General features: G+C 71.9%; 53 protein-coding genes (2 of these 53 running past the window's edge). 23 read left to right on the top strand and 30 right to left on the bottom strand.

Annotation, left to right across the window (positions count from 1 at the left end):
- Together Pph01_RS09795 and Pph01_RS09790 are read left to right on the top strand one after the other, a co-directional pair.
- Positions 1-626 carry the 3' portion of an ABC transporter ATP-binding protein gene (locus tag Pph01_RS09795; protein WP_204072683.1) on the top strand. It extends 130 nt beyond the left edge of the window, so only the last 626 of its 756 coding nucleotides appear in the window; its start codon lies beyond the left edge, outside the window; its stop codon occupies positions 624-626.
- Positions 611-2452: a hypothetical protein gene (locus Pph01_RS09790; RefSeq protein WP_204072682.1), complete on the top strand. Its 1842-nt coding sequence runs from the start codon at positions 611-613 to the stop codon at positions 2450-2452. The genes Pph01_RS09795 and Pph01_RS09790 overlap by 16 nt, the downstream gene beginning before the upstream one ends.
- A 16-nt stretch (positions 2453-2468) precedes the next feature.
- Here the strand turns inward: Pph01_RS09790 and Pph01_RS09785 are convergent, their stop codons facing one another.
- Complete coding sequence (locus tag Pph01_RS09785; protein ID WP_204072681.1) at positions 2469-3305, bottom strand: helix-turn-helix transcriptional regulator; 837 nt, start codon at positions 3303-3305, stop codon at positions 2469-2471.
- Positions 3306-3509: 204 nt separating this feature from the next.
- On the opposite strand from Pph01_RS09785, the gene Pph01_RS09780 reads away from it, so the two are divergent.
- Entirely contained in the window at positions 3510-4511 is a 1002-nt protein-coding gene (locus Pph01_RS09780; RefSeq protein WP_204072680.1) for an aldo/keto reductase, read from the top strand.
- A 198-nt stretch (positions 4512-4709) separates the two neighbouring features.
- On the opposite strand, the gene Pph01_RS09775 is transcribed toward Pph01_RS09780, so the two are convergent.
- Positions 4710-5387, bottom strand: coding sequence for a hypothetical protein (locus Pph01_RS09775; protein ID WP_204072679.1), 678 nt, complete (start codon positions 5385-5387; stop codon positions 4710-4712).
- 81 nt (positions 5388-5468) lie between these two features.
- Between Pph01_RS09775 and Pph01_RS09770 the strand changes: the two genes are divergently transcribed.
- Positions 5469-5942, top strand: a complete 474-nt coding sequence (locus Pph01_RS09770; protein WP_204072678.1) for a MarR family winged helix-turn-helix transcriptional regulator — start codon at positions 5469-5471, stop codon at positions 5940-5942.
- Positions 5943-6099: 157 nt separating this feature from the next.
- Here Pph01_RS09770 and Pph01_RS09765 read toward each other — a convergent pair whose 3' ends face one another.
- Entirely contained in the window at positions 6100-7086 is a 987-nt protein-coding gene (locus Pph01_RS09765; protein ID WP_204072677.1) for a glutathione S-transferase C-terminal domain-containing protein, read from the bottom strand.
- A gap of 232 nt (positions 7087-7318) precedes the next feature.
- Between Pph01_RS09765 and Pph01_RS09760 the strand changes: the two genes are divergently transcribed.
- Positions 7319-9070 carry an ABC transporter ATP-binding protein gene (locus Pph01_RS09760; RefSeq protein ID WP_239116554.1) on the top strand — a complete coding sequence of 584 codons (1752 nt, stop codon included), beginning with the start codon at positions 7319-7321 and terminating at the stop codon, positions 9068-9070.
- On the opposite strand, the gene Pph01_RS09755 is transcribed toward Pph01_RS09760, so the two are convergent.
- A complete protein-coding gene (locus tag Pph01_RS09755; RefSeq protein WP_239116559.1) occupies positions 9037-9591 on the bottom strand; it encodes an AAA family ATPase in 555 nt (184 codons plus the stop codon). The two genes, Pph01_RS09760 and Pph01_RS09755, sit on opposite strands and share 34 nt — an antisense overlap.
- A gap of 172 nt (positions 9592-9763) precedes the next feature.
- Here Pph01_RS09755 and Pph01_RS09750 point away from each other — a divergent pair, with 172 nt between their 5' ends.
- A complete protein-coding gene (locus tag Pph01_RS09750) occupies positions 9764-11254 on the top strand; it encodes an MFS transporter (protein WP_204072675.1) in 1491 nt (496 codons plus the stop codon).
- A gap of 180 nt (positions 11255-11434) precedes the next feature.
- Here the strand turns inward: Pph01_RS09750 and Pph01_RS09745 are convergent, their stop codons facing one another.
- Positions 11435-12952, bottom strand: coding sequence for a S8 family peptidase (locus Pph01_RS09745; RefSeq protein ID WP_204072674.1), 1518 nt, complete (start codon positions 12950-12952; stop codon positions 11435-11437).
- A 128-nt stretch (positions 12953-13080) separates the two neighbouring features.
- Between Pph01_RS09745 and Pph01_RS09740 the strand changes: the two genes are divergently transcribed.
- Positions 13081-15696, top strand: a complete 2616-nt coding sequence (locus Pph01_RS09740) for a CHAT domain-containing protein (RefSeq protein WP_204072673.1) — start codon at positions 13081-13083, stop codon at positions 15694-15696.
- A gap of 30 nt (positions 15697-15726) precedes the next feature.
- Here Pph01_RS09740 and Pph01_RS09735 read toward each other — a convergent pair whose 3' ends face one another.
- Both Pph01_RS09735 and Pph01_RS09730 read right to left on the bottom strand, forming a co-directional pair.
- Positions 15727-16146, bottom strand: coding sequence for a CBS domain-containing protein (locus tag Pph01_RS09735; RefSeq protein WP_204072672.1), 420 nt, complete (start codon positions 16144-16146; stop codon positions 15727-15729).
- Between the two features lie 101 nt (positions 16147-16247).
- Positions 16248-17429 carry a cation diffusion facilitator family transporter gene (locus tag Pph01_RS09730; RefSeq protein WP_204072671.1) on the bottom strand — a complete coding sequence of 394 codons (1182 nt, stop codon included), beginning with the start codon at positions 17427-17429 and terminating at the stop codon, positions 16248-16250.
- 479 nt (positions 17430-17908) lie between these two features.
- On the opposite strand from Pph01_RS09730, the gene Pph01_RS09725 reads away from it, so the two are divergent.
- The 3 genes from Pph01_RS09725 to Pph01_RS09715 all read left to right on the top strand — a co-directional run bounded on the left by Pph01_RS09725 (position 17909) and on the right by Pph01_RS09715 (position 20822).
- Positions 17909-18649 carry a DivIVA domain-containing protein gene (locus Pph01_RS09725; protein ID WP_204072670.1) on the top strand — a complete coding sequence of 247 codons (741 nt, stop codon included), beginning with the start codon at positions 17909-17911 and terminating at the stop codon, positions 18647-18649.
- Positions 18650-18839: 190 nt separating this feature from the next.
- On the top strand, positions 18840-20087 hold the full coding sequence (locus Pph01_RS09720; protein WP_204072669.1) for a ZIP family metal transporter: 1248 nt from the start codon (positions 18840-18842) through the stop codon (positions 20085-20087).
- A gap of 15 nt (positions 20088-20102) precedes the next feature.
- Positions 20103-20822: a TetR/AcrR family transcriptional regulator gene (locus tag Pph01_RS09715; protein ID WP_204072668.1), complete on the top strand. Its 720-nt coding sequence runs from the start codon at positions 20103-20105 to the stop codon at positions 20820-20822.
- A 94-nt stretch (positions 20823-20916) separates the two neighbouring features.
- On the opposite strand, the gene Pph01_RS09710 is transcribed toward Pph01_RS09715, so the two are convergent.
- A complete protein-coding gene (locus Pph01_RS09710) occupies positions 20917-21546 on the bottom strand; it encodes an FMN reductase (protein WP_204072667.1) in 630 nt (209 codons plus the stop codon).
- A 17-nt stretch (positions 21547-21563) separates the two neighbouring features.
- The gene (locus Pph01_RS09705) at positions 21564-22670 is read right to left on the bottom strand and encodes an LLM class flavin-dependent oxidoreductase (RefSeq protein WP_204072730.1); all 1107 of its coding nucleotides are present in this window, start codon (positions 22668-22670) and stop codon (positions 21564-21566) included.
- Positions 22671-22838: 168 nt separating this feature from the next.
- On the opposite strand from Pph01_RS09705, the gene Pph01_RS09700 reads away from it, so the two are divergent.
- Entirely contained in the window at positions 22839-23546 is a 708-nt protein-coding gene (locus Pph01_RS09700) for a hypothetical protein (protein WP_204072666.1), read from the top strand.
- Positions 23547-23724: 178 nt separating this feature from the next.
- A complete protein-coding gene (locus Pph01_RS09695) occupies positions 23725-24489 on the top strand; it encodes a hypothetical protein (RefSeq protein ID WP_204072665.1) in 765 nt (254 codons plus the stop codon).
- On the opposite strand, the gene Pph01_RS09690 is transcribed toward Pph01_RS09695, so the two are convergent.
- Genes Pph01_RS09690 through Pph01_RS09680 form a run of 3 tightly spaced genes read right to left on the bottom strand, consistent with a single transcriptional unit; the run spans position 24479 to position 27410 of the window.
- Entirely contained in the window at positions 24479-25288 is an 810-nt protein-coding gene (locus Pph01_RS09690; protein WP_204072664.1) for a DUF1295 domain-containing protein, read from the bottom strand. The two genes, Pph01_RS09695 and Pph01_RS09690, sit on opposite strands and share 11 nt — an antisense overlap.
- Positions 25285-26169 carry an SDR family NAD(P)-dependent oxidoreductase gene (locus Pph01_RS09685; protein ID WP_204072663.1) on the bottom strand — a complete coding sequence of 295 codons (885 nt, stop codon included), beginning with the start codon at positions 26167-26169 and terminating at the stop codon, positions 25285-25287. The genes Pph01_RS09690 and Pph01_RS09685 overlap by 4 nt, the downstream gene beginning before the upstream one ends.
- On the bottom strand, positions 26166-27410 hold the full coding sequence (locus tag Pph01_RS09680; RefSeq protein ID WP_204072662.1) for an acetyl-CoA C-acyltransferase: 1245 nt from the start codon (positions 27408-27410) through the stop codon (positions 26166-26168). Before Pph01_RS09680 ends, Pph01_RS09685 begins: the two co-directional genes overlap by 4 nt.
- A 97-nt stretch (positions 27411-27507) precedes the next feature.
- On the opposite strand from Pph01_RS09680, the gene Pph01_RS09675 reads away from it, so the two are divergent.
- From Pph01_RS09675 to Pph01_RS09665, 3 genes are read left to right on the top strand one after another with little or no spacing between them, the layout of a single operon-like run.
- Positions 27508-28731 carry an acetyl-CoA acetyltransferase gene (locus Pph01_RS09675; RefSeq protein ID WP_204072661.1) on the top strand — a complete coding sequence of 408 codons (1224 nt, stop codon included), beginning with the start codon at positions 27508-27510 and terminating at the stop codon, positions 28729-28731.
- Positions 28732-28746: 15 nt separating this feature from the next.
- Positions 28747-30261 carry a carotenoid oxygenase family protein gene (locus Pph01_RS09670; protein ID WP_204072660.1) on the top strand — a complete coding sequence of 505 codons (1515 nt, stop codon included), beginning with the start codon at positions 28747-28749 and terminating at the stop codon, positions 30259-30261.
- Positions 30262-30281: 20 nt separating this feature from the next.
- A complete protein-coding gene (locus tag Pph01_RS09665) occupies positions 30282-31298 on the top strand; it encodes a winged helix-turn-helix transcriptional regulator (RefSeq protein ID WP_204072659.1) in 1017 nt (338 codons plus the stop codon).
- A gap of 84 nt (positions 31299-31382) precedes the next feature.
- Here the strand turns inward: Pph01_RS09665 and Pph01_RS09660 are convergent, their stop codons facing one another.
- The 7 genes from Pph01_RS09660 to Pph01_RS09635 form a co-directional block, all read right to left on the bottom strand.
- Complete coding sequence (locus Pph01_RS09660) at positions 31383-33254, bottom strand: Xaa-Pro dipeptidyl-peptidase (RefSeq protein WP_204072729.1); 1872 nt, start codon at positions 33252-33254, stop codon at positions 31383-31385.
- 249 nt (positions 33255-33503) lie between these two features.
- Positions 33504-34838 carry an AMP-binding protein gene (locus tag Pph01_RS09655; RefSeq protein WP_239116558.1) on the bottom strand — a complete coding sequence of 445 codons (1335 nt, stop codon included), beginning with the start codon at positions 34836-34838 and terminating at the stop codon, positions 33504-33506.
- On the bottom strand, positions 34796-35101 hold the full coding sequence (locus Pph01_RS42700) for a hypothetical protein (RefSeq protein WP_239116560.1): 306 nt from the start codon (positions 35099-35101) through the stop codon (positions 34796-34798). Before Pph01_RS42700 ends, Pph01_RS09655 begins: the two co-directional genes overlap by 43 nt.
- The gene (locus Pph01_RS09650) at positions 35098-36243 is read right to left on the bottom strand and encodes an NAD(P)H-dependent amine dehydrogenase family protein (protein WP_204072657.1); all 1146 of its coding nucleotides are present in this window, start codon (positions 36241-36243) and stop codon (positions 35098-35100) included. Before Pph01_RS09650 ends, Pph01_RS42700 begins: the two co-directional genes overlap by 4 nt.
- The gene (locus Pph01_RS09645; protein WP_204072656.1) at positions 36240-36968 is read right to left on the bottom strand and encodes a VOC family protein; all 729 of its coding nucleotides are present in this window, start codon (positions 36966-36968) and stop codon (positions 36240-36242) included. The genes Pph01_RS09650 and Pph01_RS09645 overlap by 4 nt, the downstream gene beginning before the upstream one ends.
- A complete protein-coding gene (locus Pph01_RS09640) occupies positions 36965-37720 on the bottom strand; it encodes an SDR family oxidoreductase (RefSeq protein ID WP_204072655.1) in 756 nt (251 codons plus the stop codon). Before Pph01_RS09640 ends, Pph01_RS09645 begins: the two co-directional genes overlap by 4 nt.
- A complete protein-coding gene (locus tag Pph01_RS09635; RefSeq protein ID WP_204072654.1) occupies positions 37717-38250 on the bottom strand; it encodes a nuclear transport factor 2 family protein in 534 nt (177 codons plus the stop codon). The genes Pph01_RS09640 and Pph01_RS09635 overlap by 4 nt, the downstream gene beginning before the upstream one ends.
- A gap of 303 nt (positions 38251-38553) precedes the next feature.
- Here Pph01_RS09635 and Pph01_RS09630 point away from each other — a divergent pair, with 303 nt between their 5' ends.
- From Pph01_RS09630 to Pph01_RS09615, 4 genes are read left to right on the top strand one after another with little or no spacing between them, the layout of a single operon-like run.
- The gene (locus Pph01_RS09630) at positions 38554-40230 is read left to right on the top strand and encodes a class I adenylate-forming enzyme family protein (RefSeq protein WP_239116553.1); all 1677 of its coding nucleotides are present in this window, start codon (positions 38554-38556) and stop codon (positions 40228-40230) included.
- 29 nt (positions 40231-40259) lie between these two features.
- Positions 40260-40655: an SgcJ/EcaC family oxidoreductase gene (locus Pph01_RS09625; protein WP_204072653.1), complete on the top strand. Its 396-nt coding sequence runs from the start codon at positions 40260-40262 to the stop codon at positions 40653-40655.
- Positions 40656-40712: 57 nt separating this feature from the next.
- Positions 40713-40880, top strand: a complete 168-nt coding sequence (locus Pph01_RS09620; protein WP_204072652.1) for a hypothetical protein — start codon at positions 40713-40715, stop codon at positions 40878-40880.
- Positions 40864-41634: a peptidoglycan-binding protein gene (locus Pph01_RS09615; RefSeq protein ID WP_204072651.1), complete on the top strand. Its 771-nt coding sequence runs from the start codon at positions 40864-40866 to the stop codon at positions 41632-41634. The genes Pph01_RS09620 and Pph01_RS09615 overlap by 17 nt, the downstream gene beginning before the upstream one ends.
- Before the next feature lie 18 nt (positions 41635-41652).
- Here Pph01_RS09615 and Pph01_RS09610 read toward each other — a convergent pair whose 3' ends face one another.
- From Pph01_RS09610 to Pph01_RS09600, 3 genes are all read right to left on the bottom strand, one after another.
- Positions 41653-42087 (bottom strand): hypothetical protein, encoded by a 435-nt coding sequence (locus Pph01_RS09610; protein WP_204072650.1) that lies wholly within the window; start codon positions 42085-42087, stop codon positions 41653-41655.
- Between the two features lie 28 nt (positions 42088-42115).
- The gene (locus Pph01_RS09605) at positions 42116-42676 is read right to left on the bottom strand and encodes an RNA polymerase sigma factor (protein ID WP_204072649.1); all 561 of its coding nucleotides are present in this window, start codon (positions 42674-42676) and stop codon (positions 42116-42118) included.
- Between the two features lie 97 nt (positions 42677-42773).
- Positions 42774-44795: a helix-turn-helix transcriptional regulator gene (locus tag Pph01_RS09600; RefSeq protein ID WP_204072648.1), complete on the bottom strand. Its 2022-nt coding sequence runs from the start codon at positions 44793-44795 to the stop codon at positions 42774-42776.
- Positions 44796-45009: 214 nt separating this feature from the next.
- On the opposite strand from Pph01_RS09600, the gene Pph01_RS09595 reads away from it, so the two are divergent.
- Positions 45010-47676 (top strand): glycoside hydrolase family 3 protein, encoded by a 2667-nt coding sequence (locus Pph01_RS09595; RefSeq protein ID WP_204072647.1) that lies wholly within the window; start codon positions 45010-45012, stop codon positions 47674-47676.
- 79 nt (positions 47677-47755) lie between these two features.
- Here the strand turns inward: Pph01_RS09595 and Pph01_RS09590 are convergent, their stop codons facing one another.
- Entirely contained in the window at positions 47756-48730 is a 975-nt protein-coding gene (locus Pph01_RS09590) for a quinone oxidoreductase family protein (RefSeq protein ID WP_204072646.1), read from the bottom strand.
- Positions 48731-48824: 94 nt separating this feature from the next.
- On the opposite strand from Pph01_RS09590, the gene Pph01_RS09585 reads away from it, so the two are divergent.
- The gene (locus tag Pph01_RS09585) at positions 48825-49472 is read left to right on the top strand and encodes a TetR/AcrR family transcriptional regulator (RefSeq protein ID WP_204072645.1); all 648 of its coding nucleotides are present in this window, start codon (positions 48825-48827) and stop codon (positions 49470-49472) included.
- Between the two features lie 73 nt (positions 49473-49545).
- Positions 49546-50406 (top strand): hypothetical protein, encoded by an 861-nt coding sequence (locus Pph01_RS09580; protein WP_204072644.1) that lies wholly within the window; start codon positions 49546-49548, stop codon positions 50404-50406.
- A 27-nt stretch (positions 50407-50433) separates the two neighbouring features.
- Here Pph01_RS09580 and Pph01_RS09575 read toward each other — a convergent pair whose 3' ends face one another.
- Both Pph01_RS09575 and Pph01_RS09570 read right to left on the bottom strand, forming a co-directional pair.
- Positions 50434-50955, bottom strand: a complete 522-nt coding sequence (locus Pph01_RS09575; protein ID WP_204072643.1) for a hypothetical protein — start codon at positions 50953-50955, stop codon at positions 50434-50436.
- Positions 50956-51070: 115 nt separating this feature from the next.
- Positions 51071-51508, bottom strand: a complete 438-nt coding sequence (locus Pph01_RS09570; RefSeq protein WP_204072642.1) for a MarR family winged helix-turn-helix transcriptional regulator — start codon at positions 51506-51508, stop codon at positions 51071-51073.
- 100 nt (positions 51509-51608) lie between these two features.
- Here Pph01_RS09570 and Pph01_RS09565 point away from each other — a divergent pair, with 100 nt between their 5' ends.
- The gene (locus Pph01_RS09565; RefSeq protein ID WP_204072641.1) at positions 51609-52544 is read left to right on the top strand and encodes an NAD-dependent epimerase/dehydratase family protein; all 936 of its coding nucleotides are present in this window, start codon (positions 51609-51611) and stop codon (positions 52542-52544) included.
- Here the strand turns inward: Pph01_RS09565 and Pph01_RS09560 are convergent.
- The 5 genes in view from Pph01_RS09560 to Pph01_RS09540 are tightly spaced (each overlapping or abutting the next) and all read right to left on the bottom strand, a layout consistent with a single transcriptional unit that may run on beyond the window.
- Positions 52508-53461 carry a PfkB family carbohydrate kinase gene (locus tag Pph01_RS09560; protein WP_204072640.1) on the bottom strand — a complete coding sequence of 318 codons (954 nt, stop codon included), beginning with the start codon at positions 53459-53461 and terminating at the stop codon, positions 52508-52510. The genes Pph01_RS09565 and Pph01_RS09560 overlap by 37 nt on opposite strands.
- On the bottom strand, positions 53461-54477 hold the full coding sequence (locus tag Pph01_RS09555) for an ADP-ribosylglycohydrolase family protein (RefSeq protein WP_204072639.1): 1017 nt from the start codon (positions 54475-54477) through the stop codon (positions 53461-53463). The genes Pph01_RS09560 and Pph01_RS09555 overlap by 1 nt, the downstream gene beginning before the upstream one ends.
- On the bottom strand, positions 54474-55193 hold the full coding sequence (locus Pph01_RS09550) for a GntR family transcriptional regulator (RefSeq protein ID WP_204072638.1): 720 nt from the start codon (positions 55191-55193) through the stop codon (positions 54474-54476). The genes Pph01_RS09555 and Pph01_RS09550 overlap by 4 nt, the downstream gene beginning before the upstream one ends.
- Entirely contained in the window at positions 55190-55753 is a 564-nt protein-coding gene (locus tag Pph01_RS09545; RefSeq protein ID WP_204072637.1) for a cysteine hydrolase family protein, read from the bottom strand. The genes Pph01_RS09550 and Pph01_RS09545 overlap by 4 nt, the downstream gene beginning before the upstream one ends.
- On the bottom strand, positions 55750-56415 hold the end of the coding sequence (locus Pph01_RS09540) for a purine-cytosine permease family protein (protein WP_204072636.1). Its footprint extends 834 nt past the window's final position; 666 of the gene's 1500 nt are visible here — the last part of the coding sequence; the start codon falls outside the window, past its right edge; its stop codon occupies positions 55750-55752. The genes Pph01_RS09545 and Pph01_RS09540 overlap by 4 nt, the downstream gene beginning before the upstream one ends.

Here is a 56415-nt window from a genome sequence, read left to right as displayed (position 1 = left end):
CCACCACCCTGGCCATGGCCGTCGGCCTGCTCAGGCCCGACAGCGGCGGTGCCCGGATCTTCGGGGCCGACGTCTGGTCCGACCCGGACACGGCGAAGGCGCTCGTGGGCGTGCTCCCCGACGGCCTGGCCATGCCGGAACGCCTGACGGGGCGGGAGGTTTTGACCTACCTGGGCCTGCTGCGCGGCCTGTCCAAGGATGTGGTGGCGGAGCGGGCGGGCGAGCTGCTGGAGGTCCTCGAGCTCGACTCGGCGGAGAACACCCTGGTGATCGAGTACTCCACCGGGATGCGCAAGAAGATCGGGCTGGCGACCGCGCTGCTGCACGCGCCGCGGCTGCTGGTGCTGGACGAGCCCTTCGAGGCCGTCGACCCCGTCTCCGCGACGACGATCAAGGGGATCCTCCGTGGTTTCGTCGCCGGCGGGGGATCGGTCGTGTTGTCCAGCCACGTCATGGCGCTCGTCGAACAGCTCTGCGACCACGTCGGGGTCATCGACGAGGGGCGGGTCGCCGCCGCCGGCACGCTGGAGGAGGTCCGGGGTTCCGGCTCGCTCGAGGACGCCTTCGTCGAGCTCGTCGGCGCGTCCGGCGCGGGGGCGAAGGAGCTGACATGGTTGTCGCGCTGACCATGGCGGCCATGAAGGTGGCCGTCCTGCGCAACTCGATGAACAGCCAGAAGGCCGGCCTCGTCGTCGCAGGAGCCGTGCTCGGCCTCATCCTGGCCGGTGGCACCATCGCCGTCGCATTCGTCGGCGATCCGGACGCGGGCTCGGTCACGGGGTGGCACACCGGAGACCTGCTGGCCGCCGCGTACGCGGTCTGGATGCTCGGCTGGATCTTCGGGCCGGTCTTCATCGGAGGCGGCGACGAGACCCTGCGCCCCGAATACTTCACCCTTGTCGGGCTGCGGCCCCGGCGCCTCGCCTTCGGGCTGCTCACCGCGTCCTTCATCGGAGTCGCCCCGGCGGTCAGCCTGGTGGCCCTGGCCGCACTGGTGGTCTTCGGCGTGCGCGTCGGCTCGGCGGTCCCGGTGCTGATCGCGCTCCCGGCAGTGCTGCTGTCGCTGGTGGTCTTCGTCCTGCTGTCCCGCGTCGCGACCGCTGTTATGGGGCTGGCGCTGCGGTCGCGGGTCGGCGCGATCGCAGCGGGGCTCAGCAACGGCGTGATTCTCGCCGCGCTCGGTCAGGGGTGGGTCTTCTTCGTCGCCTTCCAGCAGGTGGGCGGGATTCCGCCCACGGCGTCGGCCATCCTGCGGTACCTGCCGTCGGGCTGGGGCCTAGCGGCCGTGGAGGCGGCCGCGCAAGGGCAGTGGCCGCGCGCGGCGGCCGCGCTCGCCGCGATGTGCCTCCTGATCGTGCTGCTGCTGGGCGCGTGGGCGGCGCTGCTCACGCGGCGCACCTCCGCGGCCCGCCCGTCCGTCCGCGGCAGGCGGCCGATGACGGCCGCATCCCCGCAGGGCGCCGTTGTGGCCAAGGAGCTGCGCACCTGGACCCGCGACCTGGTGCGCAACCACCAGCTCACTTTCGCCCTGGCCTATGCCGTCTTCTTCACCTCGTGCATGCTCTTCATGGGCATGAACGGCCTGCTGCCGTACACGGGCGCGGTCTTCGTCCTCATGGCGGGCGCGATGTCGGCCAACCTGTACGGCACGGACGGCACGGTCCTGTGGCTCACCCTGATGACGCCGGGGGCCTCCGAGGTCCGGGGCAGGCAGTGGGCGTGGCTGCTGACCGTCGGCCCGGTGGGCCTGGCGCTGACGGTCGCCGGCGCCGCGATCACAGGCGGCCCGTGGCCGCTGCCGCTCGCCCTGACAGCCGCCCTGCTCGGCGGCGCGGCGGGCATCGTCCCGCTGATCTCGGTCTACGCGCTCGTGCCCGGCATCGATCCGCACCGACGGGGCGGCAATCCGCTGCGCTCCTCCGAGGACGACGGCTCGCTGACCGGCCTCGCCTACGCCGTGATCGGGCTGGGCGGGCTCACCGGCGTGCCCGCCGGACTGGTCGCCTCCTCCTACGGCTGGCCGGGGGTCGTGGTGGGGCTCGTGACCGGGGCGCTGTGCGTGTGGGGGTTGGGCGCGCTGGCCGAGAGCAGGCTGCGATCCCACGGCCCCGAGTTGCTGCAGATGATGCGCACGGGCAAACGGCCGGAGTCGCAGTCGGGCAGATGGAAGAAGTTCGACGACCTGCCGAAGCGCGACCAGATCATCGCGACCGTCGGCTGGTCGCTCGGCGCGATCCCGCTCTTCCCGCAAGGCATCGTGGCCGGGGTCCAGAAGGCCAACGGCACGACGGAGAAGAGCTGGTTCCTCGCCCTCCACGTACCCGACCCGTGGGCATGGCCGGTGGTCGTCTTCATGGTCCTGCTCGGCATCGCCATGTACGGCGGGGCGCTGTGGGTCTCCTACCGCCCGCGCCCGAAGAAGGAGGAGGCGGTCGCCGCGGCGGCCGCCTGAGCCGGCGGGTGCCCGTTCACATGGGTTGCGCGGCCAGGCGTTCGGCGAGCACCCGCAACTGCTCGGCCGCCTGGCTGCCGTCGACGGCGGTGAACACCAGGAGCCGCAGGGCCTCGCTCTCGCTCGCGAAGGTCTGGCACTCGAGCTCGATGAGGCCCAGCTCGGGGTGCACGATCCGCTTGGTGTCGAGCCTGCGCACAGTGACCTCGTGCCGGTCCCACAGGTCGGCGAACTCGCTGCTCTCGTGGCGGAGCCGCTCGACGAGGTCCTCGGCGTACGGGTCGGCTCCCCGGCGGGCCAGCCCGGCCCGGAACTCGGCGACCTGGACGCGGCTGTGGTGGTCGTGCTCCTCGGCGGGGTAGATCCGGCGGGCGGCGGGGTCGGTGAACCAGCGCCACAGGAAGCTCCGGGCGAAGCCGGTGAAGTCCGTCTGGTCGCCCAGCAGCGCCCGCGCCATCCGGTTCTGCGCGGGGATCTCCGTGAGGTCGGTCACGACCTGCGCGGGGGTGTCGTGGAGCCGGTCGAGGAGGCGCAGCGTCGCGTCGCGGACCGGCGTGGAGGACGCCTGCCGGAACGGCGCGTTGTAGCCGGCCAGGCGGTAGAGATGATCGCGCTCGTCCGGGTCGAGGCGAAGGCCCCGGGCGATCGCGGACACCATCTGCTCCGAGGGCTGGGAACCGCGCTGCTGCTCCAGCCTGCTGTAGGAGTCGACGGACATGCCGACCAGGATCGCGACCTCCTCGCGGCGCAGCCCCGGGGTACGGCGGCGCGTCCCCATGGCCAGGCCCAGCTCACGGGGATGGAGGGATTCGCGTCGGCGGCGGAGGAAATCCGCGAGTTGCGGCCGGTCCACGCGTCCAATGTAAGGCGACCTGGACAGTGCCGATGTCGCACGAGCCGCCCGGCCGGCCTTCTCATCCAGGGAGAGCCTCTCCCTGGATGAACGAGCCCTGCCGCTCTCCCGGCGGGGGTCCCATCATCGGGATGTCATCCGCGCTCAGCGGACGGCCCGGGCGCGGAGGCGCCCGGTTGACTGACGAAGGGTGAGGTCTTCCCCATGGAGACTCGCAAGCTCGGCGCGACCGGCCCGGTGGTCTCCGCGCTCGGCCTCGGCGCGATGGGCATGTCCGACCTTTACGGCCCGGCCGACGAAGCGGAGAGCATCGCCACGATCCACGCCGCGATCGACGCCGGGATCACGCTGATCGACACGGCCGACTTCTACGGCTCCGGCCACAACGAGATGCTGATCAGAGAGGCGATCAAGCCGTACCGGCGTGAGGACGTGACGATCAGCGTCAAGTTCGGCCAGAGGCGTGATCCGTCCGGCGGCTGGGGGCAGGGTGGCACCGACGTGAGCGCCGTGGCGGTGAAGGACCGGCTGGCCTTCACGCTCCGGCGGCTGAACACCGACTACGTCGACATCTACCGCCCGACGCGGGTCAACCCGCAGATCCCCGTCGAGGAGACCATCGGCGCGATCAAGGAGATGGTGGAGGCCGGCCTGGTCAGGCACATCGGCCTGTCGGAGGTGGGCGCGCAGACGCTCCGCCGTGCGGCCGCGGTCCACCCGATCAGCGACCTGCAGATCGAGTACTCGCTGGTGTCCCGTGGGATCGAGGCCGAGATCCTGCCGACGGCCAGGGAACTCGGCATCGGCGTCACCGCCTACGGCGTGCTCTCCCGGGGTCTGCTGTCAGGGCACTGGGCGCCCGATCGTGAGCTCCCCGCGTACGACTTCCGCGCGACGAGCCCCCGGTTCCAGGGTGAGAACCTCCAGGCCAACCTCAGGCTGATCGAGGCGCTGCGGGAGGTGGCCGACGACATGGGCGTCACGGTCGCCCAGGTCGCCGTCGCCTGGGTCGCCTCGCGCGGCGACGACATCGTGCCTCTGGTGGGCGCACGCCGTCGCGACCGGCTCGCCGAGTCGCTCAGCGCGCTTTCGCTGACGCTGGCCCCGGAAACGCTTGCCCGCATCGAGAGCGCCGTTCCCTACGGCTCGGCGGCCGGCAACCGCTACGCCGACGTCATCCTCAGCTCGATGGACAGCGAGCGGTGACGGGAATCCAACCCGCACTGGCACCTTGGGAAGCCGCTACTGATCTACCCCCTGTGAGCTGGGAAATGGGTGTGCACCTCAGCCGTGGACCGTGAGTCCTCGTGAGACCCCACTGATCGCCGTTCAATCTGGCACGCATCCGGCGCGAAGTCTCGACGTCAAGACTCCGGTCGACATACTGCTGTGGTGCCCGGCTTGTCAGTTGTCGCCGTGGGTCGCCACCGCTCGGACGGGAGGGAGCGCGGGGCGCTGGGTCGGGTCGCCGGTTGGAACCATGCGCATTACTGCCTCTGGCATCGCGCCGACCGTGAACGCGCGGACGGCCGGCCCGACGGACACGGTGAGGAACGACGCCACGGGCGGAACCTCGGCGGGGAGCGGAATGAAGTACTCCCCAGAATCGAAGTGGGAATCGATCACACGCAGTGAGGTGCTCGTCGGCTCGGGCGGCGTGAACGAGGTGGCCCACCAAGCCTCGACGACCACCTGGGCCGGTCCCCGCAGGGTCAGCTGCACCGTTCTCTTCGTCGTGTCATATGCCACGCCGTTGTCGTCTCCGGCGGTCGACGTGACGCCCTCAACCTGGGCGGCGATGAGGCCCGCGATGCCGGCGAGTCCCTGTACGAAGGTGACGTGGCCGTTGACCTTGGAGATCTCGTCTCTGAGGTGGCGCTTGGTGTCAGGCGGAACCATGCCACCGAAGACGACGATATCGATGTTCGTGGTGTCGTACTCCGTCAGCACCTCATCGAACTGGTTTGTTGCATCTGCCTGGAAGCCCTTGCTTCGCAGGATGCCGGCGGCGTCAAGGATCACGCTTGGGCTTCTGCCGATGACCAGAATCCGTTCGGGTCCGCTGGTGGTCGGTTCGTCCATGACCGGGCTCCTCGATGAAGAAATGTTGGCGCGACCAACATAGCAAACGTTGGTCGCGCCAACAATTGGTAGTCTCTGTCCATGTCGATGGATCACCCGCCAAGCCGTACTCCCGCCCGCGTCAAGGATCGTCCGACCTGGCTCATAAGCCGGACCTTCGCGCGCTCGTCGAGTCTCCTCGCCGCGGGGTTCGAGTCATACGGCCGCGGCCTTCGCAGTTACCACTACCGCCTCTTGGCCGCGCTCGACGAGTGGGGGCCCTCGAGCCAGGCTGACCTGGGCCGCGGGACCGGGATCGATCGCAGTGACGTCACGGCGGCGCTGTCGGAGCTCGAGTCACTTCGGCTCGTCGAGCGGTCTGTCGACCCCGAGCACAGGCGTCGTAACATCGTCACGATCACCCCGGCTGGAGTCGAACAACTCCTGGAACTCGACAACGTCATCGACGGTGTTCAGGAGCAAGTTCTGAAACCTCTGACAAAGGCGCAGCGGCGTCAGTTCATCGCCTTGATGGTGAAGCTCCTCGCGGCCGAAGACGAGTCGTCGAAGGGATGACGCATGGGCCGTTGACCCGCCGCGGAGCGGCAGTGGGCCGACGACTGAGGTGCAGGCCTGGCTTGGTGTGTCCCTTCGCCCGCCGGGCCGAGCTGCGGGGGCCGGTCCGGCCACCCGCTCCGCCGGGAACGCGAGCGGGTGTCCGGCCGTGCGCGGCTCAGCCGCCGAGTTTCTCGCGGCCGTGCGGAGCCTCCCAGTCGGCCTCTCGCGGCTCCACCTCGATGCGGACCGGGCCGTCGTTGAGGAACGAGGCCCCCGTGAAGTGGAAGGAGTCGAAGTCGGTGGTGGTCCGGAACGCGTCGTGCTGATAGAGGTCGCGGGCGTAGGCCCACAGGTGGGGGAAGGCCGTCAGCGGGCGCTCACTGATCTTGCCGAGCGCGTTGTACCCGAGGTCGAACCGGGCGAGCGTCACCCACAGCCGGACGTCGGACTCGGTGATGTGGTCCCCGAACAGGAACCTGCGGTCCGCCAGCCGGGCGTCGAGCTCGTCCAGAGTCGCGATCAGCGTGCGGCGCAACTCCTCGTAGTCCTCCTGGGTGGTCGCCCCGGCGACCCGGTAGGTGCCGTTGTTGACCTTCCGGTAGATCTCCTCGTTCAGCGCGTCGATCTGCGGCCGCAGCTCCTCCGGGTAGAGCCGGACACCGGGGTCGCCCCACTCCTCGAACTGGGTGCCGAGGTCGATGGTGATGTCCGGGAAGTTGTTGCTGACGATCCTGCCGGTCGTGCGGTCCCAGAGCACCGGCACCGACAGGTGGCCCGGATAACCCGGCTCGGTCGCGTCGTAGGCCTGCTGGAGGAACAGGAACCCGTTCACCGGGTCGGCCCCGCGCCGCTCCCGGAACGCCCATCCGCGCGCGTCCCGCTCGTCGTCGACGTAGGAGAGGGAGACGACCTCGTCGAGGCCCTTGAGCGAGCGGACGATCGCCGTGCGCTGCGCCCACGGGCAGAACCACCCGACATAGAGGTGGTAGCGGCCCGGCACGGCCGGGAATCCGCTCGACCCGTCGGCGGTGATCCGGTCCTGGAAGGGGTAGCGCGGGCGGTTCCATCCCGAGGAGGTGTCGATCCGCCCCGGGCCGTACGGACCGTAGGTCTCGATGTCCACCGGAGTCGCGTATACGGGAGTTTCCGCAGGTGCGGCCATGACGTCACCTTCCGGGCAGTGGCCGATCGTTTTCCTCTAACCCTTGATTCCTACCAGAGAAATATGAAATATGCGATCCGCAATTGTGATGCTCCTCGCGCGGCGCCGGGGATTCAAGTCCGCCCGGGTCTCCCGCCACAAGGGCCGCTGGTGAGGTGATCATCACAATGTCCCGAAATATCCCGTTAACCGGGTGATGTCAGGATCTTCGGGGATCGACAGAGGGGTGGGCATGACGGCTCTGGATCATCGTTACCGCGGGGAGCATCCGGTCCGGACCCTGGCCTACCTGTTCACCGAGGACCGCCGGGGCATCGCCGTCGCCGTCGTCGCGTTCATGGTGAAGCACAGCCCGACCTGGACGCTTCCCCTGATCACCGCCAACGTCATCGACGTGCTGGTGGCGCATCGGCCGGTCGCGGAGTTGTGGCTCACCACGGGCGCGCTGCTGTTCCTGCTCGTCCTCAACTATCCCGGGCACCTGCTCTACGTCCGCACGATGCACGGCGCCATCCGCCGGATGGGCACACGGGTCCGGTCGGCGCTGTGCCGTCGCATGCAGGACCTGTCGATCGGCTATCACTCCAGGGTCAGCGCCGGAGTGCTGCAGACCAAGGTCATCCGCGACGTCGAGGTCGTCGAGCAGATGGCGCAGCAGGCGAGTGACGGCGGGCTGAGCGCGCTCGCCATGCTCACCGGCGGCCTGGGGGTGATCGCGTTCAAGGTGCCCCTCGCGCTGCCGGTCTTCCTTCTCGTCGTCCCGGCGGCCTCGTTCCTCGTCATGCGCATGCGCGGCCGGATGCGGTCCGACAACGAGAGCTTCCGCCAGGAGGTGGAGCGGCTCTCCTCACGCGTGAGCGAGATGACCACGCTCATCCCGATCACCCGGGCGCACGGCCTGGAGCAGGACGCGCTGCGCCGGGTCGACCGCACCCTGAGCAAGGTGCTGCGCACCGGCCTGCGTCTCGACCTGATCAACGGCAGGTTCGGCTCACTCGCCTGGATCATCCTCAACGTGCTGGGGGTCGGCTTCCTCGCCGGGTCGGCGCTGATCGCCTATTACGGCGTGCTGGCGATCACCCCGGGCGACGTGGTCATGCTCAGCACCTTCTTCGCCACGCTCACCACGGCGGTCACCACCCTGATGAGCCTCACCCCGGTGATCGGCAAGGGACTCGAGGCGGTCCGCTCCGTCGGCGAGGTGCTGCAGGCGCCCGACCTCGAGCAGAACGCGGGCAAGGAGGAGGTCTCCGCGGTCACGGGCAGGTTCGAGTTCCGCGAGGTGTCGTACTCCTACGAGCCGGGCCGTCCGGCGATCGAGGGACTCGACCTCACTGTGACGCCCGGCGAGACGGTCGCGCTGGTGGGCGCGTCGGGCGCGGGCAAGTCCACCGTGCTCAACCTCGTCATCGGCTTCCTGCGGCCCACGTCGGGCGCGATCCTCCTGGACGGCAGGGACATGGAGACGCTCGACCTGCGGACCTACCGGCGTTTCCTGTCGGTGGTGCCCCAGGAGTCGATCCTCTTCGAAGGCAGCATCAGGGAGAACGTCACGTACGGCATGCGCGGCGTGCCGGAGGAGACCGTACGGCTGGCCCTGCGCGACGCCAACGCGCTGGAGTTCATCGACCGGCTCCCGGACGGGCTGGACACGGTCGTCGGCGAGAGGGGCGCCCGGCTGTCGGGCGGCCAGAAGCAGCGCCTGGCCATCGCCCGCGCGCTGATCCGCGACCCCCGGGTGCTGATCCTGGACGAGGCGACCTCCGCGCTCGACTCGCATTCCGAGGCGCTGGTGCAGGAAGCGCTCGGCCGCCTCGTGGCCGGCCGTACCGTCTTCGTGGTCGCGCACCGCCTGTCCACCATCCGGGGTGCGGACCGGATCGTGGTGATGGCGGACGGCCGGATCGCGGAGATCGGCTCACACGAGGACCTGCTCCGCGACGGCGGCCTCTACTCGGGGCTGCAGGCGGCGCAGGCCGGCTGAGCCTCCAGGAGGCGCCGGACGTCGCGGCGCGATCGCAGGCGCACGAACCGCAGGTGGGCGTGTTCGCCGGAGGCGGCTGCCCGCGCGTACCGGTCCTGGTAGACGCGGTGTCGCGTCCAGGCCCACATCACGACGGACTCGTGCGGATCGAGCGTGGTCAGGTTGCGCCAGCGCTCCCTGTTGCCGTTCCACAGCTCGGCCTTCGTGGCGGCCCTCCGCAGAGTGCGGGTGACCACCTGCCACATGACGACCCTGCGCGGGGGGTCGAGCCAGATGACCGTGTCGGCCCTGGCCCAGAGCAGATCGCGCACGGCGCTGTAGTTGCCGTCGACGACCCAGGTGTCGCGCGCGGCGAGCTCGGCCACCCGGCGGCGGAACTCGTCGTCGGGCAGCGGCTCCCAGCCCGGCTGGTGGTACCACGCGTCCAGCTCGACGTGCGGCGCGCCGAGTTTCTCGGCCAGGCGCCGCGCGAGCGTCGTCTTGCCCGACCCGGAGTTGCCCACCACGGAGATCCTGCGCATCCTCTCCACGATCGGGACCCTAGCCGCCGCCCACGCCGGGCGGTTATCTTTCGCACACGGGCGACGTGAGGAGCTCACCGATGACAGTGCGCGACGGCGATTCGGTTTCCGGCGTCGTCTGAACGAATGGGCGCCGGAAGGCAGTCATCCTTCCCACCCATTGGAGCCTGTTTTGCGTGCCTCCGTCACGTATTTGATCATTCGCGGGTCGACGGCCTTCGCCGGCAGCTGCGCGTTCACCCTCAACCTGGTGTACCAGGCGCAGGTCGCCGGTCTCGGTCCTCTTCAGCTCGTCCTCGTCGGCACGACGCTGGAGGTCGTCTGCCTGCTCGCGCAGGTGCCGACCGGGGTGCTGGCCGATCTGCGCAGCCGCAAGCAGTCGGTCGTCGTCGGCTACCTGCTGTTCGGGACCGGCGTGCTGATCGAAGGGATGGCGCCCCATTTCTGGGCGATTCTCGCGGCCAACGCCGTCCTGGGCGTCGGCTGGACGTTCGTCGACGGCGCCCAGGACGCGTGGGTCGTCGACGAGGTGGGCCCCGGACGCGTGAGCCTGCTTCTCGTGCGCGGCGCGCAGCTCGACCAGGCGGCGACCGTGGCCGGCATCGGGGCCTCGGTCTGGCTGGCCGGGTTCGGGCTGAACGTCCCTCTCGTCGTGGGGGCCGCCGTATGGCTGGTCCTCGGGGTCGTCCTCGCCGCGGCGATGCCTGAGCTGGAGTTCCGCCCGGAGGCGCGGCACGCCGCGTGGCGGGGGTCGCTGCGGTCGATGCGGGACCAGGCCGGTCGTGCGGTCGCGACGGCGCGCCGCAGCCGCCCGATGAGGTTCATGCTGGTCGCGGTCCTGTTGGCCGCCTTCGCCAGCGAGGGCTTCGATCGGCTCGGGCAGGTCCACTTCATCCAGTCCTGGAGCACCTCGCCGTACTGGTTCGGCGTCATGGCCGTCGCGGCGATGGCCGGGGCGGCAGCGGTCACCGAACTGGTCCGCAGACTGACCGACCTGACCGACCCGGCGCGTACGGCTCGCGCACTGGCCGTCCTGCAGGCGCTGGGCGTGGTGGCGACGGCCGTGTTCGCGTTGACCGGCCAGTTCTGGGTCGCCGTCCTCGCGTGGGCCGGGGCGAACATGGCACGGTCGGCGGCCGAGCCGGCGCGCGCCGCCTGGCTCGCCCGGCTGACGGAACCCGCGAGCCGTGCGACGGCGTACTCGCTGTTCTCGCAGGCGGACGCCGCGGGCGAGCTCACGGGAGGCCCGCCGCTCGGGCTGCTCGCGCAACGCGTGTCGATCGGTGCGGCGCTCGCCGGGTCGGCGGCGACGCTCGGCCTCACCGTGCCGTTCCTCGCCACCGCGGGGCGCGGGCTACCAGCCGCCGGTCCACTCGGTGACGAGCACCGCGTCGTCCAGGCGGCACCGGATGCGGAACGGCCCGCGGGTGACGCCGCCGCAGATGAAGCGGCCGAGGGCGTCGGCGGTGACGGCGACCGGGCCGCCGGTTCCGGGGAGCGTCTCGATCGTGATCTCGGCGGGTCGCGGCGGGACGAGCCGTCCCACGATCGTGGAGGCGGCGCCCCCGTGCACGACCTCCACCTCGACGGTGGTCGCCCCGCATTCGTACGCGAGCAGACGCGTCGCGCCTCCCGTCCTGACGGGCAGGGGCCCGGCGAGTGAGTCGTAGGTCAGCCGGGCGAGCTCGTCGTCCACCGCCCGCATCGCGTGCGCGGCCAGAGCCGGAGGGATGAGTGAGGAGGGCAGGGGATCCATGAACTCCATGGCCCGGGACAGGGCGCCTTCGAGTCGGTCGCCGTCGGAGTCCACGGATCCCTCCCTTCGCCGGAAGCGTCCGGCCCGCTACGAGGTGGGGGTGTAGTCGAAGGGGCGCCAGGTTTCGGGGATCAGCGCGAGGGCGTCCCGCCCGCGCACCTTCGCGTGGCTGTGACGTGTGGCGAGCAGGTCCTTCGCCGCCTCCCTCGGGTTGCGCTCGCCGCTCCAGAGCATGTGGTTGGCGATCATGGCGGCGACGATGGGCGTGGCGAACGACGTGCCGCTCCACCGCGCGAGGCCGGTGAACTCAGTGCGGCTCCCCACCGGCGGATCGGTGCTGAGAACGCCGGTGTGGCCGGGGAGCTGACAGATGCAGTCCTCGTAGGCGTCCTCGGCCGGGAGATAGCGGCAGCAGTCGAAGGTCGAGTGCTGGTACACGTACGGCACGCCTTCGCCGACCCCCGTGAGGGCGCTGGTGAGGCGCTCACCGGGGGCGTACACGCGGACCCACGGCCCGTAGTTGGTGAAGCAGGCGCCCTTGGCGTCCCCGTCGTTGCGCAGCGCGCCGACCGACACGACCGCGTCGCGGAAGTCACGGTCGCCCGCGTACGCCGCGGGGTGGAACCTCCTGTCCAGGCCGTCGTTCCCGGCCGCGGCGACCAGCAGGGTCCTGGTCTGGCGCAGCCGCTCCATGAAGTGCTCGAGGCCCTTGAGCGCCGCCTGGTCGGCCGTCCCCGTGCCGGCGGACAGGCTGAGGATGTCGGGCCAGCCGCGCTCCGCGATGACGCCGAACAGGACGTTGCCCAGGTCGTTCTCCAGGATGGCCCCCGCCTTGGCGCCCCGGAGCGCGTTGTGGACGTACACACTCGCCGTGGGCGCCACGGCCCGGATCAGGCCGAGGATGAACGTGCCGTGCCCGACGTACTGGAGGAGCGTCCCGTCGGGCGACGTCTCCTGCGGCTTGAACGCACCGCCGACGTCGATGTCCGGCAACGACCCGCCGGCCCGCGGCCTGCCGCCGACGAAGAAATCCGGGACGGCGGGCTCGCCGGTGCCGGCGGCGATCCACGAGTGCTTCCGGTAGTCGCTCACGAGCCCGGTGTCGATCACCAGGATCTCGACGGTCTCCTCGGAGTCGATCCGGGGGGCGATGCCCGGGTTCAGCGCCTCCTCGCCGGTCGCCCGGACGGTGTCGGGCTCGTCGGCGGGGCAGCAGTTCACGTTGGTGATGCTGACGACGTGGTTCATGGTGGCCAGTGAGGACCCGTGGGCGCTGCGCTCGGCGCGCAGCTCGTTCAGCGCCTCGGTCACGCCGCCGTCGTCGTCGGTCTCCTCCGCGGGGTCCCCGACCTGGATGCGATAGGTGTCGGACGGCTGTGTGTCCGGATCCGCCGCGTTCCGGATCATCCGGCGGCGGCTGCGGGGGAGTCTCTCGTTCAGCAGGGTGAGAACCTGCTCGACGTCGTCGCCTCGCGTGATGATGTGGGTCTTCTCGTACACGAGCCCTTCCGGCTCGTTCATCGTCACCTGGACGGGATCGACGGGGTCGTCCGCGAACGCCCGCCGTATCACCTCGAACTGCTCTCTGAACCTGTTCGGCGCCATGGGGCCGCTCCTCGCTGAAGCCGGATGTCGTGGTCGTCATGAACGAGAGCCGCGGACCGGCGGCCTGATACATCCGCGACATGTACGGAGGGTGGACGTGCCGGTCACTCCATGTCTAACATCGAGCCGTGGTCGCGGGAAGATCATCGGGGCGACCGTCCGGACCGGATCCGCTGGACCTGCTGCCCCTGGTGTTCGCGCGACCGGGGGAGGCCCTCGAACGGGCACGCGCGCTGCTCGACGCCGAGCGGGGGCCGTACGAGGCCTCCGTCGCTCACCAGGTGATCGGCATATGGCAGCGCGACTTCGGCGATCTCACGGCCGGGCTCGCCCATCTGCGCCGCGCGCGGCGCCTCGCGGCGAGGTCCGGCTCCGCCGAGCGCGAGGCCGACGTGCTCGCCACCCTCGGCGCCGCATACGTACACGCCGGCCGTACGAGACGGGGACTGAGCACCCTGGACGAGGGGGTGGCGCGCGGGACGGGGGTCACGCTCGCCCGCGTGCTGTTCCGCCGGTCGTACGCGTTGTGGGTGCTCGGCCGCCACCGCGAGGCGCTGGAGGACCTGCGGCGCGCCATCCCCATTCTGAAGCGGGCCGGCGATGTCATCTGGAGCGCGCGGGCGCTGACCCTGCGCGCCACCGTCAACCTGGCCATGGGCGCCGCCGAGTGGGCACAGGCCGACTTCGCCGCCGCCGAGCGCCTGTGGGACGCCACCGATCAGGAGCACGACAAGGCCGTCGCCGTGGAGAACCGCGGGCTCGCCGCGTTCCGCGCAGGCGACCTACCCGCGGCGCTCGGCCACTTCGACGAGGCGGCGCGGCGCTACGCCGCGCTCGGGACGCCCGCGTTCGTCCTGGCCGGCTCCCGCTGCGGGGCGCTGCTCGCGGCCGGGCTCGCGCGGGAGGCGGCCCAGGAGGCGGACGCGGCGACGGAACTGCTCGACCGGCTGGGCGGCCAGACCACCCGGAGAGCCGAGCTCATGCTCGTCGCCGCGCGGGCGCTGAACGACTCAGGCGATCCCGAGGAGGCCGCGGTCAGGGCCGACGCCGCGGTGCGCTCGTTCTCCGCGCAGCGGCGTGAATGGTGGGAGGTCCACGCGCGGCTCGTGCGCGTCCAGGCCCGCCTCGCCGCCGGACAGGCGTCGGAGACGCTCCTGCGGGAGGCGGTCTCCGTCGCCGAGCGGCTCACCGCGCTCGGGTCGCCGGAGGCCGCCCAGGGGTTCCTGCTGGCCGGCCGTACGGCCACCGCCCTCGGCCGCGGGGCCGACGCCGGCACGCACCTCTCCGTCGCCGCGAAGGCGAGGTGGCGGGGACCGGCCTTCGCGCGAGTCGACGGCTGGGTCGCCCAGGCGCTGCTGGCCGCCGCGGCAGGCCGGAGGCGAGGGCTGCTCGACGCCTGCAGGCGGGGGCTCGAACTGCTCGACGAACACCGCATGACGCTCGGAGCGCCGGAGCTGCGCGCCCGGGTGACCGCGCGCGGAGCCGAGCTCGCGACGCTCGCGCAGCGGGCGACCGCGGACGACCCGCGGCGGCTTCTCGTCTGGAGCGAGCGCAGGCGCGCCGCCGCGCTCGCCGTCCCGCCCGCACGGCCGCCGGACGATCCCGAGTTGCAGCGGGACCTGACGGCGTTCCGCGAGATCTCCAGCCGGGTGGAGGCCGCCAGATCGGACGGCAGGCCCGTGCCGTGGTTGCGCAGGGAGCAGGAGCGCCTGGAGCGGGACATCCGCGCGCGCAGCCTGCGGATGCGGAGCGAAGGAACCGCCCCCGACCACCGGGTGGACGTCGCGGCCCTGCTCTCCGAGCTCGGCGACCGGCGGCTCGTCGAGATCGTCGCGCTCGACGGCCGGCTGCACGTCCTGCTCTGCGGGAACGCCAGGGTCCGCGCCTTCCAGGCGGGGAGGGCCGCCGACGCGGAGACCGAGGCCGAGCATGTGCGCGCTGCCCTGCGCAGGCTCGCCTACCAGGGGCGGGGCGGACGGGTCGCGCTACTCGAGGAGGCAGGGCTGCGGCTGCAGGAGCTCCTGCTCGGCCCCGCCGTACGACATCTGGGGGAGGGCCCGGTCGTCGTCGTGCCGCCCGGGCCGCTTCACGGCGTGCCGTGGGCACTGCTGCCCGCACTGCGGGAGCGCGTGCTGAGCGTGTCGCCGTCCGCGAGCACGTGGCTCCGCGCCCGCCGGATCGAGCCGCGCGGGGACCGGGTGGTCCTCGTCCGCGGTCCCGGGCTCGCGACCGGCGGTGCGGAGGTGCCGGTCCTGGCGGGCCTGTACGGCGGGGCGACCGTGCTGGAGAACGGCGGGGCCGGCGGCGACGCCGTGCTGAAGGAGATCGACGGCTGCCGCATCGCCCACATCGCGGCGCACGGGACCTTCCGCGCCGACAGCCCGATGTTCTCCTCGTTGCAGATGGACGACGGCCCGCTGATCGTGCACGACCTCGAACGGCTCAGGAGCGCCCCCTACCGGATCATCCTGTCGAGCTGCGACTCGGGCACGCTCGAACCGGTGGGAGCGGACGAGCTGCTCGGCCTCGCGGCCGCGCTCCTTCCCCTCGGCACCGCGGGCATCGTGGCCAGCTCGGTCCCCGTGCACGACGAGGCCGTGGTCCCGCTCATGGTCGCCCTCCACCGGGCGCTGAAGAACGGGCACGGGCTCGCCGAGGCCCTCCGCGACGCACGGGCGGCGCTACCGTCGTCCGCGCTCCACCAGGCCACGGGATGGTCCTTCTCCGCCATCGGAGCCGCCTGAAGGGGAGGTGATCCCCCCGGCGGCCGAGGCTCACTGGGTCGCGCAGATGGACTCCACGAAGTGCCCGACCTCTTCCTCGGGCAGGTGGCGGGCCAGATCGGCCTCAGTGATCAGGCCGACGAGCCGGTGGTCGTCGATCACGGGCAGGCGGCGGATCTGGCTGGCCTCCATCGTCTGGAGCACCTGGGCGGCATCCGCGTCCGCCGGGATCGTGACGGGCTTGCCCTGCGCGAGCTGGCCCGCGGTCGTCGTCGCCGGGTCGCCGCCGACCGCGACGCACTTGGTCACGATGTCCCGATCGGTGAGGATGCCGTGCAGCCGGTCGTCGTCACCACAGATCGGAAGGGCGCCCACGTTCAGGTCGCGCATGAGCAGAGCGGCGGCTCGGAGCGTCTGGTGCTCACCCACGCATTCGACCCCAGGATGCATGATCTCTCGCGCTGTGATCACCGGGATCGCCTCCTTCGGTTTACTTGCCCTCAGCATCCATCTTTGCGAGAGGCGCATCAGCCGAAAAAGTGGCGAAAGTCCTGATATGGGGAGCAACTGGTTTATTGCCGAGTTTTGTCCTGGCAGGGGCTGCCTCCGGGGAGCGGACTCGGATGGTCAGCCGCCGTCCGCTTCGTGCCCGGCCCCTGCCGCCGGGCGTGATGGCTGGAGTCGGTGAGGCCGTCGAGTGCGGAAGGGGCGGGTGCGGAAGGAGCAGATGTGGTGATCGCCGCGCCGGCCTGCCGGGGAACGGCGCAGTGGCCGGGCTTCGCGCGGCCCAGGGCCAGCACCTCCGGGGCGGCGTGATCCACCTGGAGGGTGGTGTGCGCGATTCCCCATTCGTCGCGGACCAGCCGCTCGGCGGCCTGCCGGACGCTGTGACAGTCCGCTCCGGGGGCCACCAGGATGTGCGCCGACATCGCGGGATATCCCGAGGTGACCTCCCAGATGTGCAGGTCGTGGACCTCGGCCACGTGCTCCAGCGCGGCGGTCCTGCGGCCGATCTCGGCCGGGTCGAACCCCGCGGGGGCGGCCTCCATGAAGATCCGCCCGGACGCGCGGACCAGGCCCCAGCCCGCCTTCAGCATCAGCGCCGCGACGACGAGGGCGGCCAGGGCGTCGGCCCTTCCCCAGCCGGTGAGCCAGACGACCGCGCCGGCGACCGTGGTGGCGATGAAGGCGTACAGGTCGTTGAGGATGTGCTGGAAGGCGCCCTCGACGTTGAGGCTGCTCCGGTCGGCCCGGTTGAGCAGCCACGTGGCGGCGAGGTTGACGACGATCCCGGCCACGCCTGTGGCCACCACGTAGGCGCCCTCGACCTCGGCGGGCGCGATCAGCCGCCGGACGCCCTCGACCACGAAGTACGCCCCCAGCAGGAGCAGCGTGATGCCGTTGATCTGCGCGGAGACGATCTCGGCGCGCTTGAGGCCGTAGGTGAAGCCGCCCTGTGGCGGCCGGGCGGCGACTCTCATCGCGATCAGTGCGAAGACGATCGCGATGGCGTCGGTGAGCATGTGGCCCGCGTCCGAGATCAGCGCGAGTGACCGGGCGACGAGGCCGACGACCACCTCGGCGGCCATGAAGGCGACGATGAGCGCAAGCGCGGCGCCGAGGAGACGCCTGTCGGCGTCGACGCCCACCGTGTGCCCGTGCCCGTGCCCGTGGCCGTGGCCGTGGCCGTGACCATGCCCATGCCCATGCCCATGCCCGTGGCCGTGTTCGTGCTGGCTGTCACGGTCGATCATGCCCGGCCCTCTCGTCGTGGCCGGCGCGAGATCTGAGCCGTCCCCTCCGCCCGGCGGGCTCCGCGCGCTCGTGCGGCGGCGGGTGGCGGCGCCGGGCGTGAGCGGGAGGTCGTCCGCATGACGTGTGAACGTCTATTCATGCGTGCGAGTTTAGGCCGGTGGCGGTCACTGTCAAGGCGCACCGTAGCGGGTCGATCGCGTTCCGTGTCTCACCCGATGGTCCTTCAGAAGGGCCAAGAACCATTGATTGATCGCTCAGATGTGTAAACGATAAGTAACTGGAGAACTACTTTCAGTAAGCATCGCAGGCCGGCTCCGCAGCACCGGGCCGACTCGCCGGGCTCCCGCTGGGGGAGGCGATGCCGTCGAAGGGAGACATCGTGGCAATCGCCAAGCGGATCGCCTCCGTGCGGATCCTCCATGCCGCGGCGGCTCGCAGTGCGCGCAGGGATATCTCGAAAGGCTCGGTGAGGTAGGTCATGGGCGAAGGACATGGACACGGTCACTCCGCGGTCGATGTGGCCGAGAACGGCTCGGCCGTGCGGGCCGGCTCGGATCCACACGGAGCGAGGGGCCTGCTGAGCCCGGCGGCCGTGCGCAACCAGGTCTTCACGGTCGTCCGCCTGCGTGAGGGATACGACCTGGCCGAGGTGGACCGCTTCCTCGGGCAGGTCGAGACCACCCTGAGCCGCGTCCTGCGGGACAACGAGGAGCTCAGGGCCCGGCAGGACCAGGCGGAGCAGAACATCCAGCGGGCGGTGATGTCACCCGGCGACAGCGCGGTCCGGATCGTCGAGATCGCCCAGGAGGCCGCCGACCGGACCTTGGCCATGGCCCAGGAGGAGGCGCACGCGATCCTGGCCAGGGCGCAGGAGCAGGCCGAGACGGTGGAGAGCGACGCGCTGGGCCGGGCGGCCCTGCTGCAGCGGGAGGCGAGGGAGTCCCATCGGGACGTCCTCGAGCGGCGGGTGGAAGGACTGCACGCCTTCGTGGCCGACCTCGGCACGCGGCTGCGGGAGATCGTGGACAGCGAGATGGGCCGGCTCCACGGGCTGCTCGACGAACTCCCCGACCCCTGCGGCGCCCCGCCGATTCTCGCGCAGCACGCCGCCTCGGACGACGCCGACGGCGAGCGTGACGGCGACACCGCACCCCTGGTGAGCGGCCTCACGGCGGGCGAGCAGTCCCATCCCGGCGCCAACGGGCGAGCCCTCGGATGAGATCCACGACCGAGTGGGACGTCCCGTGCGACAGCGAGCGGGACGGTGATCGGCACAGTGATCGGCACGGTGATCGGCACGGCCGCCCGGCCGAGCACGCCGGGTGGAAGGAAGAGGCCGGGCGAGACGGGCAGGCCGGTCGGACCGAACAGGACGAGCACGACGAGCAGATCGACAGGAGATCTCAGCGATGCCGCTAACGGATTGGGTGGGCACCGTCGCGCCGGTGCTGGAGGCGATTCCGGGCAGGAAGGAGTCCTGGGCCGCGGTGGCCCTGGTCTGCGCCGCGACCCTGGCCGGTGCGTGGCTGGCCCGGCGCAACACCCGGCGGTTGAGTCTGTGGCTGGCGGTCGCCTCGGCGATGATGCTGGTCACGGCACTGGTCGACCTGCTGCCCGACGCGTGGTCGGAGGCCATGGAGGCCGGAGTCCCCCTCTGGACGCTCGTGTTGTCCGGCTCGTTCGGCTTCCTCGTCATCACGTACTTCACGCGGAGGGGGTGCGCCTGCCCGTCCGACGTGGCTCCGGGCGCGCTGCACGCGCCGGGGCGCCATCGCCGGGTGAAGCAGGCGGTCGACGCGGCGCTGTTCGGGGGCATGGGGACCGCCGCCGCGCTCACGCTCCACCGTGCGATCGAGGGCGCGACCCTCGGGCTCACCGCGTCGGCCGTCGTGATCGTGGCGCTGACGATCCACTCCGCGAGCGAGGGGCTCGCGCTTGCCGCCCTCCTCGATCTGGCCAGACAGCGTGTCGCACCCTGGCTGGTGGTCGCCTGTGCGAGCCCCGCGATCGGAGTGCTGATGGCCACCGTCGCCCCGATGCCCGGCTGGCTCGTGCCGATCCTGCTGAGCATGGTCATGGGCGTGCTGCTCCGCACCGCGGTGGTGGGCATGAAGCTCGCCGCGAGAAACCAGCGGGACGGCCGGCTCTCCAGGCGTCAGCTCACGATCGCGGCCATGGCGGCCACCACCGTGGGGGTCGTCATCGTCACGGCGCACAGCCTCCACGGCGAGGGGGAGCCCGAGCAGGCGGCCCCGCTCTTCCGGCACTCCCTGGCCGGGTTGCCCGACGCGGCCGTTGCGCACGCCCACGCGGCGCCGCCCGCCCTGACAGGTGGTCCGGGCGCCGTGCGGACCGGGCTGCTCGACCGGGTTCCCGGGGTGACGGCGGGGACCGGCACCCATCCACTCAACCGCACAGAGCTGCGTGAGGCCGTGACGTCAGGGAAGCTGAGCCTGGGTGACGTGCTCGAACGGCACGACCAGACCACCGGGCATGTGGTCGTCGGCCGGATTGTCCGTCTTCTCCCGGGGTATCTGCCGGAAAGGATCGACTCCCTCATGGCGTCGAGCGGCGTCGATGAGAAGCGGCACATCGCCGACCTGTCCGAAGACGAGCGCCGCAGGTTGCTGGCGGTCTTCGACGGCCGCGCCGAATGAGCTAACATCGTTACCATGGATGTGAAAACGCGGATACTTCAGGCCGCCGCGACTCTGCTCTCCGAGTCGGCGGAGGCGGACATCTCGACCCGGGCGGTCTGCGAGGCCGCAGGGGTCGGAGCGCCGGCGCTCTACCGGCAGTTCGGCGACAAGGAGGGACTGCTGACCGCGGTCGTCGACTACGGCTTCGAGCAGTATCTGGCGAGCAAGCGGGCGGCCCGGCCGTCGGCCGACCCCGTCCAGGACCTCCGCGACGGCTGGGACAACCATGTGGCGTTCGCGGTCGAGAACCCGAACTACTACCGGCTGATCTACTCGCCGGGCCTGTCGGCCCCGCCGGGCGCCGCCGCCGAGGCGCACGCGCTGCTGGTGGCGGTGCTCGAGCGGTGCGCGGCGGCGGGCAGGCTCCGGATCTCGCCGGAGGTGGCGGCCCAGATGGTGATGTCCGCCAACGCGGGAGTCGCGCTGTCCCTGGTTTCCCGCCCCGCCATTTACACCGACTCGGAGTTCTCCCGGCTGGTCCGTGACGCCGTCATCGCGTTCATCACGGTCGACGGGGCCACGGGAGCCGGCGACGGGGCGCAGGGCTCGGCCTCCGGAGCGCCCGGTGTCCCGGTGACCGCGACCACTCTCAGCGCGCAGTTGCGTGACACGCCCCCGGCCGACCTCACCTCCGCGGAGACCGCGCTGCTCCAGCAGTGGCTGGCCCTGCTCGGCACGCCGTCCGAGGCCTGAGACCGGGCGTGGGACGGGGCGGGCCCGAGCCGCCCGATCGTCCGAGGCCTGATGGCCGGGACCGGGCCGCGTGGAGCCGACCCGGTCCATCCCGTCAGGGGCGCAGCGCGGCCAGCTGCTCCGCGAACGGGACCACCGTTTCCGCCTGCCTGGCCGCCGGGGGCCGGTGCAGCAGCAGGTCGGCCAGTTCCCCGGCCGCGCGGTCGATCCGGACGGCGAGGCCGTCCGTGTGGGCGTCCCCGCCGCCTCCCCAGTCCTCCGACGCCGCGTACACGGCCGTCGGCATGACGAGCGCCCGAAGGTAGACGAACATCGGGCGCAGGGCGTGCTCGAGGGCGAGCGAATGCCTGGCCGTACCGCCGGTGGCCCCGATGAGGACGGGCTTGCCCGCGAGCGCGTCGTTCTCGATCACGTCGAAGAACGACTTGAAGAGCCCGCTGTAGGAGGCGGTGAAGATGGGGGTCACCGCGATCAGGCCGTCCGCCTCCGTCACGGCCTCGATCACTTCACGCAACGCGGGTCCGGGGAACCCGGTCACCATGTTCTTCGCGACGTCGGTGGCCAGGTCGCGCAACTCCACGACACGGACCTCGACCGCTCGCTCCTCGGCCAGGCGCCGCCGGGTCGCCTCGGCCAGCCGGTCGGCGAGCAGACGAGTCGACGACGGCTGGCTGAGGCCGGCGGAGACGGCCACTATCTTCAGGGGCTTGTCGTTCTTCTCCATGTTCGTTCCTTCAGGGGTCAGGATTCGGCGCCTGCGGGGACGCTCTCCTCGGCGTCGCGCCGGGCGACGAGGGACGCGTGGGTGGGGGCGTCCGGCACGTTGCTCGGCCGGCCGACGGCGAACTCCTTGCGGAGCACGGGCACGACCTCCTCGCCGAGGAGGTCGAGCTGCTCCAGCACGGTCTTGAGGGGCAGTCCCGCATGGTCCATCAGGAAGAGCTGGCGCTGGTAGTCGCCGAAATACTCCCGGAAGGCCAGCGTCCTGTCGATGACCTCCTGCGGGCTTCCCACCGTGAGGGGGGTCTGCTCGGTGAAGTCCTCCAGCGAGGGCCCGTGGCCGTAGACGGGGGCGTTGTCGAAGTAGGGCCGGAACTCGCGCACGGCGTCCTGCGAGTTCTTGCGCATGAACACCTGCCCGCCGAGGCCGACGATGGCCTGCTCCGGGGTGCCGTGCCCGTAGTGGGCGTAGCGCTGCCGATAGAGGCGGATCATCTGCTGCGTGTGCTCCATGGGCCAGAAGATGTTGTTGTGGAAGAAGCCGTCGCCGTAGTAGGCGGCCTGCTCCGCGATCTCCGGGCTGCGGATCGAGCCGTGCCAGACGAACGGCGGCACGCCGTCGAGCGGCCGCGGCGTCGAGGTGAAGCCCTGCAGCGGGGTGCGGAACCGTCCCTCCCAGTCGACCACGTCATTGCGCCACAACTGGTGGAGAAGGGCGTAGTTCTCGATCGCGAGCGGGATGCCCTGGCGGATGTCCTGGCCGAACCAGGGATAGACCGGGCCGGTGTTGCCGCGGCCCATCATCAGGTCGACCCGGCCGTCGGCCAGGTGCTGCAACATCGCGAAGTCTTCGGCGATCTTCACCGGGTCGCTCGTGGTGATCAGCGTCGTCGCCGTCGAGAGGATCAGGCGTTCGGTCCGCGCCGCGACGTACCCCAGCATGGTGGTCGGTGAGGACGGGACGAAGGGCGGGTTGTGGTGCTCGCCGGTCGCGAAGACGTCCAGGCCCACCTCCTCCGCCTTGAGGGCGATGGCCACCATCGCCTTGATTCGCTCGTGCTCGCTCGGCGTCCTGCCCGTGGTCGGGTCAGGGGTGACGTCGCCGACGGAGAAGATTCCGAACTGCATCGTGCTCACCAGTCTCCTTGTTGTTGAAATTTCAACCACCTAAACGCAGACGAGCGGATCTTATTCCCGTTCGGAGAACGCTAGAAGCGTGATGCGGGGCCCTCGACGTGCCCGCTGATCCTCATCGAGGATGTCACCTGCCGGCAGAGAGGGGAGGCGCACCGCCCGATGCGGGACAGGGTCATGGGTGACCTGGTCAAGGGCCAGGTCTGCCTGCTGGTTGGGTTGTTGCTCTGCGTCGCGCTGATGCCCGAGGGCCTCGGGGCGAACAACGGAATGAGCTACTACGGCGTTCACTGGGTGACGTTCCTGCCGTACGCGGTCGGACTCCTCGCTGCGGCGTTGTTCACACGACGGGCCTTACACGACTCGGCGGCCGCTTCGCCGTCGCCCGGACAGGTGAGGCACGCGGCCGACGCGTTCGCGCTGCTGCTCGCGGGGATCATTCTCACCCCCTACACGCTGAGCGGGGCGGTCGACTGGACGCACCGGCTGCTGGGGGCGGCGCTGTTCGCCCTGCAGTTGACGCTCGCCGTACGGCTCCTCGCGTGGGCGCACGGCGACGCGTTCGGCAGCGTGTTCCTGCTGGTCCAGCTCGTGGGAGGAGTCATCGCGGCCGTCTACGTGCTGCAGGACGACGGCTTCCTCCTCCAGGGCGAGGCCACGTTCCAGTTCGGCTTCGGCGCGCTGCTGATCAGGACGATCCCCCTCTTATCCGTTCCCGCGGTCCTCGCGCGGGACACGACCCCCGTCGTCGCGGATGTGCCGCCCGCGGCCATCCCGCTCAGAGATCCCGGCATCCCGTCGCAGGACACCTCGCTCGGCGGTCCCGCCGTCGCGTGTTGCGGCGAGGGCGACGGCGGAACGGCCGCCTGACCCGGGACCCTTCCCGAAATTCGATTGTGCCGGGAACGCGTGAGGCGCTTCCATGGACACCATGATCGATTCGTACGGCGGGACAGGGGAGCAGTGACGGTGGAACGTGGCGGGGCGTAACCCGAGACCGTCGTCGGCCCGAGACGGCGCTGACCGGCTCAAGCTTCATCGCCGGGTGATGCACGCCGACGGGCGCGACTACAACGTCATCACCCTGCGGCCCGGCGCCGGAGCCCGCTACTCCACGAACCGGTACCACGAGACCTGGCACATCCTGTCCGACATCCACGGAGCCCGGTTGCTGGGCAGGCTGCTGTGGGGGCTCTCCTACCAGCGCCGGCCCGGCACTCTGGTCGTCATCGGCCCGCCGCATCTCGATGCCAACCCGTTCGACGCGGAGCCGGCCGACCCGATCGCGCTGGTCCCCTCCCACCTGACGACTCTGCCGGCCAGGGCGGCCACGTCGCTTCGCCGCCGGCTCGCCACACCCGCGACGCCGGACGGCACGGTCCGCTGGCACACCTGGGGCCTCGATCCCGCCGTCGCCGAGATGCGCGCGTGGCGCCCCGGCTCCCCGCACGTCTGGCGGCCGGCCGCCGATCCGTACGGAGTCGCGATCGACCGCGTCGGCGGCCTGCTGACCTTCCGGGGATCGCCCGCCGTGCTGCGTGAGTGGGCCGTCGACGTGGCCAGGGTCGGTGACTTCCTGTACAAGGGCATGGACTACACCTACCTCGGCAGCGGCGACGAACCCGGTCGCTGGAGCGCCGGCGAGGTGCAGGTGTTCGGCGACTACCGGCAGAGGGTCTCGGTGGCCCGCGTCTCACGGCGGGAGGTGCTCGCCGGAGTCCCGGCGGACACCCCGGCCGATGACGTCAACCCGCTCGTCTGGGACCACAACAAGACGGTCCGCGCCCGCCGCCTGCCCGCGGTCACGGCGTAGCGCCGCTCCTGCGAGGCGGGCGGGGGAGGAACCCGCTCGTCCTGGCCAGGTAGTCGGCGTACTCGGGGCCGCGCGAACGGGCCATCCGGCGCTCGAGGAGTGCCTTGCCGCTGCGGTTGACCAGCATGTGGGTCATGAGGAGCGGCGAGACGACGGTGAGCAGGGCGGCCCAGTGCGCGCACGCGACGAGGGACAGGCCCCACCACACGGTCGCGTCTCCGAAGTAGTTGGGGTGGCGGGTCCACGCCCACAGACCGCGGTCCATGACCTTCCCCCGGTTGGCGGGGTCGGCCCTGAACCGGGAGAGCTGCAGGTCGCCGATGCTCTCGAAGAGTAGGCCGACGACCCAGAGGGCGACGCCTATCCAGGTGACGACCCCGAGCGGCGCCGTCTCGTACATCGCGACCTGGACGGGCAGCGACACGACCCACATGATGGCGCCCTGCGGCCAGTAGATCGTCCTGATCACATAGGGGACGACGGGCCCGGTGTTCTTGCGCATCAGCGCGGCGTAGCGCGGGTCCTCGCCCTTGCCCCGGTTCCGCGTGTGGATGTGGGTCCCGAGCCGAACCCCCCAGAGGGCGGTCAGGACCAGCACGAGCACCCGGCGTGCGTCGAGCCCGTCCCCGAGCAGTTGCGACGTGACGAAACTCACCGCCGCGACCACCACGAAGCCGAGACCCCAGACGGTGTCGACGATGCTCTGGGCGCCGGTCCGCAGCGCGTACGCCATGGTGGCCAGCATGGTGACGACGACGGCGGCCGCCGTCACGAGCAGGTTGATCAGCAGTCCCGTCATCGGGTCATCTCCGCGGCGAAGTCCAGGAACCCGTCCCGGGCGTTGGTGTACCGGTGGACCGGGCCCTCGCGGCTGAGACCGAGCAGTCCGGCCAGATCCTCGGGACCGGAGAAGGACGCGGGCACGGTGCCCCACTCGACCGCGTCGGCGGCCCGCAGCCCGTTCCCCGCCGCGACGATCACCTCGCCGTTGAGCTCGCAGGACGGGTCGCACAGCGCCGCCACCATGGGGGCGACCGCCGCGGGGTCCATCAGGCTGCGATGTTCGCCCGCCATGCCGTTCTCGGTCATCTGCGTCAGGGCGTAGGGAAGGAGCACGTTGGTGTGCACGCCGCGCGGCGCGCCCTCCGCGGCGACGGTGCGGCCGAGGGCGATGACGGCGCCCTTGCTCGCGGCGTACGCGGACACGGCGGGCTCGCCGTGCAGCCCGGCGGTGGAGGCCACCATGACGATGCGGCCGTGCCGTTGCTCGCGCATGACGGCCGAGCACGCCGCGGCGACCTGGGCGGTGCCGAGGACGTTCGTCCGGATGACAGCCTCGAACGCCTCCGGCGCGGACTTGTGGAACATCGCGGGCCCGCTGACGGCCGCGCTGGTCACGCAGGCGTCGATCCGTCCCCAGGTGCCGGTCGCCAGCTCGACCAGCCGGCGCGCGGTCGCGGGGTCGGCCACGTCGCCGTGCTCGGCGACCGCCTCGCCGCCGGCGGACCGGATCGCCTCGACCACGTGGTCGGCCGGGCCGAGCCCGTTCTCGTCGACCACCCGGTTGCGGTTGTTGACCACCAGCCGCGCCCCGAGACCCGCCAGGTGCAGGGCGAACGCCCGGCCCAGCCCGCGGCCTCCGCCGGTGACGACGACGACGCGCCCGTCGAGCGAGCTCACGCGGGCACCCGCTCGATCAGGACGGCGACGCCGAGTCCGGCCGCCCCGCTGACGGCGGCGACGCCGTACCTGCCGCCGAGCCTGTCGAGCGCGTCCGCGCAGCCGCCGACCATGATGGTCCCCGTGGCGCCGAAGGCGTGGCCCATGGCGATCGTCCCTCCGGCCGGGTTGAGCCGGTCGGGGCCGGGCCCGAGGTCGCGGCGCAGCCGCAGGCAGAGCGCGGAGAACGCCTCGGCGAACTCGAACACGTCGATGTCGGACGGCTCGAGGCCCGCCCTGGCGATGACCTTCTCGACCGCGGTCTGACCCGCCGTCAGCATGATGACGGGGTCGACGGCGGCGGTCGCGGACGCGACCACACGGGCACGCGGCCGCAGGCCGTGGCGGCGCGCCTGCTCCTCCGTGCCCAGGACGACGAGCGCCGCCCCGTCGGCGAGGGCGGGGGAGGTGCCCACCGTGTGCAGGTGGTCGATGGCGCCCACCTCGGGGTGAGCGGCGACCGCGAGGGCGTCCTGGCCGGCCGCGCCCAGCTCCTCGAAGGCGGGCGGCAGCGTGGCCAGCGTCTCGGCGGTGGTGCCGGGCCTGATCAGCTCGTCGCGGTCGAAGACCGTGCCGTCGGCGCGCGGCACCGGGACGACCGAGCGGGCGTAGTCGCCGCGGTCCCACGCGGCGGCGGCCTTCGCGTGGGTCTCCACCGCGTAGGCGTCGAGCTCGTCGCGCCGCCGGCCGTCGAGGGTCGCGTTCAGGTCGGCGGCGACGCCCATGTGGATCGAACCGACCCGCTTGACGGTCTCCGGATCCGACCACAGCGGGCCGCGGTCGCTGAACATCGGGACGCGCGAGACGCTCTCGACGCCTCCGGCGACGGCGAGACCGAGGTCGCCCGAGCGGATCCGCGCGGCGGTCTGGGCGACGGCGTCGATGCCGGAGGCGCAGAAACGGTTGACCGTGCCGCCGGGGACGCCGTCGCCCCACCCGGCGAGGAGGGTCGCGGTGCGGGCCAGGTTGGCGCCCTGCTCGTCGACCTGGGAGGCCGATCCCACCACCACGTCCTCAACGGCCGCGGGGTCGAGCCCGGTGCGCTCGACGATCGCCTGCTGCAGGGTGGCGACGAGGTCGACGGGGCTGCGGTGGTGGAGGGAACCGCGGGGGGAGCCCTTGCCGCGAGGGGTCCGCACATACTCCAGCACGTAGACGTCGGACACGGTCGCGCCTCTCTGCCGCCCGAAGCTGACTCTCATAAATGTAGTGTCGGCACCCCGGCCCGGCAAGGTCCTCTCGTTGACGGGATACTCTCATTGTTGTAGTAAGAACGGGAGAGGGCAGGGAGGTGCGGCCATGCCGGAAGCCGTATGGATCCTCGGCGGATTCCAGACCGACTACGCGCGCAACTGGTCCAGAGCCGGTGACGGGTTCGACGAGCTCGCCGGTCAGGTGGTGCGCGGCACGCTGGAGGACGCGCGCCTCGCACCCGAAGACGTCGACGTGATCCACGTCGGCAACGCCTTCGGCCAGCTCTTCACCGGCCAGGGGCAACTCGGCGGCATGCCGGCGACGGTCGTCCCCGAGCTCTGGGAGACCCCCGCGGCGCGGCACGAGGCCGCCTGCGCGTCGGGAGGCGTCGCCGTCCTCGCCGCGATGGCGGACATCGAGGCCGGCCGCTACGACTGCGCCCTCGTGCTCGGTCTCGAACTGGAGCGCACGGTCTCCGGTGACGAAGCCGCCGGTCACCTCGGGGCGGCCGCCTGGGTCGCGCACGAGGGCGAGGACGCCCGGTTCATGTGGCCGTACATGTTCAGCGCCCTCGCCGACGAGTACGACCGCAGGTACGGCCTCGACGACTCCCACCTGCGTGCGGTGGCCGAGCTGAACTTCCGCAACGCCCGGGCCAACCCCAACGCGCAGACGCGCGGCTGGACCTTCACCGAGGCGAGCTTCCAGGCCGACGACACGGCCAATCCGATCGTCGAAGGACGGCTCCGCCGTACGGACTGCAGCCAGATCACCGACGGCGGCGCCGGCGTCGTGCTGGTCGGCGAGCGGTTCCTGGCGAGTAGACCCGACCTCGCGCGCGAGCCGCTCGCCCGGGTCCTCGGATGGGGTCACCGCACGGTCGGCCTGCCGCTGGCGCAGAAGCTGGAGCGCAGCGCGAACGATCCGTACGTGCTGCCGCACGTGCGGCGGGCGGTGCTCGACGCGTTCGCCCGGGCCGGGATCGCGGACGTGGACGCCCTCGACGGCATCGAGACCCACGACTGCTTCACCATGTCGGAGTACGCGGCCATCGACCACTTCGGCATCACGGGCCCGGGCGAGAGCTGGAAGGCGATCGAGAGCGGCGACCTGGAGATCGGCGGGCGCATCCCCGTGAACCCGAGCGGCGGGCTCATCGGCGGCGGCCACCCCGTCGGCGCGACCGGCGTCCGGATGGTGCTCGACGCCGCGCGTCAGGTGACCGGCCGGGCGGGGGACTACCAGGTGGAGGGGGCGCGCCGGTTCGGCACGCTCAACATCGGCGGCAGCACGACGACGACGGTCAGCTTCGTCGTCGGCGCCGACTGAGCGAGGGAGAAGGCCGTGGACGTCGACGTCGTCGGAAGGGTCCTGTCGACCCTGCCGGAGGATGACGATCATCCGTACCGCACCGGGCCGTGGCGGCCGCAGACCACGGAATGGCGCGCCGACGACCTGGAGGTGGTCGGCGAGATCCCCGCCGACCTCGACGGCGTCTACCTGCGCAACACCGAGAACCCGGTGCACCCCGCGCTGGAGCGCTACCACCCGTTCGACGGCGACGGCATGGTCCACGTGGTGGGCTTCCGGGACGGCAAGGCGTTCTACCGCAACAGGTTCGTGCGCACCGACGGCCTCCTCGCCGAGGCCGAGGCGGGCAAGCCGCTGTGGGCGGGCATCGCCGAGCGGCCCGCGAAGTCCCCTCGCGAGGACGGCTGGGGCGCGCGCGGCCGGATGAAGGACGCCTCGAGCACCGACGTCGTCGTGCACGCGGGGGTCGCCCTGACCAGCTTCTACCAGTGCGGCGACCTCTACCGGCTCGACCCGCTCACGCTGGAGACGCTCGGCAAGGCCGACTGGGGCGGCGGCTTCCCCTACGACTGCGGCGTCTCCGCGCACACCAAGGTCGACCCCCGCACCGGCGAACTGCTGTTCTTCAACTACGGCACGGACGAGCCGTACATGCACTACGGCGTCGTCGGGGCGGACGACCGGCTCAGCCACTACGTGGACATCCCGTTGCCCGGGCCGCGCCTGCCGCACGACATGGCCTTCACCGAGAACTACGCGATCCTCAACGACTGCCCGCTGTTCTGGGAGCCGGAGCTGATGGCGCGGGGCATCTACGCGGCCCGCTTCCACCCGGAGTTGCCGACGCGCCTCGGCGTCATCCCGCGAAAGGGCGACTCCTCGCAGGTGCGGTGGTTCGAGGCGGACCCGACGTACGTGCTGCACTGGGTCAACGCGTACGAGGAGGGCGACGAGATCGTCCTGGACGGGTTCTTCCAGGGCGACCCCGAGCCGAAGGACACCGGCGAGGGCGGCCACTACCAGCGCATGTTCCGCTTCCTCGCGCTGGACCGGATGCGGACGACGCTCCACCGCTGGCGGCTGAACCTGGTGACCGGGCGGTGCCGCGAGGAGCGCCTGACCGACTCGATCACCGAGTTCGGCGTGGTCAACAACGCCTACGGCGGCCTGAACTACCGGTACGCCTACGCGGCCACGGGGACCAGGGGCTGGTTCCTGTTCGACGGCCTGGTCCGGCACGACCTCGTCACCGGGGGCGAGGAGCGCTTCCGCCTGCCCGAGGGCGTGTACGGCAGCGAGCCCGCGATGGCGCCGCGCACGGGCGCCTCCGCCGAGGACGACGGCTACCTTGTTACGCTGACGACCGACATGAACGAAGATCGATCCGAGTGTCTGATCTTCGACGCGGCGCGGGTGGCCGACGGTCCGGTGGCGAGGATCAGGCTGCCGGAGCGCGTCTCCAGCGGAACGCACGCCACCTGGGCGTCGGGGGACTCCATCCCCGGCTGGCGGGAGGCCGACTCACCGGTCCGGGCCCTGCGGCTCTGATGCGGGCGCGGGGGGCTCCGATGACGGCACAGGGGGTGGGGCGGCGCGTCGACGGCGGCCCGGACCGCACACAGACGGAGACGCACGTGCTCGTCCATCCACCGGATCGGCCGACCCGGCTGCCCGCCGGCCACGCCAACGCCGTCGGCCTCACCCTGGGGCTCGTCGGCGACGAGTGGAACCTGCTCATCCTCCGGTATGCGCTGATGGGGGTGCGCAGGTACGGCGAGTGGCGCAAGGCGATGCCCATCTCGCACGCCGTGCTCACACGCAGGCTCGCCTCGCTCACCGCGATGGCCATCCTGGAGAAGGTGGGTGACGAGGCCCAGGGCAGGCGGTTCGAGTACCGGCTGACCAAGCGGGGGCGCGACCTGTGGCCGGTGCTGCTGACCATCTGGGCCTGGGAGTCGGCGTGGGTGCCCGAACACGTCGAGTCGCTGCCGCGCATGATTCACCGGACGTGCGGCAAGGAGTTCCTGCCCATCCTGGCGTGCGCCGCGTGCGGGGAGCCGGTGCGCCCGCGCGACGTCACCGGCGGCTTCGGCCCGAGCGGGACCTGGGAGCGGTCGGTCCCGGCCGCGACGACCCGCCGTCGATCCGGGTCCACGTCGGAGGGCGGCGCGGGGATGTTCCCCCAGACCATGGCCCTGATCGGCAACCGCTGGTCGGCGGCCATCCTGGGTGCGGCGTTCCAGGGGCTGCACCGGTTCCGCGACTTCGAGCAGCGGCTGGGCGCGCCGCCGACGATCGTCGCCGAGCGGCTGCGCTCCTTCTGCGACCTCGGCGTCTTCGAGCAGACGCCGAGCGAGGAGCGGGCCGACTGGCCCGGCTACCACCTGACCGAGAAGGGCCGCGCCTTCTTCCCCGTGGTGATCACCACGATCGACTGGGGCCAGCGATGGTTCCAGGCGGAGGAGGGTCCCGCCCTCGTCTACACCCACCGCGGCTGCGGCCGGGCCTTCCAGGCTCAGCTGACCTGTGACGCCTGCGCGGCGCCGCTGCGCGGAACCGACGTCGTGGTGGAACGCCCGGCCTGAGCGGCGCTCGGGGACCAGGCGCCCCCGCCCGTACGGCGGAGCCCGGGAGGCCGGGCTCCGCCGTGTCGAGACGGGATCAGGGGATCAGAACAGGCGTGCCTGCGGGGTCGGCAGGTCCACCCTGGCGGGGCCGTGCCAGCCGTGCTTGCCGCCGAAACCGGGGCCGCCCGGCCTGTCGCTCACCAACGGCAGCGTGATCCTGCTCTTGGACAGGTCGACCGTGACCGCGGCCCCGGTGGCCGCGTCACGGACGTAGCTGGAGTCGGTGCCCGCGAGGATCACGCCCAGCCGGTGGCCCTGCTTGAAGGTGTAGTCCTGCGGCAGGGTGTCCCACGTGACGGTGCCAGACTCCCCGGCAGGCAGGGGGGACGACGTCGTCAGCGAGTCGCGGTTCTGCACGTCGATCCAGCCGCGGGCCACGATCTCCAGCGGCCGGGTCGCCACCCTCGTGGTGGTCGTCCGGTAGCAGGCGTCGTCGGCTTCGGTGCTCTCGCCGTAACAGGTCTCGTCGGTGTTGGTCGTGATGCCGCCTCCGGACCGCCAGTCCACCCGGGCCTCCTCGCCGAAGTCGACGAGCAGCGCGGTGAGGTTGGAGGTCGGCTTGTCGAGCGTGACCTTCAGAGAGACCTCGGGGGTGCCGGACATCCGCAGGTCGGCGGGGAGCTCGCCGGTCGTGAACGCGGCGCGTCCGGCCGCGGGGGTTCCCACGTCGGCGGTCATGGCGTTCTCCGACTGCCTGAGGTCGGTGAACGTGGCCGTCGTGCCCTTGTCGGCCTTGGCGAGGCCGAGGGTGCCGTCGGCGGCCGGGCGCAGTGCGACCTTGTCCGTGTGCGGGGCCGGCCAGTCCTTCTGCGTGATCCAGGTGTCGGGACCCGCCTGGATGTCGGCACGCGGCTCGTGCATGATGCCGTTCTTCACGCCCTGCAGCCAGTAGTCGAACCAGCGGTGCAGCGTGTCGACCCACACGTCGCGGCGATAGTCGAACGGGTCCACGTGCTCGTACTGCCCGAGCCAGATCTTGCGCGGGACGTTCCTGTCGCCCAGCGCGTCCCACCAGGTGGAGAGGTTGTCGGTCTTGACGTTGAGGTCGTTGAGCGTGTGCACCGCGAAGACGCTGGCGCGGACCTTCCGTACGTCGGAGATCGTCCCGTGCAGGTAGTCGCGCTCCTGCCAGAACGCGTTGTAGTTGCCGGTGTCGTCTCCGGCGGCCGCGTCCAGCGCCGTCCGCACGGCCGCGCACTTGGCGTCCGGATCGGTGTCGACGACGTTGGTGAGATAGGACGGGTAGTTGAAGTTGTATACGAGGCCGTTCATCCGCTGGTACCGGTACCACGAGCTGATGGCGTTGATCGGCACGATGGTGGCCAGCCCTTCGACCCCCGTTCCGGCCACGGCGTTGGCGAGCGTGCCGTCGTACGACTTGCCGATCATCCCGGCCTTGCCGGTGCTCCAGCCGGCCTTGACGGGGTCGCCGTCGGCGTCGTACGCCTTGGCCCGGCCGTTCAGCCAGTCGATGACCGCCTTGCCGCCGAGGACGTCCGCCTTGCCGCCCATGTCCGGGCATCCGTCGGACCTGGTCGTGCCGATCATGTCCACGTTGAGCACGGCGTAGCCGCGCGGCACGAAGTAGTTGTCGTAGAACAGGGGGAACTTGAGCGGGTTGCCGTCGGCGTCGTAGGTCTTGCGCTCCGCCTCGTTGCCCCGGCCCGAGTTGTCGTAGTAGGGGCTCTCGTCGATGATCGCGGGAACCTTGAGCCCCTGGTCGGACTCCTTGGGCCGGATGATGTCGACGCGAACGCGGTCGTTCGCGCCGTCGCCGTCGCTGTCGACACTCGACTCGACGTAGACGTATTCGCGGATCGCGTCGGCATAGGAGAAGACCGGCTGGGTCACTCCTTGCTCGACCTTGATTCTGGGTTGTGTCGACGCGTGGGCCGATGTGGCCCCCGCGACCATTGCGAGTGCGGCGGAGAGGGCGAGAGCGGCTGAGACGCCTCGCCGACGGGAAACGAGCACGCAAATCCTCCCGGATTACCGGAAAAAGGGACGATCGCGCGCAACTCTCACCCTGCGTGGAATGCCTGACAAGATCCCTTTATGTCTTGTACACCTCCTTGCGATCGGTATGTGACATCTGGGACGCCAGGTGCACCCTGTGTATGAGGGAAGATCACATCCGGTGATCGAGGGACCCGCGTGCCCGGGTCAGGAGTGGGCCTCGCGCAGGCGGTTCTTCAGGAGCTTGCCGCTGGCGTTGCGGGGCAGTTCCCCGGCGAACGTGACGCCCCGCGGGCACTTGAAGTGGGCCAGGCGCTTCCGCGCGAAGGCGACGAGGTCCTCGGCGGTCACCTGCTCGCCGCCCGGCCGGAGCACGACCACGGCATGGGGCACCTCGCCCCACTGCTCCGAGGGCACGCCGATCACGGCGACCTCGGCCACCGAGGGATGCGCGGTGAGCGCGCTCTCCACCTCGGCCGGGTACACGTTCTCCCCACCGCTGACGATCATGTCCTTGAGCCGGTCGTGCAGGTAGAGGTAGCCGTCATCGTCGAACGAGCCGCCGTCACCGGTGCGCAGCCAGCCGCCGGGGAGGACGGCCGCCTCGGTCGCGGCCGGGTTGCGCCAGTAGCCGGTCATCACCTGGCCGCCGCCGATGAGCACCTCTCCGCGTTCGCCGGGCGGCAGGTCGCGCATCTCGCCGGGAAGGGCGGCGGGGTCGACGATCCGGACCGGCACGCCGTGCATCGGCCTGCCCGCCGACAGCAGCCGCCGCTCCTGGCCCGGGCCGGGCAGGTGGTCGTCCGCGCTGAGCACGGTCACGCCGCCCGTCGACTCGGTCAGGCCGTAGCTCTGCAGGAACCGGCAGCCGATCGTCTCGGTCGCCCGGACGATCACCGGGAGCGGGATCGGCGAGGCGCCGTACACCACGTATTTGAGCGCGGACCAGTCGTGGCCGGTGATGCCGTCGAGCGACACCAGGCGCTGGATGAGCGTCGGAACCAGGACCGCGTGGGACACCCGGCGGGTGATCAGGAGGTCGCGCAGGTCCTCGGGCGCGGTCGCGTGCTCCAGGAGGATGGCCGCCCCGTTCACGGCCGCGATCAGGGCCAGGCCGAAGCCCGAGATGTGGAAGTAGGGGATCGGCGCCATCGCCACCGACGTCTCGTCGAGGTCGATCTCGTAGTGCATGGTGGCCAGCGCCCGGCCGAGGTTGCGGCCGCTCAGCATGATGCCCTTCGGCAGTCCCGTCGTCCCCGAGGTGTAGAAGATCACCGCGGTCGCGTCGGGATCGGGCCGCACGCCCGGGTCGGTCGCCGGGTGGCCGGCGAGCCAGGACTCGTACGGCGTCGCGCCCGCGACGGGCTCGGCCGTCACGACCCTGACGACGGACGGCACTGCCGTGGACGTGAGACGCCCGTCGCCCGCGCCCAGCACGAGCACGGCGGGCTCCGCGTCGGCGAGGATCCGCGTCACCTCCGGCGGGGCGAGCCGGTTGTTCACCGCGGTGGCGATCGCGCCGATCTTGGCCGCGCCGTACAGGACCTCGAGGAACGAGGCGGCGTTGACGCCGATGTAGGCGATCCGGTCGCCCGCACGCCGTCGGCGAGCAGGGCCTGTGCGACGCGGCTGGAACGCGCGTCGAGGTCGGCGTGGGTGATGGTCCTGCCGGGCTCGATGACGGCGGGCAGATCCGGCGTGGCCGCCGCGCGGCGGCGCACGATGTCGGCCAGCCGGTCGACGCGCGTGCCGTCTGCGTGCAGGGCGTAGCCGGCGTCCGGGCCGGTCCTGAGTGCGCTGTTCACGATGTCCCCTCGGGGGTGGTGTTCGCGGCGGTCTTCTCGGTGGGGCTCGTGGCGGTGTCGTCAAAGGTGCCGTCGGAGGCGCCGTGGGAGCCTCCGTCGGAGGCGAAGGTGTACGGCGCGAAGACGGGCGGCTCGAAGACGCCCGGCGGCGCCGCCACGACGTCGCGGATCGCGCGGATGACCGGCCCCGCGGTGACGAACTGCGCGGCGGTGGTCCTGCTGAGCGGGTCGTCGGGCTCGACCAGGTTCAGCGTCATGGTGAGACCCGGCCTGCCGGTCACGGTCACCGTCCAGTGGTCGCGCCCGGCGTAACGCGGCATGGCCGGGTCCATGGTCCAGACGATGGACAGGGTGAGAACGCGCCGGCCGGCGGACAGCGCGTGCCAGCGCCACTCGGTGGCCGCGACCGTGCCCTTCCTGATGGTCCCCGCCGCCACCTCCAGGTCGCGGACGGCGGGCTCGACGCGGTGGTCGGGCTCGTAGGAGTCGACGGAGAGGCCCATCCGCTCGGCCATGAACGCCAGCGTCTCGGTGTAGAGCCGGCCGTACAGCCGGGGCAGTTCGCCCTCGCGCAGGTCGATCGCGGCGGGGTCGGAGCCCATGCCCATCACGTCGAACACGAAGTTCGGATCGGGCATCCGGCGGGCGTCCAGCACCTCGTCGATGGTGATCCGGTCCAGGTCGAGACAGACGCCGGACAGGGCGAGGGCCAGCCGTTCGCCGATGACGCCGGGGCTGATGCCCACGCCGTACAGCGTGGTGCCGCCTTCGGCGCAGGCGGCGAGGAACATCTGCTCGCGCTCCCGGCCGTGCGCGCGCGGGAAGTGGTTGCCCGCCGTCGTGATGACGTTCTTGCCGGAACGCAGCAGCGCGAGGATGTCGGCGTCGTGCGTCTCGTACGGCACCTGCAGCCGCGGCGTGTGCACGACCACGTCGGCGGGGACGGCCAGGATCTCGTCCCTGTCGCGGGTGGCGATGATCCCGGTGCGGGGACGGCGCGCGATGTCGCCCGCGTCGCGCCCCGCCTTGCGGTCGCCGTAGACGAAGAGCCCGGCGAGTTCGAGTTCGGGGGAGTCGAGCACGGCCCGCAGGCAGGTCTTGCCGATCGCTCCGGTGGCCCACTGGACGACGCGGATGGTCACGCGGCTCCTTCCGTGATCTCATGAGGGACGAGACGGATGGTCAGCCCGGCGGTCTCGATCACGCCGGCCTCGGGCGCGCGCAGGTCCAGCGCGACCAGGCCGCGTCTGCCTGACGCGGGGACGAACCTGACCAGCCCACGCCCGGCCCGCACGGCCCGGCCCCCGGCGGTGCCGCCTGCCACCGCCTCGTCCACCACGGGGAGTCCGAACAGGCGGGACCACGTCACCGCCATGGCGGCCGGATCGGCGACGGCCACGTCCACGGCGACCAGGTCGCCCGCCCGCGCGTCCGGTGAGCGGCCCGGCGTGTCCCACGTGTCGTAGTGCCAGGCGCGCCCGGGCGGCATCTCGTCCGCCTCGACGAGGACGCCGAGGTCGCCGGGGTGAAGCTGGAGGATCGCCGCTCCGGCGAGGTCCTGCCGGTGCACGATCCGCACGCCCAGCGCGGCACACCGCTCGGCGAGCGCCGCCGCGTCCGGGACGCGCAAGGCGACCAGGTAGCCGCCTGCTCCGCCCTCGAGGAAGCGGTGCAGGCGGGACCCGGGGCCGGAGGGGGCGACGACTTCCAGGTAGGTGTCGCCGAGCGTGAACACCTCGTTCGCGATCTCCCACGCGGCCAGCTCGGGGTCGGCGAAGCCCGGGGCGAGCCCGAGCCGTTCCCGGATCCCGGCGGCGGCGAGGTCGTGGACCGCGACGGTCGCCTGGACGAGTTCGGGCGAGCTCATCGTCCGGTTCTCAACGTCGGCGCGTGCAGCAGCTTCGCCAGCTGCCGTTCGTAGCGGCCGGGGTCGCGGGCCATCCGCGCCCGGGCGTCGACGGCCATCCAGTCGGTGTCGGCGACGTTCTCGCCGCGTTCCACCGCGCGCAGGCCGGCCCGCGCGACGTCACGGGGGTCCTCCTTGCGCCCGTCCACGTGCGCGGCCATCCGGGTGTCGACCGAGCCGACGATCAGTGAGGTGACCTGCGTGCCCTGCGGTTCCAGCTCGGCCCTGGCGATGGTGCCGAGCCACAGCGCGGCGGCCTTGGACGTCGAGTACCCGCCCATGAACGGGGTCGGCACCATGCCCGCCACGGACAGCACATTGGCGATGGCGCCGCCGCCGTTGGCCGCGAGCACCGGTGCGAACGCGCGGATCATGTTGAGCGTGCCGAAGAAGTTGACCTCCATCTCGGTCCTGGCGGCCGCCGGGTCGTCGGTCAGCACCAGGCGCCGATTGGCGAAGTGCCCGGCGTTGTTGATCAGCACGGACACGTCGGAGCAGGTGCCGGCCGCCGCGGCCACCTGGGCGAGGTCGGTGACGTCGAGCCGGACCGGAACGGCACCGGCGTCGACGAGCGCGGGATCGACGTCGCCGGGGTCGCGCGCGCCCGCGTAGACCCTGGCCGCCCCGCGGGCCAGCAACTCCTCGACGAACGCCCTGCCGATGCCCCTGTTCCCGCCGGTGACGAGTGCGGCCCGGCCCGCCAGCTCGATCATTTCGCCGCTCCGCCGTACACCGGGTCGTCCGGATGCTTGCCGCCGCGCACGAGCACGGCGGGGTCCGGGGCGAGCATGCCGAAGATCCACGTCTCGGCGGCGGGCGCGTCGTGGCTCCACTCCCACACGAGCGTGCGGTGCGCGATGCCCCAGCGGCCGTCGCGGCGCTCGAACCTGTCGATGATGCGGGCGCCGACGAACGAGTGGCCGGGACCGTCGGGCGTGCGCACCCGCGTGAACGTCGTCACGTACGACTCGGCCTGGGCGGTGTCGGGATCGTCGCCCGGCTCGATCAGCACGTTGGTCATGCAGTGCATGGTCCGGCCGCGCGGATGGGTCACCACGGGTGCGACGCTCGCGACGTAGTCCGCCGCGCTGCCGCTGAACACGCCGCCGTGGTCCTCGGTGGCCCCGGGGAGGTAGCAGGCGGCGACGCCCGCGATGTCACCCCGGTCGACCGCGCGCAGATAGCGCGCCAGCACCTCGTAGATGTCCTGCTTGTCGAGCAGCTCCCGTAACCGGTCCGTCACGCCCGGCCTCCTCACCGTGTCCGCCTCACCGTGTGGCCGTCTCGCCGTCCGGGGGAGCGGCCGATGGGACAGGCCCGGCATCACGCTACAACTAAGAGAGTTACCCGGCCAGGGTTGATTGCGGACGAGTTTCGACCAGGCCGCGGCCCGTTGACGCAATCACTCTGTCTGCTGTAGTAACGCTGTGACCGGCAACACAGTGCCGGTAGCCGTACGGAACTCACAGGGGAGCGACGTCGGGATGCACAGAACGCACAGAGCCCCGGAGGCCGCGGTTCGCGGCGGCGCCCGAGGGGGCCACCGGTGACCCGGGGGCTGCACGCGCCGGAGCGGGTCGAGGAGTACACCCGCCTGGGCTGGTGGAGCGACGAGACGATGGATGGCCTGTTCCGTGTCCGGGTCGGCGCCGAGCCCGACCGGCTCGCCCTCGTCGACCCGCGCAACAAGGGCGACCTGCTCGGTCTCCCGCCGCGGCGGCTCACCTGGCGGGAGCTCGAGTCGGAGGTGAACCGCCTCGCCGCCGTCCTCCTGCGGCACGGGCTCGGCGCGGGCGACGTGCTCGGCGTGCAACTGCCCAACACCGTCGAGCTGGTCACCGTCTACCTCGCGTGCTGGCGGCTGGGGATCGTGGTCTCGCCGCTGCCGGTGCAGTACCGCGAGCACGAGGTCACGGAGCTGGGCGCCCTCGCCGAGTTCGCGGGGTTCGTCACCGTCGCGCGGCTCGGCGAACGCCGCCCGGCCGACGAGGTCCGCGCCGCCCTGCCCGGCCTGAGGACGGTCCTCGCGTACGGGGAGGAGCTGGACGCCGAGCTGGCCGCGACCGATCCGGACGAGGCGCGCCGGCTCGTGGAGGACCACGCGGCCGCGCACTCGGCGGACCCGAACGACTGCGTCACCATCTGCTGGACGTCGGGGACGGAGAGCACCCCCAAGGGCGTGCCGCGCACTCACTACGACTGGCTGGCGATGAGCTGGGCGACGGTGGACGCGCCCCGGCTGACCGGCGACGACGTGCTGCTCAATCCCTTCCCCATGGTGAACATGGCGGGCATCAACGGGATGTTCCTGCCGTGGCTGCGGGTGGGCGGCGTGCTGGTCCAGCATCACCCGTTCGACCTGCCCACCTTCCTGGCGCAGATCGCGGAGGAGCGCGCGACCTACACGGTGGCGCCGCCCGCGCTCCTGTCGCTGCTGCTGGCTCGCGCGGACCTGCTGGCCCACGCCGACATCTCCTCGCTCCGCCTGATCGGCTCCGGCTCCGCGCCGCTCCCGCCCTCAATGGTGAAGGGCTGGCAGGACGTCCACGGGATCGGCATCGTGAACTTCTTCGGCTCGAACGAGGGGATCGCGCTGCTGACCGACCCGCACGACGTGCCCGATCCCGAGCAGCGCGCCCGTTACTTCCCCCGGTACGGAGCGGCGGGGGTGACGTGGAGTTCGCGGATCTCCCGCCAGGTGTCGGTGAGGCTCGTCGACCCGGACACGGGCGAGGAGGTCACCGAGCCGGGCCGACCCGGGGAGCTGCGGCTCAAGGGCCCGACGGTCTTCGCCGGCTACCTGAAGGGCGAGCGCCTGCCCGATCCGTTCGACGAGCAGGGCTACCTGAGGACCGGTGACGTCTTCGTCATCGACGGAGAGGAGGGCGAGTTCCTCCGGTACGTCGACCGGGCCAAGGACCTCATCATCCGCGGCGGCATGAACATCGCCCCCGCGGAGATCGAGGGACTGCTCTCGGCCCATCCGGGGATCGCCGACGTCGCCGTCGTCGGCTATCCGGACGAGGTTCTCGGCGAGCGGGTCTGCGCGGTCGTCGTGCCGAAGGAGGGCGCCGAGGTCACCCTCGACGACCTCCTCGAGCACCTCCGCGCGGCCAGGATCGCCTCCTACAAGCTGCCCGAACGGCTGGAGGTGCGGGCCGTCCTGCCGCGCAACCCCGTCGGCAAGATCCTCAAGCGCGAACTCCGCCGTGAGATCGCCTGACACCCCCTACACACAGCGGAGGAGACGAGATGGACGACGCCGCGCGCCTGCAGGTGGCCCGCGACATGGTCGAGGCGTGGAACACCATGGACTGGGAGCGGGTCGTGGAGCTTTTCGCGCCGGACGGCGTGCTCCACAGCGTGATGCAGGATCCCATCGTGGGCCGCGACGCGATCCGCGGGCGGCTGGCCGCGCTCACGGACGGGCTCGAGCGGATCACTCTGGAGATCAGGACGATGGGCGTCGTCGACGGCCGCGTCTTCATCGAACGGCGGGACGTGTTCGACGTGAAGGGCCATCACGGCGAGGTGCCCGCCGTCGGCGTGCTGTCGGTGGAGGACGGCCACGTGACCGAGTGGCTGGAGTACTACGACCGGCCCACGCTGCTGCGCGGCATGGGGCTCGCCGCCGACTTCGCGCACTGACTCTCCGGCTCCCCGGGTCCCGTCGTCGGCGGGACCCGAAGGAGTAGGGGGGTACTCATGACCGGCACGCCCACCGACCGGTCATATGGGGACATGGATGAACACCTGCCCGTCGAGCCGCGACCTGTGCCGGACCCGTCACCGGACGATCCGCCCCAGGACTTCGAGGAGCCCGACTACGACGAGATGGATCGCGAGGTGGCGCGCGATGCCCAGACCCAGTGAGCTGCTGAAGGAGATGACCAGGTACCTCGGGTACCGGGAGCCCGCGAGCATGAGGACCGTCTTCGGGGCCTCCTTCCGCGAACGGAAGGACCTGCGGCCCGCGGACGCCTGGGACAAGGGCGCGTGGTGCGACATGTACATCGCCCAGTGCGCGATGGCCGCGGGCGGCAAGGACATGCTCGCCGCGGTCGGCGACTTCGCCTGGACCGTGGGCCATGCCCAGTGGTTCAAGGACGACGGCCGGTGGCACGCGGGGACGGCCGGAATCCGCCCCGGCGACATCGTCTTCTTCGACTGGTCGGGCGGCAGGAGGATCGACGCCATCGACCATGTCGCCACGGTCGAGAAGGTCCGCTCGACGCGCGACATCCAGACGATCGACGGCAACATCGGCGACGCCTGCGTGCGGAACCGGCGGACGGACGCCTTCGTGGTGGGTTACGGCCGTCCGGCGTACGACGGCAGGCCGTCCGTGCCGAATCTCTCGGTCACCGCCGTCCTGGCCGAGCTGGGAGACGCCCCCGGCTTCCCCGGCACGGTCAAGCAGGGGCAGAAGGGCGCCGACGTGCGGCGTGTCCAGGAGAAGCTCCGCCGCCGCCGGTTCTCGCTCGGGCCCGCCGGAGTGGACGGAGACTTCGGCCCGGACACCAGGGCGGCCGTCAGGAGCTTCCAGACGAGCCAGGGCTTCGACGCGACGGGGGCCGTGGACAAGCGGACGTGGGTGGCCCTGTGGGAGGCCCGGCTCAAGGCCTGACCTCGGTCTTCGGCCCGGTCAGACGGTGACCCACTCCGTCGTGAAGACGGCGTCGCCGACACGGCAGCGGAAGCTCAGTGGACCGGGCGGGACCCGGTCCACGGTGAACCGGCCGAACGCGTCCGTGCTGACGGACACCGGGTCGCCGCCCCGGACCTCCACCACCGCGTGAGCCGCCGGCGTCACCTGGCCGACGACACGGCGGGACGGCCCGTCCCCGGTGATCTCCAGATCGAGACCGGTCTCCGGCCCGCCGAAGCCGAGCACGCGCGCCTGCGCCGGGCCGCGGACGGCCGCCGTCCCGGCGAGGGAGTCGAACGTCAGCTCCGCCAGCTCGGCGTCGACGGTCCGGAACCGGAACGCCTCGACGGCGACCTCCACGAGGGAGACCGGCACCGGGTCGAGAAGTTCCGCGGCGCGCCGCAGCGACTCCTCCAGTTCGTCGTCGTTCACGTCGCCGGCCCTCCGGCTCGCCGCGTCATCACGCGAGCAACCTTCGCAGTTGCCCGAGGCAGCGGCCCCGTGTCGGGCCGATGCTCCCGATCGCCATGCCGAGCCCTGCGGCGATCTCGGCATAGCTCGGCGGAGGCGACGCCATCAGAACCCGCAACAATCGCCGGCAGTTGTCGGAGAGCTGTTCGTACGCCTGCCAGACCCCGCGCAGCGTGGCCTCCCGACCCGCGGTCTCCTCGGCTTCGAGGACGGCCTGCTCGGGGGAGTGCTCGTCGGCCTCGGGCGACAGGACGTCGATGTCGCTGGTCGGGACGACCCTGCGGGAGCCGCGGATGACCTTGAGGCACTCGTGCCGGGCGGTGCGCGCCAGCCACGAGCCGACCTTGTCCGGCTCCTTGATGCGCGTGAGGTTGTCGGCCAGCCGGAACCACGTGGTCTGGAAGACCTCGTGGGCGTCGGCGTCGATCAGCCGGTGCGCGCGGACCACGGACCAGACGAGCGGGCTGAGACGGCCGACGAGAGCCTCCCACGCGGTGGCGTCTCCCTTGGCCGCGGCCTGGAAGAGAGCGCCGGTCGAGTCGATGTCCACGCGGCACGCCCTTACGTCGGGTGCATCCGGGATCGTCATCGTACGACGAGGGGGACCCGCCGTGTGAGGAGCGAGACCCCTTCGAGATCGGCCACGATCAGCCGGAGGCCAGGCTGATCAGCTGCCGCAGCGCGGTCCGGTCGCTGCTGCCGAGGTTCTCGTACGCCCGGCACAGCTGGTTGGCGACCGTCCGGATGGACAACCCCAGCCGCTGGGCGATCTCGCGGTTGGTGAGCCCGGCCGCCGCGAGGCCCGCGATCTGCCGCTGCCGCGGCGTGAGGCGGGGGGTCGCGAGGCCGAGCAGGGCCGGAGTGCGGGCGCCCTGGCAGGCCTGGGCCAGCGTCGAGGCGTAGGCGATCGAGGCGTCGGCGGACCGGGCGTCGTGGTGGGCCTTCGCGGCGTGGCCCGCCGCCTCGGCGGCGTGCAGCAGCAGGCCGAGCCCGGCCAGCCTCCCGGCCACCCTGTCCAGGGCGGGCCCGTCCGCCGCGGCCAGGGCGGCGGCGTGCTCGGAGAGCAGAGGGGCGAGGTCACCCGGCAGGGTGCGGGCGAGTCGCTTGAGGCGGTCGGCGACGAGGCCGGGCGCGCCGAGCCGTACGACGTCGTGCAGGGCGAACAACTCGCCCGACCCGGGGCCGGCGGGGCGGCCCGTGCCGTACGGCGCGGCGGACCTGCCGGGCTCCGCCGCACCGGAACGGCAGGCGCCGAGTGCGAACAGCCCGTCCGGCAGGCAGGCGCCCGACCTGCTCGATCGGGCGGCCGCCAGCGCGGACGCCACCGCGGCGTCCTGCTCGCCCCGCGCGGCGAGGAGCCACGCGCGGGCGGTGAGGAACGAGGCGGGCGTGGCGAGGAAGCCGGGCACGGGGTCCTGCGGCCACCGGCTCAGCGCGTCCTCCGCCGTCAGCAGGTCACCGGACTGAGCGGCGGCGCAGGCCAGCTCCGCCAGGCACGGCCCGTGCAGGCGGGAGCGCCGCAGCCCCTCGCTGCTCCAGGCCACCGCTTCCCGGAGCTCGCCGCGCAGGCGGGCGATCCAGGCCCGGCGTGCGCAGAAGTCGGCCATGCCGGGCTCGTCCCAGCCCTCGTCCTCCTCAGTGAGCCGTTCGCCCACGCCGGGGACGACCCGCGTCACGTCGCCGGAGTGGCCGAGCGCGGTCAGCTCCGCGCACTGGGCCGACAACGCCGCGGTCAGGTCGGCGTGCGGCCGCGCCGTACGGCTGAGCCGGAGCGCGCGCAGACGCCCGACGCCCGCGCGGACGGCGGGACCGAACAGCGGATGGGCCAGCCGTACGAGCAGGTCGTCGTCGGTCACGACGAGCCCCTTCGCCTCCAGGCGCTCGAGCGGGGCGACGGGTGTCCCGGGGGCGGTGGCGTCCACCGGCTCGCCGAACGCGACGAGCTCGAGCGCCTCCCGCTCGGAGTCGTCGACCTCGCCCATGGCGGCCCCGACCAGGTCCCTGAGGCGGCCCGTCATGGGGACCGGCCCGCGCCACCGCCACACGCCGTTCACGCGCCGCAGTCCGCCCGACTCACGCGTCGCCGCGACGAGTTCGCGCAGGAGCCACAGGTTCCCGTCGGTCACCCGGCGCAACCTCAGCGCGGTCAGGGCCTCGACGTGGTCCCCGAGCACGGAGGCGAGGATCTGGGCGATCTCAGCGGCGGGCAGCGGAGCGGCGGGCAGGTGGGAGAGCATGTGCTGCCGCCGGAGCGCGAGGACGGCGTCGGGGCCGTGTGCGCCGTCCGGCATCGTGAGCAGGACGCGTGCGCGCCGGTTCGCCACCAGGTGATGGACGAGGGCCGCCGACGCGTCGTCGAGGAGATGGGCGTCGTCCACGACGAGCACGCGCACCGGGCTCAACGCCGCCACGGCCCGGCTGAGCGAGTCGGCCGCGGCGCCGGGCAGCAGGTGAGCGAACGCCGCGAAGCGAAGCGGCGCGGTGCCGCGCGTCCCGGTGACCCGGGCGTGGGGGAGCCCGGCGACGGATTCGGCCGCCAGGCGGCTCCTCCCGGCGCCGGCCGGGCCGGTGACGACGATGCCGCGGCGGTCGCCGTGAAGGGCTTCGCGTATCAGGTCGAGCTCGGCCGCGCGCCCGCCGAACGGCCACTTGTCCCGAGGATCCTCCATGTGAATGAAGAGCAGGCCGCCGCCGCTCTGATACATAACGGTTCGGCCCCGGGAACGGTCCACGCCATCGCGTCCCCGGCCGTGGGGGATCTTGCAGGAAATCCTGACTCCGGATTCACGGACCCTTGACCGGAGAGCGCTCTCGGGCCAAGATCGGGCGAACGCCGCCCGGAGGCGCACTCTGACCGAACCCGCGCCGTGAGAAGGACTCCTCATGATCAGATCACTGGCCCGATTACGCGCGAGCCGGAGCACGCTCGCGATGCTGGCGGCCGTCGTCCTGTTGGGCGGCGGGGCCGCCGGGGTTCCGAGCGCCGGAGCCGACGCCGCGAAGGGCGGCGGGCAGCCCGTCGTCGGCAAGCCCGCCCTGGACGCACGGGGATGCGCCCGCATCGAGAGCCGCCTGCCCGCGCTCGCCGACTGGCCGAAGGTCGACAGCCGGATCAAGCGCGACCCCTCCGACGAGAAGCGCATCAAGAAGATCCTCGGCAGCATGACGCTCGCCGAGAAGGTCGGCCAGATGACGCAACCGGAGATCGCCGCGATCACGCCCGAGGAGGTCCAGCAGTACGGCATCGGCTCGGTCCTCAACGGCGGAGGCTCGTGGCCCGGCCGCGACAAGCACGCGTCCCCGCAGGACTGGCTGGATCTCGCGGACGCCTACTGGGCCGCCTCAAAGGCCACGCGGACCGAGATCCCCGTCATCTGGGGCATCGACGCGGTCCACGGCAACAGCAACGTCTACGGCGCGACGCTCTTCCCGCACAACATCGGCCTCGGCGCCGCCCACGACCCGTGCCTCATCCGCGACATCGGAGAGGCGACGGCGAAGCAGATGCACGCTACCGGGCAGGACTGGGCCTTCGCGCCCACGCTCGCCGTGGTGCGCGACGACCGGTGGGGCCGCACCTACGAGGGCTTCTCCGAGGACCCCCGGATCACCCGCGCCTACGGGTACGAAGCCATCCGGGGGCTCCAGGGCGGCGACTCGCACGGCATCAGCAGGAAGGGCGTCATCGCGACCGCCAAGCACTACATCGGCGACGGCGGCACGGACAAGGGCGTCGACCAGGGGGTCGACTCCTCGTCCGAGGCGCAGATGATCAACATCCACGGCCAGGGCTACTACGGCGCGCTGGCCGCGGGCGCCCAGACCGTGATGGCGTCGTTCAACAGCTGGACGAACGCCGACCTCGGGATCGAGGAGGGCAAGCTGCACGGCAGCAAGCGGGCCCTCACCGACATCCTCAAGCAGAAGATCGGCTTCGACGGCGTCGTGGTCTCCGACTGGAACGGCATCGGCCAGGTCGCCGGATGCACCAACTCGAGTTGCGCACGGGCCGTCAACGCCGGCATCGACGTCGTCATGGTGCCGAACGACTGGAAGGCGTTCATCGCCAACACCGTCGCGCAGGTCGAAAGCGGCGAGATCCCCATGTCGCGGATCGACGACGCCGTCACGCGCATCCTGCGGGTGAAGCTGCGCGCCGGCGTGTTCGACGCGCCAAGGCCGTCCGCACGCTACGCGGCGGGATCCGCCGACGCGCTCCAGGCCAAGGACCTCGCCCGCGAGGCCGTGCGCGAGTCGCAGGTGCTGCTGAAGAACAACCACAAGGTGCTGCCGCTGTCGCCCTCGTCGAAGGTGCTCGTCGTCGGCAAGAGCGCCGACAACCTGCAGAACCAGACCGGCGGCTGGTCGCTCACCTGGCAGGGCACCGGCAACACCAACGCCGACTTCCCGAACGGCACGACGATTCTCGGAGGCCTCCGCGCCGCGCTCGGCGCCGACGACGTCACCTTCAGCGAGACCGGCGACGGCGTCGACCCCTCGGCGTACGACGCCGTCATCGCGGTCATCGGCGAGACGCCGTACGCCGAGGGGGTCGGCGACCTGTCGCGGCGCACGCTCGAGGCGGCCAAGCTCTACCCGGGCGACCTCGCCGTGCTCGACAAGGTCAGCGGCAAGGGCGCTCCCGTCGTCACGGTCTACGTCTCCGGCCGGCCGCTCTACGTCAACAAGGAGCTCAACCGCTCCGACGCGTTCGTGGCCGCCTGGCTGCCCGGCACGGAGGGCGCCGGGGTCGCCGACCTGCTCGTCCGCGGCAAGCACAGCGGCCGGGGCTACACCGGCACGCTGTCGTACTCGTGGCCGCGGTCGGCCTGTCAGACGCCGCTCAACACCGGCGACGCGGACTACGACCCGCTCTTCCCGACGGGGTACGGCCTGCGCTACGGGCAGGCCGGCTCGGTCGGGACGCTGGACGAGGCCTCGCCCGAGTTCGCCTGCGGCCAGACGGGCGGAGGCGGCACGGCCACCGAGGATCTGGAGATCTTCAACCGGACCGACGTGGCACCGTACAAGAGCTTCATCGGCTCGGCCGAGAACTGGGGCGGCACCGAGATCGGAGTGGACGGCGAGGCCGCGCACTCCGAGATCAGCGTCGTGCCCTCCGACGTCAACGTGCAGGGCGACGGCCTGAAGGCGACCTGGAACGGCAGCGGTCCCGCACAGATCTACATGCAGGACCCGGCGGGCGGCAGCGACCTGCGCGGCTACCTCAACGCCGACGCCGCCCTGGTGTTCGACACCGTCGTGCACCAGCCGCCGGCGAATCGCACGGTGATCAGCGCGCACTGCCTCTACCCGTGCTTCGCCGAGATCGACGCGACGCCGTTGTTCCAGCGGCTGCCCGTCGGCGGCAAGGCCACCGTCAAGGTCCCGATCTCGTGCTTCGCCACCGGTGGCCTCGATCTGTCGGTGGTCAACACGCCGTTCCTCGTGTACACGGACGGCGCGTTCTCCGCGTCGTTCGCGAACGTCCGCTGGGTGCCCGGCGCCGCGAAGGACGCCGACGCCGAGACCTGCGGCGGGGCGACCTAGCCCGGCCCGGACGGGCCTCCGGGTGGTGGGAGTGGACGCCTCCCACCACCCGGGCGTCACGTCGTCACGGGCGCTCAGGTCAGGGCACGAGGAGGACGCGACCGAGCTGGGAGCGGCTCTCCATGATGCGATGTGCCTCGGCCGCCTCGTGGAGCGGCAGCCTGGCGTGCAACGACGCACGCAGCCGGCCTTCGGCCGCGTGCGTCGCCACCTCTTCCACGTCGTCGCGCGCCTGCCTCGGCGCGGCGGCCCTCCACGCGAGCAGCGAGAATCCGGCCACCGATCTCATCGCGAAGAGGCTGGTCAGCGGAATGCCGGTGAGCTCACCGCCGGCCGCTCCGTACACGACGGCTCGCCCGAACGGCGCGAGCAGGTCGAGGCTGCGCAGCAGGACGCGGCCGCCGACGGAGTCCAGGACGACGTCGATTCCTCTCGGCGCGAGCTCGCGCACTTGCTCGGGCCAGTCCTCGGCCGAATAGTCGACGGCCGCGTCGGCGCCGAGCGCGCGGATGAAGTCGAGTTTGCCGGCGGAACCGGCCGTGGCGATCACGGTGCCGGCCCCGCGGAGCCTGGCGAGTTGCACCGCCAGGTGGCCGATGCCCCCCGCGGCGGCGTGGACGAGCACCGTCTCGCCGGGGGACATCCGGGCGGCGCGCAACGCGCCGAGCGCGACGGGGCCGCCCATGGGCAGCATGCTCGCGGTGGCGTCGTCGACGCCCTCCGGCACCGGTGCGAGCCATTCGGCCTCGGCGAGCACGTGGTCGGCGAAGGCGTCCTCCGCCAGTGCGGCGACCCGGCGGCCGACGAGACCGGGGTCGACCCCGCGTCCCACCGCGCCGACCGTGCCGACGACGTCGCCGGTGAGGACGGCGGGCAGGTCGCGGCGGTAGATCCCGCCGGTGTCGGGGCCCTGGCGGAACTTCACGTCGACGAAGTTGGCTCCGATCACCTCGGCGCGGATGCGGACCTGGCCGGGTCCAGGTGCCGGGATCTCGGTCTCCTCCAGGGTGAGCACCTCGGGGCCGCCGTAGGCGTGATAGCGGATTCGGCGCATGCCGTCCTCCTTCGTAAGGATAAAGTGGACCGTAGGTCAAGTTGGATGGAGATTACTTGACCGGCGGTCCAGTTGTCCATGTGAAGAGGAGACGATGGCTGAGGCACGTCCCGAACGCGCTGACGCGGCGCGCAACCGTCGCGCCATCCTGCGGGCCACCGAGGAGTTGCTCGCGCGGCACCGGCCCGATCAGATCTCCATGGAACAGATCGCCGCGGCGGCCGGGGTCGGCAAGGGGACGGTCTTCCACCGTTTCGGGAGCCGGATGGGGCTGATGGTCGAGCTGATGCGGGAGCGGGCCTACGCCCTGGAGGATGCCGTCACGACCGGGCCGCCCCCACTGGGGCCCGGAGCCCCGCCCGAGGAGCGGCTCATGGCCTTCCTGGACGCGATCGTCGACGTCGTCGGAAGGAACAAGGGGCTTCTCGCGGCACTCGGCCACGCCGCCACGGCGGCACCCAGGCCGGCGAGGGAGCAGGGAGAGCACAGGGACGAAGCCGGCGGCGAGCATCCCCTGCACCGGTTCTGGCACGGTCACATCAGCGCACTGATCACCGCGCGGCGGCCCGACCTGGACGGGGAACTCCTGGCGCACATCCTGCTGGGCAGCATTCAGAGCGAACCGGTGTTGCGGCTGCTGGAGCGCGGCGAGACGTCGCGGCTGGCGGCGTCGCTGCGCGCCGTGGCCGCCGGCGTGCTCGCGGCCCCCGCATCGGGAGACCCGCCCGGTACGTCGGCATAGGGGGCGGGGAGGCGAACCGCTGCGGCGCACGATCCGTCATAAGGGCATGGCGGTGCGGAGCCGGGAGGCCGATGTGCGCTGGAGACGGACGGCCGGGCTCGTGTCCCTGGCGGCGGTGGTGACGGCCTGCGGGTCGGGCGCGGACCCGCTCGAGGCGATGGGAACCGCCCAGCCACCCCCGGTGGCCGTGCAGGGCGGAGGACGGCAGGTGTCCCTTGACGCGTTCACGTACTGCTACCGCAACACGTGCGCCGACGGGAGGCCGGAGGACCTGCCGGACCTGGGAACGGTGACCGGCGAGATCACCGTCTCCTTCCCCCTGGAGGACTGGACCTTCCAGGCGACGCAGCTGCAGCCCGCCGTCGCCTTCCCGCAGCCCTGCGACGTGCAGATCCCCGCGCGGCTCGTCCCCACGGGAACCGGCGCGTGGCGGTTGGAGCCCGCCGGGCCTCCCGGGAGGTACCGCGTCGACCTGTTCGGCAGGACGCCAGGGGGAGACCTCGCCGTCGCGTTCGCGGTCACCACGACCCGCGCCGGTTCGACGCCGGCTCCGCAGGCGGGCCTGAGCGCCTTCTACGACCACGACGGCAGGCCGGACAACTACGGCACGTTCGAGTTCGGGATCGACTACCTGAGCACGACGCCGCGGGAGGCCGCGGCCACGCTGACGATCACCGGGCACGGCGGCCGGGCGAGCTACGAGCTCACCCGGGTCGAGGACGAGTGCCGGCCGAAGGGCCAGGTCAGGTTCCGGGCCGAGGTGCCCAACGAGAGCGTGACACGCGCCGTGGGGGGAGAGCCGTACACGATCGGGGTCGAGCTGGAGCTGGACGGGAAGCGGCACGCGGCGTCGATGGTCTGGCCGCGGGACGCGAGCACGGACCCCGACGCCGGAGGAGCGCTGACCCCCGTCTTCACCCCCGCGCTCCCTTGACGCGCGATCCCGTGCCCGGCGGGATGATCAGCCGACCCCGGGGCTCAGTGCGATGCCGACTCGTTCGATGAATTCGGCGAAGAGGTGCTCCGCGTAGGGGGCGCCCTCACGATGCAGCAATTCGACGAGCGGTACCGGCGAGACCTGATATCCCGCGTCGGCCGCCCATCTCACGGCCAGCACGGCCGCCTCCTCGGGAGGCAGGAAGACATCGCTCAGCTTCAAATCGTCCGGCCGGAGATACGCCGCCATGCTGTTCCGGGCCAGGCAGGCCGACCACGACCGGGCCGACCTGCTGAAAGCCGCCACCGCGACACAGTCGCTGTCCATGACGAATCCGACGAGAGCCGGTGCGCCGGTCTCCTCGGACACACCCACGACGAGGACTTCCGGATCCGGCAGGGAATCGTCGACGCTCAGTTCCCAGATCCGCCACCCGTCCGCCGCACGCTCCAATTCCTTGGCGTGTCCGTCATAGCCCTTCAACGCGCGCAGCCCGGTCAGTGGCACGTCCAGCCGTGCCACCACAATCGATCCCCAGAAACCCATGGCGCCAGATCATGCCCGATTCCCTGAATGGCGCAAATGCGCGCGAGTGCAGGTGCCCGTGCCGGCCGTCCGCGCACACCTCAGCGTGAATGCGGACGCCTCTCACGGCGGTGAGTCAGGCGTCGCCGAGGTCGGGCGGGGATTCGGTCATCCGCTCGATGATCTTTTCGAGTGCGCTGCGCATGTGGCGGCGCTCGTCTTCGGTGAGCGTGGCCGTGGCGTGCTCGGCGAGCCGCCGGCGGGCCTCCTCGATCGGCTGTCGCGCCGCGAGGGCCTTCGGCGTGAGATGCAGGCGGACCAGGCGGCCGTCGGCCGGGTCCCGGCGCCGGACGAGCAGCCCGGCGCTCTCCATCCGGGTCGCCGTGTTGACGACCGTCGGCGTGGTGACGTGCAGGCGCGCGGCCAGTTCGCCGGGCGTCAGGCCGTCCGTCTCCCACAGCACCTCGAGCACGAGGTTCTGGCCCACGCGCACGCCGTGGCGGCTCATCGCGTCGTCCGAGGCCGTCCGAAGCAGCTTCTGCGCCCGCGTGAGCAGCCTGATCAGTTCGGTCACCGGCTCATTGTACGAATCGTTTGCATGCTAGCGATCCCACCGCTACGGTGTCGTTAGCGCGCTAATGACATGTCTCGCCGATCGGAGAAGGACGACTGACGTGATTCTCGTCACGGGTGGACTGGGCTTCATCGGCTCGCACACGAGCCGGGCACTGCTGGACATGGGGGAGCGCTGCGTGATCGGCGGCCGGAGGCCGGAGCGGTCGCCGGTCCTCTTCGCGGCCGGTGACCAGGCCGTGGCGGAGCGGATGGACTGCACGGACCTCGACGACCTCCTCGACATCGGGAGGCGGCACCACATCACCGGCATCGTCCATCTCGCCGCCGCCGGCATGGGCGCGGACTCGCCGATGGACGAGCTGTGGGCGAACACACGGGCGTTGTTCAACGTGCTTCGCGCCGCTCAGGAGTGGGACGTGGCGCGGGTCGTGCTGGCCAGCACGATCGGCGTGTACGGCGGGGCGGACGTGAACGGCGCCTACCGCGAGGACGTCCCGTTGCCGATCGCGAGCGCGCATCTGATCCCCGCGCACAAGAAGAGCGCGGAGATCCTGGCGGACGCCGTCTCCGGGAGCACCGGCCTCGACGTCGTCAGTGTCCGGATCGGGGCGATCTGGGGCCCGCTCGGCCGGCCGGCCTCGCCGTTCTTCGGCGCGCCCCAGCTCGTCCACGCCGCGGTCGGCGGTCATGCCGTCCTGGGACCGCTGTACGCCGAGGACGCGATCGACATGTTCTATGTCCGCGACTGCGGCCGGGCGATCGCGCTGCTGCAGACGGCGGCGGCGCTGAGTCACCGCACCTACAACGTCGGCAGCGGGCGCACCACGACCAACCGCGAAGTCGTCGAGGCCCTCGGACGAGCCGTCCCCGGCTGGGTGCCGGGACTCGCGGAGGGACGACGGCCGGGCGCGGCTCTCGCCGCGCACCTCGACGTCGACCGGCTGCGAGGCGACACCGGCTTCGAGCCTGAATACGACCTCGGCCGCGCGGCCGGCGACTACGTCCGGTGGCTCCAGGCGGGCAATCCCCGCTGACGGAGGAAGGCCGACAACTCCTCGGCGGCCGGCGCCGTGGCGGGCCCCCGCACGGTGACGGCCAGCGCCGCGGCGGCGTTGGCGGTGCGGGCCGCGTCCACGACGGTGGACCCGGCGGCGAGCGCGGCGACGAACACGCCGGTGTGGGCGTCGCCCGCGCCGTTCATGTCCACCGCCTCCACGGGGAACCCCGGCACCACCTCGGGCGGCCCGCCGCGCTGAGCGACGACGCATCCGCCGGGACCGGTCCGCACCAGGACCCCGTGCCTGCCGGTGACCTCCAGCAGGGCCGCCGCCGCCATGATCGCGTCCGTGTGGCCGGTGACGACGGCCGCCTCGCGGGCGTTGCACGTCCACCAGTCGACCCGGGGGAGGACGGCCCGCATGACCTCGGCCGGGATCTGCCCGACCAGCGGCCCCGGATCGAAGACCAGCGGGACGTCGCCGGGGATGCGGGGCAGCCAGCCGGCCAGCGCCACCCGGTTGGACGCGTGGAGCATGCCGTACCCGGAGGCGCAGACGATGTCGCCCGCGCCCGTGGTGACCGCGTCGAGATCCCGGCCGGTCAGCGTCGCCTCCGCTCCCGGGCTGGTCAGGAACGTGCGCTCGCCTCCGTCGTCGACCACGGCGACCACGAAGCCGGTGTCGAGAGCGGCCCGTGCGGGATGGAGGACCTCGATCCCTGCCTCGCGCATGCCCGTGCGGGCCAGGTCGCCGAAGGGGCCGGTGCCGTGGGCGCCCGCGTACGCCACGCGCAGTCCCTGCCTGGCCGCGGCCGCCATCACGTTGAACCCGCCGCCGGGGGCGCGGGCGGACCTCGTCGCCAGCACGTCGCCCCCGCGTTCCGGCAGGGCGGGCACGTCGAGCACGAGGTCCACGACGACGTTGCCCACGTGGAGCAACCGGCCGGCCGCCATCAGCGTCCGTGTCCCGCGGGAGAGCGGAGCGCCAGCAGGCCGTCGGCGGTCTCGTCGAGGCGCAGGCCGTTGACCCGCGCGATGGTCCGGCGGGCGTCGGCGGGGAAGGCGTCCACGCCGTGACAGGCGCCGCCGACGGCTCCGGCCATCGCGGCGATGGTGTCGCAGTCGCCGCCGACCGACGCGGACAGCAGGCAGGCCCGCCACGGATCGTCGCGGCACGCCCACAAGACGGCGAACGCCGCGGGGACGGACTCCTGGGTGGCGAGGCTCGTGCCCACCAGCAGGTAGACGCGCTCGCACACCTCCTCGTCGGACAACCCGTCGACGAGTTCGGTCGCCCAGGCGATGCGCTCCGCCACGTCGGCGGCGGCGACCCAGTGCCCACGCCCGGCCGCGAGCCGCGCGGCGACCACGGCGAGGTGGACGGCCTCGCCGACGGTGGCCCCCGCGACCCCGGCGGAGACGGCCGCCGCGACGGCCGCCGCGCCCGCGAGCGCGACCCCCGTGTTGTGCGTGACCATGCTCGTCTCGACGACCCTGTCCACGAGGGCGTCCAGGTCGTCCGGAGCCGTCGCGACGCCGACCGGCGCGACCCGCATCGCCGCGCCGTTGGTGGTGCCGAACCGGCCGGTCTCCGTCACGTCCGCTCCGGCGACCACCTCGGAGACGGCGCGCTTGGTCGACGGGCCGAGCAGGTCGAGGGAGCCGCGCGCCCGCATGGACTCCTCCCACACGACGAGGCGGTGGGCCAGTTCGGCGGGATCGACCTTGCCGTCGCCGTCGATCAGCAGGCCGGCCAGCACCATCGCCTGCTCGGTGTCGTCGGTGACGGCGCCCGCGGGCATGCCCGCCGCGAGCGGGTGGTCGGGCGGCGCGTCGAGGAAGCCGCCGACGACGGGTCCGTACTGGGCCGTGATCTGCGGCCGGGAGAGCATCTGGGTGGGCATGCCGAGGGCGTCGCCGATCGCGAGCCCGTAGAGGGCGCCGGCGGCTCTCGATCGTGTCGTGGTCATGGAGCGCTTTCGCGGAAGTCCAGGCGCAGCTGGAAGTGTTCGGGATCGAGCAGGCTGTCCACGCGTTCGACGAACGCGCCGTCGGCCGCCCAGCTGGTCCGCCGGGTGTTGAGGAACCACGCGCCTGGCTCGCGCTGCAGCAGTCCGGCCTCGCGGGCGTCGATTCTGCGCCCGCGCAGGTGCTGCTCGCCGTGGTCGGCGTACAGGCCCGCACGGGTGAGCACCTCGGTGAGCGAGTCGCCGCCGAGCCCGCTCGCGGGCAGTTCACGCAGCCCGCCGATCGCGGGGACGCAACTGCGCTCGTAGGAGACGACGGTCGCGGGCTCGATCTCCCGGACCCTCTCGATGACGATGACGTCGGGGCAGTCCATCCCCGGCAGGCCGGACAGCTCCTCTTCGCGCGTCGCGGTGATGCCGAGCACGCGGACCCGGGTCTCCACGCCGTGGGACGCCAGCGCGTGCGCCCATCCGAGCCGATCGTCGAGCGGGCGCCCGTCGAACAGCACGAAGGATCCCTTGCCGGTCCGGGTGGCGATCAGCCCGGCCTCGCAGAGCTCGGCGAGAGCCGATCGGACGGTGTTGCGGCTCACGCCGAAGCGCCGGGCGAGCGCGAGCTCGCCCGGCAGCCGGGCCCCACGCGGGACCCGGCCGGAACGGATCTCCTTCTCCAGGGCGACGGTGATCCGCTGGTGCTTCAACCTGACAGGTCCGGTCACGAAGCCCTTCCCCCGGCGTCCTCGATGTCGCGCAGGACCTCGGCCGAGGTCACCACCCGCACCAGAGGGCCGTACAGCGCCATGATGTCCAGCGCCTGCCGGTGGCTCTCGTCGGTCATGCCCGCGCAGGCGTCGGAGACGACCTGGACCTCCACCCCCGCGTCGGCCGCGGCGACGACGGTCGACAACACGCAGCAGTCGGTGGAGACGCCGGCCACGACGAGCCGTCCTTCGGGGCCGACGGCCTCGGCCAGCTCCGGCGTCCACTTCCCGAAGGTGGTGGCGTCCAGCGTCGGGCCCGCGCCGTCCCGGAAGTCGTCGACCAGCTCGTAGATCCGGGCGTGTGGCGGCTGCAGCGCGAAGGGCCAGCGGCGGTAGTACTCGCGCCAGGCCCCCTCGGGGCTGTCCGGCGCGATGAACCGGGTGAAGAGGACCCTGGACCCGAACGCGCGGGTCAGCTCCTTGATCGGGCCGACGGTCTCGGCGAACCGCGGTGTGAACCACGCGCTGGACGGCTCGGCGAACACCCGCTGCATGTCGATGACGGCCAGCAGGCTCACGGGGCCACCTCCTTTGCGGAGGCGGAGTACAGGCTCTCCTGGGCGCGCACGCGTGACCGCCTCACCAGCAGGGTGGCGGCGAACGCCACGACGAGGGCCGCGAAGACGCCCAGGTTGGCGTACGCCCAGGCGCCGTCCTTGCCGCCGAGGCCGAGCACACCGAGCAGGTAGCCCTGCCATCCGAGCCAGCCGGCGTAGGTGTTGACGACCAGGCCCCAGCCGAGGGCGGTGCTCACGACGATGATCGCGAGGGGCGCCAGCGGGACGTTGCCGTACCGGCCGGAGGGCCGGAACAGGTCGGCCTCGTCGTAGTCGCGGCGGCGGACCAGGATGTCGGCCAGCATGATCCCGCACCAGGCGGCGATCGGGACGCCCAGGGTGATCAGGAAGCCCTGGAATGGGCCGAGGAAGTCGTCGGCGATGAAGACGATGTACACCGTCCCGACGATCATGATGACGCCGTCGACCAGTGCGGCGACGTAGCGCGGCACCCGCAGCCCGGCGGCCAGCAGGGCGAGGCCGGAGGAGTAGATGTCGAGCACGGCGCCGCCGACCAGGCCGAGCACGGCCACGGCCACGAACGGGATGAGGAACCAGGTGGGCAGCACGGCCGCGAGCGCACCGATCGGGTCTCCCGCGATCGCCTTGTCCAGGTCGGGGGA

The sequence above is a fragment of the Planotetraspora phitsanulokensis genome (genome assembly GCF_016863295.1).
GTDB classification, from domain to species: Bacteria; Actinomycetota; Actinomycetes; order Streptosporangiales; family Streptosporangiaceae; genus Planotetraspora; species Planotetraspora phitsanulokensis.
The sequence above is the reverse complement of the archived record's forward strand: the minus strand, read 5'-3'. Positions and strand labels throughout refer to the sequence as shown.

Bases quoted from the DNA above. Each gene is read 5' to 3' on its own strand.
- Pph01_RS09690 (WP_204072664.1), bottom strand. From the start codon at position 25,288: ATGACGGGACTGCTGATCAACCTGCTCGTGACGGCGGCCGCCGTCGTC.
- Pph01_RS09715 (WP_204072668.1), top strand. From the start codon at position 20,103: ATGGATGTGAAAACGCGGATACTTCAGGCCGCCGCGACTCTGCTCTCC.
- Pph01_RS09790 (WP_204072682.1), top strand. From the start codon at position 611: ATGGTTGTCGCGCTGACCATGGCGGCCATGAAGGTGGCCGTCCTGCGC.
- Pph01_RS09725 (WP_204072670.1), top strand. From the start codon at position 17,909: ATGGGCGAAGGACATGGACACGGTCACTCCGCGGTCGATGTGGCCGAG.
- Pph01_RS09695 (WP_204072665.1), top strand. From the start codon at position 23,725: ATGCACGCCGACGGGCGCGACTACAACGTCATCACCCTGCGGCCCGGC.
- Pph01_RS09585 (WP_204072645.1), top strand. From the start codon at position 48,825: ATGGCTGAGGCACGTCCCGAACGCGCTGACGCGGCGCGCAACCGTCGC.
- Pph01_RS09675 (WP_204072661.1), top strand. From the start codon at position 27,508: ATGCCGGAAGCCGTATGGATCCTCGGCGGATTCCAGACCGACTACGCG.
- Pph01_RS09640 (WP_204072655.1), bottom strand. From the start codon at position 37,720: ATGATCGAGCTGGCGGGCCGGGCCGCACTCGTCACCGGCGGGAACAGG.
- Pph01_RS09720 (WP_204072669.1), top strand. From the start codon at position 18,840: ATGCCGCTAACGGATTGGGTGGGCACCGTCGCGCCGGTGCTGGAGGCG.
- Pph01_RS09760 (WP_239116554.1), top strand. From the start codon at position 7,319: ATGACGGCTCTGGATCATCGTTACCGCGGGGAGCATCCGGTCCGGACC.
- Pph01_RS09665 (WP_204072659.1), top strand. From the start codon at position 30,282: ATGACGGCACAGGGGGTGGGGCGGCGCGTCGACGGCGGCCCGGACCGC.
- Pph01_RS09560 (WP_204072640.1), bottom strand. From the start codon at position 53,461: ATGGCGGCCGGCCGGTTGCTCCACGTGGGCAACGTCGTCGTGGACCTC.
- Pph01_RS09755 (WP_239116559.1), bottom strand. From the start codon at position 9,591: ATGCGCAGGATCTCCGTGGTGGGCAACTCCGGGTCGGGCAAGACGACG.
- Pph01_RS09575 (WP_204072643.1), bottom strand. From the start codon at position 50,955: ATGGGTTTCTGGGGATCGATTGTGGTGGCACGGCTGGACGTGCCACTG.
- Pph01_RS09730 (WP_204072671.1), bottom strand. From the start codon at position 17,429: ATGATCGACCGTGACAGCCAGCACGAACACGGCCACGGGCATGGGCAT.
- Pph01_RS09660 (WP_204072729.1), bottom strand. From the start codon at position 33,254: ATGGTCGCGGGGGCCACATCGGCCCACGCGTCGACACAACCCAGAATC.
- Pph01_RS09595 (WP_204072647.1), top strand. From the start codon at position 45,010: ATGATCAGATCACTGGCCCGATTACGCGCGAGCCGGAGCACGCTCGCG.
- Pph01_RS09705 (WP_204072730.1), bottom strand. From the start codon at position 22,670: ATGCAGTTCGGAATCTTCTCCGTCGGCGACGTCACCCCTGACCCGACC.
- Pph01_RS09600 (WP_204072648.1), bottom strand. From the start codon at position 44,795: ATGGAGGATCCTCGGGACAAGTGGCCGTTCGGCGGGCGCGCGGCCGAG.
- Pph01_RS09645 (WP_204072656.1), bottom strand. From the start codon at position 36,968: ATGAGCTCGCCCGAACTCGTCCAGGCGACCGTCGCGGTCCACGACCTC.
- Pph01_RS09745 (WP_204072674.1), bottom strand. From the start codon at position 12,952: ATGGCGCCGAACAGGTTCAGAGAGCAGTTCGAGGTGATACGGCGGGCG.
- Pph01_RS09620 (WP_204072652.1), top strand. From the start codon at position 40,713: ATGACCGGCACGCCCACCGACCGGTCATATGGGGACATGGATGAACAC.
- Pph01_RS09770 (WP_204072678.1), top strand. From the start codon at position 5,469: ATGTCGATGGATCACCCGCCAAGCCGTACTCCCGCCCGCGTCAAGGAT.
- Pph01_RS09775 (WP_204072679.1), bottom strand. From the start codon at position 5,387: ATGGACGAACCGACCACCAGCGGACCCGAACGGATTCTGGTCATCGGC.
- Pph01_RS09615 (WP_204072651.1), top strand. From the start codon at position 40,864: ATGCCCAGACCCAGTGAGCTGCTGAAGGAGATGACCAGGTACCTCGGG.
- Pph01_RS09780 (WP_204072680.1), top strand. From the start codon at position 3,510: ATGGAGACTCGCAAGCTCGGCGCGACCGGCCCGGTGGTCTCCGCGCTC.
- Pph01_RS09590 (WP_204072646.1), bottom strand. From the start codon at position 48,730: ATGCGCCGAATCCGCTATCACGCCTACGGCGGCCCCGAGGTGCTCACC.
- Pph01_RS09710 (WP_204072667.1), bottom strand. From the start codon at position 21,546: ATGGAGAAGAACGACAAGCCCCTGAAGATAGTGGCCGTCTCCGCCGGC.
- Pph01_RS09555 (WP_204072639.1), bottom strand. From the start codon at position 54,477: ATGACCACGACACGATCGAGAGCCGCCGGCGCCCTCTACGGGCTCGCG.
- Pph01_RS09625 (WP_204072653.1), top strand. From the start codon at position 40,260: ATGGACGACGCCGCGCGCCTGCAGGTGGCCCGCGACATGGTCGAGGCG.
- Pph01_RS09680 (WP_204072662.1), bottom strand. From the start codon at position 27,410: ATGAGAGTCAGCTTCGGGCGGCAGAGAGGCGCGACCGTGTCCGACGTC.
- Pph01_RS09700 (WP_204072666.1), top strand. From the start codon at position 22,839: ATGCGGGACAGGGTCATGGGTGACCTGGTCAAGGGCCAGGTCTGCCTG.
- Pph01_RS09765 (WP_204072677.1), bottom strand. From the start codon at position 7,086: ATGGCCGCACCTGCGGAAACTCCCGTATACGCGACTCCGGTGGACATC.